Source organism: Photobacterium sanguinicancri, assembly GCF_024346675.1.
Lineage (GTDB): Bacteria > Pseudomonadota > Gammaproteobacteria > Enterobacterales > Vibrionaceae > Photobacterium > Photobacterium sanguinicancri.
The window spans coordinates 1730141-1787811 of record NZ_AP024851.1; the positions used below are offsets into that span (position 1 = coordinate 1730141).

Below are 57671 nucleotides of genomic sequence, written 5' to 3' on the forward strand. Positions count from 1 at the left end.
TAGTTTTGTTTACCCTCAGCGCCAATTGATCCCGAAGCGTCTTCGCGTGTTTATCGACTTTATGATTGATAATTTTAAGCAGCGATAAAAACGATGGGTGAAGTCTCTCCCTTGATGTCAGTATTCTTTACACTGCACTAATTGCTAATCAACTCTATGCTTATAAGGTGTTGATAGTGATAGAGTTAAATAATTGGCATTTGATTTGCTATTTACTTGAATAGTTTGGAATAACTTTCAAGGAATAACACATGAATAGCATTAAAGGTTTATTAATTGCGTCACTGTCTGCACTGAGTTTGAATGCACATGCAGGTTTGATGGGGGTTTCTGAAATTGTTATCAAAAACTCGATTAATAAGTGGATTCAAATCTCTGAGGTTCAAGCAACGGAAACGGGGACTGGGAACGATTTAGCCTTGTCTTCGGCGGGGGCGACAGCAACCGGTTCGGGTAATTGGTCTGCGACAAGTTCACCGGATAAAGCGATTGATGGTGCAGGTCCGCTGGATTATCCATTTATGTATCACTCTGATGGTAAAGGTCCATCTGAGTTCCTAAAAATTGTCCTTGGTAGCCCGAGTGAGTTGGATTCATTAAGCATTTTTGGTCGAACTGGCTGTTGTTCATCCCGTGATGTTTTTGATGTATATCTATATAACGACAAGCAAGAGTTGTTGTTTAGTGGCACAAAATACAGTGCGTATAACCCACAGCATATGGTGACAATCGATCTACCGGATACTGATATTCCTGAGCCAGCTTCTATTGGTTTAATGGTGCTGGGTCTGGCGGGGTTAGGTCTAGCTCGTCGTAAAAAAGCTTAGTGCTTACCTCTTTGAAATTATTCATGTTGAGAAAGTAATGGCATAAAAAACACACTACCTAGGTAGTGTGTTTTTCTGTTTTCGTATCATGCTTATCGCGGATGCTAAAGGCGGTAGAAACTTAATATTCCCAGCGTTTGAAGATCAGTGATGTATTGATGCCACCAAAAGCAAAGTTATTGCTCATTAGGTATTGGCAATCAATTTCACGGCCTTCACCTGTGATGTAATCAAGTTTGCCACATTGCTCATCAAGGTTATTGAGGTTCAATGTTGGGCTGAACCAGCCGCTGTTCATCATCTCAAGGCTTAACCAAGCTTCAATTGCGCCGCATGCACCTAGGGTATGACCAAAGTAACTTTTCAATGAGCTGATTGGTGCTTTGTCACCAAAGATATTGGCGGTAGCGTTACTTTCTGCAATATCACCTTTCTCGGTCGCTGTGCCGTGAGCAGATACGTAACCGATCACTTCAGGTGATAGGTTGGCATCTTTCAACGCCATTTCCATACAAAGTTGCATGGTTTCTTTTTGCGGTTGGGTTACGTGGGCTGCGTCGCAGTTGCTAGCAAAGCCAACTAGTTCCGCATAGATGGTTGCGCCACGGGCTACGGCATGTTCGTATTCTTCTAATACTAATGTACCGGCACCTTCACCAATGACTAAGCCATCGCGATCTGTGTCGTATGGGCTAGGGGTCTTTTTCGGTGAGTCATTCTTCAGGCTAGTCGCAAATAAGGTATCGAAAACCGCAGATTCAGTTGGACACAGTTCTTCTGCGCCGCCTGCTACCATCACGGTTTGGTAACCGTGCTTGATTGCTTCATAGGCATAACCAATAGCTTGGCTGCCAGACGTACATGCGCTGCTGGTTGGAATAACACGGCCACGTAAACCAAAGAATAAGCCCACGTTTACTGCTGTGGTGTGCGGCATCATTTGAACGTAAGTGGTTGCGGTAATGGCTTTGGTTGATTTCTCATTTAGCATGACACCAAAAGCACCAATGGCAGGTGTACTGCCTGTTGATGAACCGTAAGCAATACCCGTTTCACCGTTAGTTAATACGTCGTTACCGATCAAACCGCTCTGGATGAGGGCATTTTCAGTTGCCACGGTAGACAGCTTAGATACGCGTCCCATGCCACGAACTTGTTTGCGACCGTAGTGTTTAGGTAGCGTGAAATCGTCGATAGGCGCTGCAAGTTTGGTGTTTAGACCATCGTACTGTTCGTAGCTTGGCATGTACTGAGTCGCGTTTTCGCATGCACGTAATTTCGGTTCGATAGCCTGCCAGTCGTTACCAAATGCAGTAACACCAGACATACCTGTAACAACAACACGACGGCTCATATTAGGCCTCCATTCACTGAAATGACTTGGCGAGTTACGTAACCTGCTATGTCTGACATTAGGTAGCTAACTAGGCCCGCTACTTCTTCTGGTTCACCCATACGGCGAAGTGGTACTTGTGGTAAAGCGTGTTCTTTTACGTGTTCATCAACCATGCCAGTATCAATCAGGCCTGGTGCTACACAGTTAACGGTGATTTTACGTTTTGCTAGTTCTAACGCCAGTGACTTAGTCGCCCCGATCACGCCTGCTTTTGCAGCACTATAATTGGTTTGGCCACGGTTACCCATGATGCCTGAAACCGATGCAAGGGTAACAATTCGACCACCTTTACGTTTTTGTACCATAGGCATAACACACGGGTGCAAGACGTTATAAAAGCTGTCTAGGTTAGTGTGAATCACACCATCCCACTCTTCTTCTGTCATCGCTGGGAAAGCGGTATCGCGGGTAATACCTGCGTTGCTAACCACACCGTAATACGCACCATGTTCTGCAATATCGGCTTCAAGCACTTCACGACATTGCTGACGATCGCTGATATCGAATTGAAGAATACGACCCGAACCACCCGCGGTAGTGATATCGGACAGGGTGGCTTCTGCTCCAGCTTTGTCGCTCATGTAGTGCACTACAAGGGTGAAGCCGTCTTTAGCAAGCTGAGTCGCAACAGCGCGGCCAATGCCTTTACTTGCGCCTGTGACTAAAACATGTCGGGTCATTAATGGTTCCTATTTAACATTTGATCTAATTGTTGTTCTGTTGGTACGAAAGCATTGAGCTGGCTTTTTGCAATTACAGTGCCTTGGTGCTCAATACGGCAGGCAAAGGCTGCCATACCATTATTTTCCATTACTTTTTCAGCGAAAATGTCGAACACGTTATGTTCATCGAATTGTGAGTAATCACTGTCATAACGTCGACTGCCAAGTAAAAAACCAATGGGTGCACTTTGATTGTTACACCACGCTTGGTAGCCCGACCACCCCGCGACAGATTGGGCCATAAACTCGATGCCGACATAGCCTGGAATGCTACGTGTTTGCGAGTTGAAAAAAATATTCTCTTCGCGAATGGTGACTTGGCAATGGACATGTTCATCACCAACATCGATCAGTTCATCAACCAGCACCATTGGCGTATCGTGGGGCAATAATTGATGTAAGTGGGGGATTTTAGTCATAAACATATCCAAAAATAAGGCTGATATTGTTACCACCAAAGGCAAATGAATTGCTCAAAATGGCTTTATTGTTGAGTGCGGTATGTTGCCCTGCAAGTAGAATCGGCGCCAAACTATCAGCGCGTTCACCATCGTTAATTTGCTGAGGTATAGCAAGATTATACCGTAAAACGTGCCAGCATATTGCAGCTTCTACTGCACTGGCTGCACCCAGTGTATGGCCAGTAAAGGGTTTAGTTGAGCTTACCGGAACAAGTTCACCGAATACACGATGAATGGCTTTTGCTTCCATTTCATCATTCAGTGGCGTTGCTGTGCCATGGGCATTGATATAACCAATGTCTGATGGTGTTAATTGCGCATTGGTTAATGCTTTTTGCATGGCTTCTTCCGCACCATTACCTTCAGGGTGAGGCGCCGAGATATGATGAGCGTCAGAGCTGTCACCTGCGCCTAATAGCGCAATAGCGGGCATTTTTATATTTGTGTTTTTATCCGAGCTTGTATCCGGATTTGTATCAGAGCCTTCATCGACCATTGATGGTTTATCTTGGCTAAGCAACATAAACGCTGCAGCTTCACCAATATTGATGCCTTTTCGGTTGGCACTGAAGGGGTTACAGAGTTCGCTCGACAAAGCTTCCAAGCCATGGAAACCATTTAGAGTGAGTTTACAGAGCGAATCTGCACCGCCTACAATAACGGCATCAGCAAGGCCAGATTGTAATAATCGCTGGGCCGATAAAAATACACGGCCGCTGGATGAACAAGCTGTCGATACGGTATATGTTGGGCCTTGGATCTGGAAAAAGTCGGCAATGAATTCACTCAAGTTACCCAGCTCTTGCTGGTGGTAGTGAAATTCAGAGGGAAACTCGCCGTCATTCGCTTGGGCTTTTAAAGCGGTTTCACCATCGGCAATACCTGAGGTACTGCTTCCTACCACCACCGCAATACGATCTGAACCGTACTGAGTAATGGCGTGCGCTACACTCGGTGCCATCTGAGCTAATGCAGATTGCGCTAATCGATTATTGTAAGTATCGAACGCTTTTAATGCTGCTGGTAGAGCGGGTAAGTCTGCGGTGACTTTGCCGATCACCGTTGCTGTGCCGTCGTTCAGCATATCATTACAGATCTGCATATCAGGGCTATGCCCTTGAGCAAGTCGAGCATGAATATCGTTATGCTCTAAACCCAGCGCAGAGTGAAAACCACAACTGTGAATATAGAGTGGTGTGGCTGCTGAGGCTGTTTGATTCATCGTGTTACACCGCGTTGTTGTTCGTGATACCTAGCTGTTAGGCTTGTTGTTATACATCGTCATATTAAACGGTTGCTTAAAGTGCTTACTTAAAGCGGCTGCTGAGTATGGTTTAGTGTTTTTATGGTGATGGTGTAACCCAATTGGTGGTTACTAAATGTAATGGTGCCATCTAAATAAGAGCGTGATGGATCCCTTGCTGTTTGAGCTGGCGCAACGGGTGTTTCGTTTGACTGATAGTGAATATCGGCCACTAAGTTACCTTTATTATCGAACAGCTGACGCTGCTGGTTAGACTCGGTGAGCTGCCAACCAATTTGGGCTAAATGCGGTTGCCAGCTCTCGATTGGCCATAAGGTGATCATCAGGTTAAACAATACTTGCTCTGGTTTCGGTAACGTCGTTTCAAGCCCTGTAAGTACACTCGCTTCGATAATTTGATCTTGGTATGACAGCGTTAAGATACGTGCCCCCCATGACGAGAATCCTGCAAGCGCGACTTTATTTTGGTCGACTTCTAACTGCACGGGGAGTTGTTGTTGCTGTTTTTGTTCTGCCGGCTCTCCCCACTGTGCACTGATGAGTTGGCTCGCGGTTAAACGGTAACCCAGATCTTCTGGCGTTGGGATGGTCACCGACACCTTGGGTGCTATTTCGATCAAGTTGGCTTGCTGTTGCATTGGCTGTGAGCTACAACCCGTTAATGCATTTAGGAGCAAACCCGCGCAAAGTGCGGTAGAGAAAGGTTTGATAGCCTTAGATAACATTATGCTTTGTGCTCCTTAGTCGAAGAGGTATGTGATGAGCTTGCCATTGACAAGGGTGCGAGTAACCACGCGACCATGATACCTGTGAGTACTGTGATACCGAAGCTGTGAATCGCTTGGGTTTGGCTTAATGCGAGCAAACCAAACGATAACAGCGTCGTCATGGCAGAAAGGGTAATTGACAATAGAGTGGCATCCGCTTGATGCTGTTCGGCAAAGAACAAAGTGTAATCTATGCCGATCCCTAAAATCAGAATCAATGCCAGTAAGTTAAATAAGTTAAGTGGCACGCCTGTTAAACTTGTTACCCCTATCCCCACTATTCCCGCGATTACCGGTGGTAACATCAGACGCACTGCGCGGGTAAAGCCGTAGCGCCACCAAAGCACGCCCATGATCACCAAACTAGCAGCAATCAAGAGTTCGGTTACCCGTACACGGTACTCGCCAAAGAGAGATGAGACTTCATCGGCTTTATTGAGGTAACTAACGGTATTTGAGTGTTCGGCGAAATCAACAATAGGCCCAATATCGGAAACATCACTCAGCATGATAATAGCGGCTTGTTGCTGATTGGCTAATTTACCTAACCATAAGAAACGGAGCGGCTCAGACACTGGCGAATGGATGAATTGCTCAACTGTTAATGGGCTAAAGTCATGATCAAACGTAGCTTGCCCTGCTGTCGGTAGTGCTTGAGCAAGCGCAGTAGCTTGTTGTTGGTAAAGCTGCTTAATCAAATCATAATTTTGCTGCTGGGTGTTTTCTGACGGCAGGTATTGGCTAATACTCTGAAAGCCCTTTAAGACACCTTGTTGCTTAAATTTGGTGAGCGTGCCAGAAACCGACTCTAGGTTTTGTAACAACTGCTGCTGATCGTTGGCTGTCACAACTAACATTTGCTGGCTACTGCTTAGCCCCGTGATGGCTTTAATGGTGTCTTCTTGTTGTTTTAAATCTTGTGGTAGTGCTTGTAGCTGGCGAATATCATCGTTGTATTCAACATGATAAAGGCCAACGAGAGCAAGGCTGAGCAAAGCAGCGGGCATACACTTTCTAAATAGTGGCTGTTGCCATAGGGCTAACCACGCGTGCATCGTCTGAGTTAATGGCAGTGGTCGGGATTGACTCGGTTTAGCGGCTAAGACGGGATACCAGCACACTACGGTTGCATAGGCTGCAATTAGGCCAATGGCTGAGAAAAGTGATAACTGCTGTAGCCCTGGAAAGGGCGCAATCAACATGCCAAGGTAACCAATTAGGCTGGTAATCAGTCCCAGCGTAATGGCAGTAAAAATCTGTTTTAAGCCTTTATTCGCATTCCAACGTTCACCAGCGGCAAGGCGATCGGTTAAAAAGTGGAACGCGTAGTCGATAGAAACGCCGATTAAGCTAGCGCCAAAGACAAGGCTGAATAGGTGCACCTTACCAAAAATCGCCACGGTGCCGACGAACGCGGCAAGCAAACCACAACCAATCGATAACAGTGCTAATGCCAACGGCAATGGGCTGCGATACACCAGTAATAGCAATAAAATTACGCCGACTAGCGAGCCAACCCCGATGGTACTGATTTCACTTTTGGCACTTTCTGTACCGTGTTCTGCATAGAAAACAACGCCTGTATGCAGTAACTCAATATCAAAAGTATCGCGTATGCCTTGTTCTATATTCAATAGTTCAGGCAATTGTTGTTGTAAGCGATAACTGTAAGGTGAATCGGCTAAATCCGCGCTGATCAACACATACTGCTTGCCTTGATATTTCGTCGTAAGGTAACCGTTGCTTAACGAGAAGTTGCCAGTTTGCTTGGTGAGTTGGCTTAAGTAATCACGAAATAACAAGAAAGGATCGCTGGCTAATTCTTGGCCAGTGACACCTGAAAATGGATTATAGAGCGATTGAATCACGAACTGTGTTTGTTGCTCAGGGTGCTGTGTTAACCGTGTTTTTTGTTCTGTCGTTAACAGTTGAAAGCGGTTCGGGAAATACAACTCACCCCATGCCTGTTGCGTGTCCACGGGCACTTTAGCGGTGATTTTGGCAAATAAAGGCGAGGTTTGTAATTCGCTGTCAAAGGCATCAGCCGCGGCTAACATTTGGTCTGCATCATTACTGCCAATCAAGAAAATGACTTTGTTGCTCATGCTATTGGCAACGTGATCAAAGGCTTGCTGGGCAATAGGATCTTGGCGGTTTTCAGGTAGTAACGCCAGTATGTTGGTCTCGATAGGGTTACTACGCTGGAAAAAAAGCTGTTGCCCTAATGCAACAGCCAATAACAGCATGACACACAGCCAAGCGAGTGCCAGTTTAGAGTTGGAAAGCACGTTGTTCTTCTGCACTTAATGCCGCCGGCGTTGTACGTTGATGAGAAAAATCGATCAGGGTGTTATCACCGCGAACTTCATTAAGGCGAAGCTGATTGATGTGTTGATCGCCATTAATGGTGATATCGCGAAAAACTGCGTTGAGCGGGGCTGATGTTGGCACTAATACCAATTGCCATCCGTTGCCTTGTTCGCTCAATGTGAGGTCAAACTGCTCCATCAATTGGGTGGTATCACCTTTGAACAATGATAAAAAGACATGACTGAAGTAAAACACCATAGGGTTATCACTGGCAGACATAACCTGCGCGGGCTGATCGCCAAACTGTTGGCTGAGTTTGTCCGCGGTGAGCGTGAGCTTCACTGGAAATGGTGCGGTCTGTTGCCACAATAATCCTTGCTGCTGAGTTAGCAAAAACTGCCCTTGAGAGATCAGCGGTTGGCTGAACATTTCCATGGTGCGAGTTTGGGTAAAATCACCGCGCACCAAGCGATGCTCTGCTAACTGTTGTTGCAGTTCCGACAGTGTGATTGTCTGCGCCTTAGCTACTTGACCACTAGCTACTTGAGCATTGTCTACTTGATCATCAGCTGCTTGGACATTGGCTGTAAGGGCGAATAAACCCATACAGCCTAAAAGGTAGATCGGAGCAAGCTTACGCTTACTGATCTGTCCTGTCTTATTACTCAGTTTTACCAGCATGGTAAGCCTCAACTTTGTCGGTAAACACAGTCGGCGAGACATAACACATATCTCCACCGTCGATGTGTACTGCGACTTGCATCGTGTGTGCTTTGGTTAAACGTTGCCCGCTATCAAGGTCGAAAATAACGTAATCGACCCGTAATCGGTTTTCCCACTCAGTCAGCGTCGCGGTGACGCGAATCGCATGGTTGAAGGGTAATGGTTTAACGTACTTAACGCGGGTGTCGATGATCGGCCACACATAGCCAGAAGCCTGCATTTCCCGATAGCTATAGCCAATTTTCGCCATCAGAGCATGGCGTGCCTCTTCAAAATAGCGGAAGTAATTACCGTGGTAGATTACACCCATTGGATCTGCGTCTTGAAAGGAGGTGACAATCGTCACCTCGGCAGTCAAGGGCTGTACAATCTTGGTCATCGACAGCGTCCTTTAAAATTAATATAGCGACCAGTGTTGTTGCTGGATCATCGCAATAAACTTACGTAAGTCACCTTCTAGCGGGCGATCCTCAATCACGGGTTCAAAATCATTCAACACTGCAGCCGCCATCGCTTTTAGTGCTGGGCTGAAGTGATTGTCATCTAACTCGTTATGTTTTTTACGCAGCTCAAGCGCTTGAGTTGCTGCTAATAGCGAGGCCGCTGCAACTTGTTCGGTGAGTTGCAGTACGCGTAGGCAGTCACGTGAAGCAATGGTGCCCATGCTGACTTTATCTTGGTTGTGGCACTCGGTTGAACGAGAGAACACACTCGCAGGCATGGTGTGTTTCAATGCTTCTGCTGTCCATGCTGAAATACCAATCTGTACCGCTTTGAAGCCATGATTAATTGGCTTACGTTCGCCTTCTGCACCCGTTAGGTTAAACGGTAAGCCATTGTTGAACTTGTAATCCATTAACTGTGCCATTTGGCGATCAAGCAGATCGGCAAGGTTCGCGACAGCTGTTTTCAGTGTATCCATTGCCATCGCAATATGGCCACCGTAGAAGTGTCCACCGTGCAGTACGCGCTCGTTGTCACCATCAATGATTGGGTTATCGTTCGCACTATTAAGTTCGTTTTCGATCATCTGGCGTAGCCAAGGTAGGCTGTCTTGCAGCACACCAATAACGTGTGGTGCGCAACGCAGTGAGTAACGATCTTGTAGGCGGTCACTGTTACGAGGTGGGCGCTCTGATTGTAGATCCGAACGTAACCACGATGCGATCTGCTGCTGACCTGGGTGAGGTTTTACGGCGAATAATGCTTCATCAAAGTGGAAGTCATTACCGTGCATGCCTACAGAAACCATTGCAGTAATACGCGTCGACAACTGCGCCAGATATTCTGCACGTTTATAGGCAATACAAGCCAATGCCGTCATTACCGAGGTGCCGTTCATCAATGCTAAACCTTCTTTGGGCTTTAGCTTGATAGGGTTGATACCTAACTCTTTGAAGACTTCGGCGGTTGGGCGAATTTCACCTTTGTATAAGACTTCGCGCTCACCAATGAGTGCAGCAGCAAGGTAAGACAGTGGCGTTAAGTCGCCACTTGCGCCAACAGAACCTTCTTGTGGAATACGCGGCGCGATGTCTTTGTTAACCAAAGTCACGATTTGATTAAGTAGGTCGTGACTAACACCAGAAACACCTTGTGCAAGCGAACACAAGCGAGTGGCTAATACGGCGCGTGCTTGTTGTTTATCTAAGTCTTCGCCTAAACCACAGCCGTGAAAACGAGTTAGATTGAGCGGTAATTCATCGACTAAATCAGTCGGTATCGCAACAGTACATGAATCACCGTAGCCCGTTGTTACACCGTAAATCACCCCTTCTTCTTTGAGCAATCGCTCCAGAAAAGCGACACCGCGGTCAATCTTGTCATTAAAAGCAGCAGAGTTGTTGAGTTCTGCGTTTGCGCCATTAGAGATCGCAACCACGTCTTCAATCGTTAAGCGCTCTGCGCCAAAGGTTATTGTCTTATTCATAAAATTTAGTCTTTTTTATTACTTAACTGCCAAAAGTTGAAAAAGTTGTACCATTGAAGCGGTGCTTTCATTGTGTAGTGCTCAAGTCGCTCGGCATAGCGAGTAACGGCACTTTGTAATGCTTCGGTACGGTTTTTTCGTGGCAGCGTCAGCTGTTTAGAAAATAGTTCAAAATACACGTCGAAATGGGGTGTTGCTTGCTGTTCGTCTCGTAAACCAAACAGGAGGTAAACTGGGGCTTTTAACACGCTTGCAAGCATGAACGGCCCTTGTGGGAAGGGGGCGGGTTTGCCTAAAAAGTCGGCCCAGATTGAGCGTTGTTCTTTGGTGACCGATGTGCGATCGCCCACAATCACGACCCACTCACCTTGTTCGAGTTTTTGTTGTAATAATATGGCAGTATCTGGCCCCAGAGAGCTGACTTGAATTAAGTTCAGTTCTGAATCTGGGTTGACTGCTTTCATTACTGAGTTAAAGCGTTCTGCGTGTTCAGTAAACACTAACGCGTTAATTTTAATGCTTTTATAATCACGGCTCAGTGCGCGACATAATTCTAAGTTGCCCAAATGTGAGCCTAGAATGATAATCCCTTGTTTACTTTCAGTCAGTTCCGCAAGGTGCTCACTACCATGTAAGGTGATGTTTTGGGTACTTAAATCCCCACGCCATCCCGCCAGTTTATCAAGCATGGTATGACCAAACGATAACAGGTGTTGGTAGCTGTTAAAGGGCGTTGGTAATGGCTGATTATTATCGTGAGCATATTGGCTCACTTGTGCCAAAAAGTGTTCAGACTCTTTACGAGCACTTGCACCTATGAGGTAGTAGTAACCAATCACAGCCTTGAGTAAAGCTGCAAATACACGACGACCAAAGATTGAATACACCCACATCAGCAGTTTGATGCCAATCACGGTGCCGCGCTCTTTTTGCTTAGACCAATGGATATTTGTGGTTGTCTCTTGATCCTTGAGTAAGGCTTTTTTCTGTTTATTGCGCTTTAGTAACCGTGGGATGCGTGGCAGCATGCCAAAGAATAAACGCGTGTGCATCGCACTAATTTTTACGTTGTCCCACAGGACGTCGAAATGTGATAAGCCGTCTTCTGGGTAAATTACCTTGGTCTCGACAAAACGAATATCACAGCCATCCCAGTACATACGAACTAAGATTTCAGTGTCGAAATCCATCCGCTGACCGATAGTGTTACGTGACAATACTTTGATGGTTGGCCCGATAGGATAAGCACGAAAGCCACACATGCTGTCTTTAATACTCATCGACAATGTTTCTATCCAGACCCAAACATGGGTGGCGTAACGGCCATATAACCGAGATTTCGGTACCGATTCATCGTATACCGGGCAACCTGAAATAACCGCCGTCGGATGAGAATGTGCTTCATCAATAAGTTTAGGTAAGGCATCCAGATCGTGCTGACCATCAGCATCTATTTGAATCGCATGGCTAAAGCTTTGACGAAACGCTTCTTCAAACCCCGCAATAACAGCCCCGCCTTTGCCTTGGTTGTTCGCTAACGTGATGACAGTGACAAGGGCTCGCTGGGCCTGTTCTGCCAAAATCGTTTGAGTTTCATCATTGCTGCCATCATCAACAATGATCACGGGGTAACCATATTTCGCTAATGCATCGACAACCGCAGGAACGGTTTTGCCATGGTTATAGCAGGGGATCAGAAAGCAAGGGCGGAAAGTCGTCATGCTTTAATACCCTAACTTAATGCGGCCTGATGAGTGTGTACCTGCGTCAGACAGGTAGCTGAAGTACAACTTTTGCTTATCTTCAACCCATTCCAGTTTGAGTGTTATCACCATGTCTGGGGTGATAGGCTCTTGGAACTTAATCACTTCCATCCCTGCAAACTTAGGGGCAGCTTGTAATAGTTGCTGACCGTAGTAGGTTGCCCAATCAATCTGACTTACACCCGGAAGAAGAGGAAACTGCGCAAAGTGGCCGGTAAAGTCGAGAATATCCGCATCGACACGTAGCGTTAACGTCGCATGATGATCGGTGATCGCTTGCTCGATGATGGTTGGCTTTCGTTTTGTCATTGTTATTTATCGCTGCTTTATTACGTGGTTGCTTACTGAGTGTAGCGGGTAGAAACAACCACTTGTTGAAATAAGCACATGGCTAACGGTTAGTCTGAAAATAGCGTGACAAGCGCTTGGAATTGGCGTTTACCTTGACTATTTATCGGTATTTCATCCGTGGCACGAAAGCGACGAGGAATACCCACAGGCTCTAACCATTGTCGTAGTTGCTGACGAATTGCTAGCCATAACTTTCCTTTTCCCATTTCAGCGAGTGCTGTTTGACCCGCAGGCGTTAGGGTTATCACCGCGCCTAACACTAGGCGATGGCCTTCATCGAGAGGCAATACTGCTGCTTCATCAATCCAAGCGAGTTGACTTAAACGTTGTTCAACATCTACTAATGAAATACGTTTCTCTTCGATTTTGACGATACGATCAGCACGACCTTTTAGCTGAAATTGGTTATTCGGCAAGAGTTCACATTGGTCGCTGGTTTGGTACCAAGTGTCGGCATCAATAAACGGCGATTGTAAGCGTAGGCATTGCTCTGCATTCAACATGACCTGGTGGCAGGGAAATAGCTGCCATGGGGTTGTTGTTTCATGCTGTTGGCGGTAGCCAATCCCGCCTGTTTCAGTACTGCCAAATACTTCTACAGGCAAACACGAAAATAGTCGTTCGCTTTGTTGCGCCGCTGAATGGGGCAATGGCCCACCAGAGGAGAATATTTGGCGGTAAGGTGATGTCGCTGTCATATCAGCTAGGCGTTTTAAGAGAGCAGGGCTACTGATCAAGATGGTATCGGCAGATGCCTGTGCCATGACTTGTTCTGGATACGTTAAATCCTGACGAGCAAAAGCACGGCCACTGCATAACGGCCACAGTATGCGAAAGAGCAATCCGTAAATATGCTGGTGGGAAACCGTACTGGTTATTTTTGCCTCGAGTAACTGCTCGCCCCAAAGAGATTCCAGCACATCAATTTCTGTTGCAATGCCTGATAATGATTTTTCGATGGCTTTTGGCGTACCGCTTGAACCAGAGGTAAAAAGGGTGAGCTTCAAAGCATCTAAATCAAGAGCTTGAAATTCTGATGTATTGAACTTTGTATTTGCATCGCCTGTAAAAGGAAGAGCCAATGAGGGGATACCTACAATGGTCGCGACTGCATCATCGTGCAATAGAATTTCAAACTGTTCAGCAAGCTCTGCTAAAGCGGCTGGCTGATGATTACCCGGCAAAATAATATGTTTGCTGCTGTGCGATAAAGCCATAAAGGCAACCGCAAAGTAGTAACTGTCAGCAAAGCACAAGGCCCAACGTAATTGGGGCTGAGTATTGAGGTAAGTGGTTAACTCACTCACATCACGCTGAAATTGCTGCCACTGGGTATCATCTTGAAAAGCGACTAGCGATTCAGGCAGACGCTTGGTAAGCATCACATTCGCTAGCGAGGTATAGGAAATGGTCTGTATCATGGCTGCCTCTTTTACCTGCTTTTCTTTTCGTCTTGCTGCTGGTCATTTTTTTGCGTCACATCTTCTCGCACAAAGAAGCGAACAATGAATTCAGCGATAAATAAAGTGCCAGCGGCTAAGTAGCTAATTAAGCCATTGTAAAGTGTCCATACCGCTAACGGTTGAAAACAGGTGTATAGCGCAATTGAGCCATTAACGACAAAAAACGCACACCACACTTTCGTTACTTTGCGGGTGTACCGTACTCCACTGGCGGGTAAATCTGGTTCTTGAAGGCGAGCTAAACGCTCGACTAGGGTTTCTTTTTGCCACAAGCTCATACCGAACAGGCCTAGCATCAGTGTATTGACAACGACAGGGTAAAAAGTAAACCACCCTTCTTGTTGAAATACAGTGCCGAGTAAGGTGAGTACAATACCTGTCGCGCCGCTTAGCCAAGCAACGTATCTGAGTTCTCGTAACCGAGTTTGGTTTCCAGCGATAATGCGAAGCAAAAATAAAAACGCTAGCAGCCCGGCTACAACCCCAAGCCCCCATCGGCTAAGGCCATAGTAAACTGCTAGCGGATAAGCTAATAAAGCAATCGCTGACAGAGCCGTCAGCGCGCGCATTAGCTTTCCTTCAGTAGTTCAATTACAGCATCAACAACGTCATTCACGCTGCGTACTGATTTGAACTCTTCAGGCTTAATTTTTTTGCCAGTGAGATTTTGTAGGTGCACTACAAGATCGACTGCATCGATGCTGTCTAGGTCTAACTCTTGATAAAGTTGCGCTTCTGGCGTGATGTCAGCAGCATCAATCTCAAACAACTCAACCAGTGCATTGCGCACTTGCTCAAATACTTCGTTACGGTTTACGTCGGTCATAATGAATTACGCTTTGGTTGCTGCAATGTAGTTAGCTAGATTTGCTACTGAAGCAAAGTGTTCACGAGTTTTCGTGTCATCAGCATCGATAACGATGTTGTACTTTTTCTTGATCGCAAGACCAAGTTCCAGTGCATCGATAGAGTCTAAACCAAGGCCGTCACCAAATAGTGGTGCATCGGTTTCAATGTCGTCGACAGCGATATCTTCTAAGTTTAGTGCTTCAATGATTAAAGCTTTTAATTCTGTCTGTAATTGTTCCATTTTGGCCTACTTGTAATAAATGAAATCGATGGTTTCTTATCAAGCCGCAGGCGGAAAAAGCACTTCCGCAAGGTGGCTGTTCAAATGTCGAGCTGCTGTTGTCACAGAGTCTGCATTATCAATAAAACGCGCAGTTTGTATTTTATCTTTTACTTCTACGCGAAAAAAAGGTTTATTTTTTGGTACTTTATACCACTTGCTTCCTTTGGTCAGAAAGGATGGCGAAACTGTGATGTGGATTAATCTTATATCACTTTGAGTGCGTATCGCAATCTGCGCCGCTCCTCGTTGAAGTTTCGATTTTTGCTTGGGTGTCGTACGTGTTCCTTCAGGGAATATGAGTAAAACATTGCCATCATCAAGGCGCTCTGAGCAGTCGCTTATCAGGTTGTCGGGATCACGATTAGGGATATATCCTGCCGCTTTTACAATGCCCTTAATAAAAGGGTTATTCCACAATGCCGCTTTAACTAAACAATCACATTGTGGCATGCGTGATGCGATAAGCACGTAGTCAATCAAACTTGGATGGTTAGCCACCACTAAGCAGTTGCGGTCTTGGCGCAGAATATCTTCGCCAATAAATTCGTAATCAATCGCGCCCGTAAACTTCATGGTGCGACAGAAAAAAGCAAAGGTACGTTGAATAATGGCCTGAACACGCATTTCACGTTGCTGCTGGTTACGCGCCGACAACGTCATGACTGGAAAGGCAATAAACGTTAACGCCAGCGCACCGATGCCAAACAGCGAAAAGCAAAAACCCGTCGCAAATATACGCCAATAACGGTTAAATTCGGCCTTTATGGGTACGGTGTGCGCCATTTACTTCTTTTCTCCGCTTGCTACGCGCCAATTCCATTGGTTGCGTTGCGAGTTAATTGACCATTGTGAGTCATTTAATTGGAGATGAGACACCAAAGTAAGCGCGTGCGGCAAAGGATATTGAACCTGTTCACTGCGGTTAGCTGTCCAACTGAGCTGGAAATCGGCACCTTGAGTTAGCAGCATGGCAACAGCGTAACCATGAAACGTTTCCTGAGTGAAGCTACGGTAAATGTCCGGGACTGGCTGATCAAAATCGACCACTAACACTTGGTGTGATGGATGTTGTGCCAAATAACTATTTGCTTCGATAAGCGCAGAAGGGAAGGTGTTTTCACCTGCACTTAATGACGATACTGGAATCGCCTGTTTGGTTAAAATGGTGTACAAGCCTGCCGCTGTATTATGGACTGATTGTGAGAACGCCGTCGGTGAAGCGTCATGCCCAGCAAGAATGTCTTGTAAAAGTTGAACAGTGCGAGTCAGCTCACCATGGCGACTGGAAAAGATAATATAATCAACTTCTTGTTCTTGGCTGATAGCAATGGCCGATTGCACTGCCATTTTGCTTAGCTGACTCATACGTCGACGTGCCATCGGTGGAATAAGATCGTGTGGCACTGTTGCCGTTGGCATTAGCCATTCATGATCGTTTTCCGCCCAATACAGCCATTCTGCATCGGATGTTAAGCCAGCAGATAAAGGCATCAGCTTATTGATGTTGAAAGATATGTTATTCATTTTCAATCGTTTACTTAATTTTTACGAAACAGAGTGCATTATTAAAGATAATAAAACTACTAGCGATTTTCCGTTCAGGATATATGATTGCTGACTAATAAATCAATGTTCTATTACAACTAAGTCGATTAAGGAACTCTCATGAAACTCATTAAAGGGCTTATTATTGCCGCAGTGCTAACCAGTGTCGTTGGCTGTAGTCGTACACAACCAGTTCTTAATGTTGATAACGCACCTGTATCATATAACGTAAAAGTTGATCAGGTACGAAGCGCAATATTGCAATCAGGTGCTGATCGTGGTTGGATCATGCAAGAAACCAAGCCGGGTACGATTCGTGGTGAAATTATCAAACGTACACACAAAGCAATAATTGACGTTGAGTATAATGCAAAAACATACTCAATTCATTATGTTAGCTCTGAGAATTTACAATACGAAGATGGTGAGATCCACCATAACTATAATCGTTGGATAAATAACTTAGATGTCGATATTAAGAAAAAGCTAGCAGCGCTATAGTTTAATTATACTGGTCGTCATTATTATATAATAGGTCAATACATTGTTAATGTTGGCCTATTTGCTACAAATATAAAGAGTATAGATAACAACCTATACTCTTTATATTCTTAGAACGAATATAGCGGCAAATATAATAACGTTTTCTCATCTATATAAATAATTAGGTTTTTTGTGACTCAATATCAACAAGACCCGTTCACTGCTTTAGAAGCAAAAACGGAAGCTCAGAAATTGGCTTTTGCGCCAATCGTTTTTCATACCGCACGTACTCTACGTGACCTTGGTATTTTAGAAGCGCTAGACTCAGCAGGTAGTGAAGGATTAAACGCGGATCAAATCGCAGCACAAACTGGCGTATCTGAATACGGTGTGAAGGTCTTGCTCGATATGGCGTTGAGTGCGCATATCGTGACATGGCACAAACCAAACTATGTATTAGCGAAACTGGGTTACTTCTTGCTGCACGATGGTATGACACGCGCGAATATGGATTTCACCGCAGACGTTTGTTACGCCGCGATGATGCACCTAACCGAAGCGATCACCGAAGGTACACCAGCTGGCCTTAAAGAGTTGGGCGATTGGCCAACTATTTATGAAGGCTTGTCACAACTGCCTGAAAAAGCAAAAGAGAGCTGGTTTAACTTTGATCACTTCTATTCTGATCGTTCATTCCCGATTTTATTAGAGCGCGTGTTTGCGGCCAAGCCAAAACGTGTGTTTGATATTGGTGGTAACACGGGCAAGTGGGCGCTTCAGTGCTGTAATCACGATGCTGATGTTGAAGTGACCATCATTGATTTGCCACAGCAGATCGAAATGGCAATGAAAAACGCCAAAGAGCAAGGTTTTGCTGATCGCGTTAATGGTTTCCCTGCCAATATGCTAGATAAGAGCCAAGCATTGCCAAGTGGTGCAGATGTGTGGTGGATGAGCCAGTTCCTTGACTGTTTCTCACCAATGGAAATCTTAAGTATTCTTCGTCGCGTACGTGAAGCGATGGATGAAGACGCAACAGTATATATCCTTGAGCTTTTCTGGGATGCACAGCGTTACGATGCTGCTTCATTTAGCCTGAATGCAACGTCGCTTTACTTCACCTGTCTAGCGAACGGTAATAGCCGTTTCTACCGCAGTGAAGATTTCTTAGAACTCGTGGAAGAAGCGGGTTTTGATGTTGCAACACGTACTGATGATATTGGCTTAGGCCATACGCTATTAGAATTGAAAGCGAAATAGCGTCCACTAGATACGTTAGGTAAACAACCGTTAATAAAGTGTCATTGCTATTGCTGGTTCACAGTGATGGCACTGGTTGATTACTTGCTAACACCGTACTTGGCTCTTCACCACTTGGTGATAGATCAGGTGCGGTTTGTTGTAACCAGCTCACCAAGCGCTGCTGATATTCAGGGTGCTGAGTGGTTAATGCACGAGCATGCTTGCATCCCGCTAAGCGCCAAAACTCTTTTTCCCCTTGTAGCTGGTCATAAATTCCCTCGCCAAATTCGATAGGAACGACACTGTCTTGTTCACAGTGCAGTACCAATGATGGTGCCACAGGTAGATTTTCAGCCACTTGATTAGCAGCATAATCATCGCGCATGATCAGGTGCACTACCCATGAAAATAACTCGCCCAATGCACCTTGTTCCACCACATGTTCTGCGGTGTCGATATAGCTCGTAAAGGATGAATCGATGATCACGCCATCAATTGCAATGGGATTATCTGCCCATGCACGAAGGAATATATTTCCCCCTGTAGAGGTTGCTACTGTGTAGACAGGTTGAGAGGTTGAGGCTTTCACTTGCTCAATGTATTTGAGCACAGTAATAGCATCTAAATAAGCGGCTTCGTCGCTAACAACACCTGAAGAATGACCAAAGCCTGAGTAATCAAATACCATCACGTCGTACCCGTGCTGGGTCAACCAATCAACTTTCTCTTGGGTTTCTTCCATGTGGCCGCTGTTACCGTGGAAATGAATGACAGCGCCTTGTGGTTCTGGATGCTCGGTGGGCAACCATAGGTATGCAATGTCGTTACCTGATTGCGATGCTAACCAGCGAACTTCTGGGTTCAACTCGGCGCTTTTTGATGGTGAGAAGAAGGTACTGTTGGCACAGCCTTGTAAATAAAGCACCGTAAGAAAAAGTACAATCGATCTCAACATAGTTACCTCTCAAATTGCCTTTTGCTAGCAGTCATGCTTTTAACTAGCTCGAATAAGTAATACGCACCTTGATGCGTTTTGGATCTGAGAGTTTAGAAATGGTGGCAGAGTAGCTAAGGAAGCGATGGCTAAGGTGTTGACTATAAAAAGAATAATCTTTTTGTTTTTTTGTATCGTAAAGGCTGTGTTTCAAAAAATTAACGGTAAGGATGAGAGGTTGGGGGCGTTTCTTTGCTTGTAAGTCGAGAGGATGAATGATAGTTATGTACATTGTTCATAATAAGTAAAATCATTACCATTCACAAACGGATGAGTCTCAAGGAAAGGTATAATGCCAACCACCTCGCTCAAGTACCTCTGCGCACTCGTCGCAGCATGCTCTGCTTCTTTTTCTTACGCCAATAACGATCCACTTTGGCTGAAAAATACAGCCCTATCACCAGATGGCAGTAAAATAGCTTTTACTTACCAAAGCAAAATCTATATTGCGCCCAGCCAAGGAGGGGATGCTCGTGCCCTGACTGGCGGTGAATTTTATCCTCATGCATTGACTTGGTCAGCGGATAATTCAACCTTAGCCTTTGCGGCTAACCCTTTTGGTAATGATGATGTTTTCACCTTGTCACTAGACAGCTTGGCGATGAAGCGTCTGACTTATAACTCGGGCAGTGACATACCTACAGGCTTCACACCTGATGGGCAGCAGGTGTTATTTTCAACGACACGCTCAACACCGACAGACCAAGATTTTTATAGCCAAGCCAGTCCATGGTCTTTTGGTTCGCCTGGTAATCAGCTCTATACTGTAAATCTCGCCAATAGTGCTATGCAAAGCGTTCTTGCTATTCCTGCTCGTCACGCGACGTGGAATTTAAAGCAAGATAAATTACTGTATAACACGCCTCATAAAGATCAGCGCTACCGTAAGCATCAGTCTTCGTTTGCTGTTCCGACTATTTGGCTATTTGATGCGAAAACAAAACAGCACCGCCAATTAACACCAGATCGTATCGCGGCACAATCGCCAATCTGGGATCACAATCGTGATGGCTTCTACTACCTGAGTGAGCAAAGTGGTGACTTTAATGTTTGGTATTACAATTTAGCGACTAAAGAAACATCGCAGCTTACCCAATTTGCCCAACACCCAGTGCGAGACTTAACTGTTGCCGACAATGGTGATATTGCATTTTCTTACCGTGGTGAGTTATATCGCTTGGGTAAAGGGAGCCATAAGCCTCAGAAAATCGCACTAAATATTGCCCACTTTGCACCGAGTCAGGATCGTTATTTTTCTGCCAGCCATGCCTCGGCATTCATGCCTGCAAACCCAGGTGCTGATACCGACTCTGATGAAATGCTACTGGCGAGTTACGGTGATATTTTTGCTTTAGATACAGAGAAAGACAAAGTGCAGCGTTTGACTAACTCAGCGGCTGCTGAGAAACAAATGGTCTACACCCCCGATGGTTATGGCGTGCTATATGCGGCATTAAGAAACGGTAATTGGGGCTTGTATATAACGCAATCCTTGATGGATGAAGAGCCACTATCAACGGCTCCTGTCGTTGATGAAACCCCCTTTTTACAAGTGGATGGGGTCGACATTACACAGCCTAAATATTCCCCAGATGGGAAAAAGTTGGCTTTTGTTGTGGGTGGACGTTCGCTCCATGTGATTGATCTTGATAACTACGCTCCGAGTAAGACGCTCCCTGAAAAATTAATTAGTACCTTGAAAGGGGCCCAGAAACTGGCATTAGGTAGTGAACTTATCTCGCCTGAAAATGTGAGCGAAAGAGGGAGCCTACAATTTACTTGGTCGCCAGACTCGAGCCAACTTGCGGTACATGTGAACCCATCACCATATAATAACGATATTTTAGTTGTTGATGCTGAGGGTAAAAAGCCTGCGGTGAATGTATCGCAAAATGGCTTTTATAACACTTTGCCGAAGTGGAGTGATGACAGCCGTATTCTCAGTTGGTTATCGACCGAAGGCGGTTTGAAAAGTACCGATGGTGAAGATGCCAACTATGTTATTAAAGGAGTCTTTACAAATGGTCAGGCGAAGGCTGATTACCAAAATGAAGTGGCGTTAGAAGAGGATGAAATACCGTCGTATGCTTTTTCTGCGCGCAACCTTGAATACCGCCAAGCCTTTGAGTTTCCATTCTCGGGCAATATCCTCGATTTTGCCTTATTTGGTGATCAACTGTACGTGGTGGATGCTAAGCAGGCACCGGACGGTGATGAGCTGACACGTAGCTTTGTGTACGATATTCGTAAACAGCAAACCGAGCTATTGTTTAATGATTTACCTCTCGCGATGGCCAGTGTGATACGCCCGCAGCAAGGTGTGATGTATTTACAGCTCGATACCGATGTTGTGAAAGTCGATTTGGAAACGGCAGATAAAACTTATATTCCGATTAATTTGCCGATTGATTATCGTCATGAACCGCGCAAAGTGGCGGCCTATCAGCAAATGCTAAAGCAAACCGAGCAGCTTTATTATCGTCAGGATATGGGGAAGGTAGATTGGCAATATTACAGCCAGTTCTACTTGCAGTTTTTACCGCATATTAATAACGATAGAGACTTAGGTGTGCTGATCAGTGAGCTATATGGCGAACTAAATGCCTCCCATACCGGTGGTTACGGTGATCCCCGTGAAAAAAATACAGAAGATGATACCGCGGCTCTTGGTTTGGTGTTTACAAGCCAGCGGGCAACCAGCTCGGCGAAAGCACCGAGCGAAGGTTTAGTGATTGATAGTATTCTACCGGGCGGTCCTGCGGATCTTAGTGATGTGGTGCTAAATGCGGGTGATAAGCTGGTGGCGGTTAATGGTCTGCCTGTAACGACCTTGCCTGAACTAGCAAAAGCCTTAAACCATAAAGCGGAACAACAAGTTGAATTGACCCTAACTAAAAGCAATAGCCTTATAAACAACAAAGAGCGGCATGTCAGAGTTACACCGACAGATAGTGCTGGTTTATCTGCGTTGGCAGCGAAGCGTTGGGAGATTGAACGTCGTAACTATGTGACCAAGCAAACCAAAGGTAAAGTTGCTTATGTTTACTTGCCAGACATGAGTAATGAATCCTTTCAACATTTACGTTCTGAAGCGTTAGGGCGTTTCCGTTCTGCAGATGCGTTGATACTTGATGTGCGTTTTAATGGTGGTGGTTTCTTAGCAGATACACTGATTGAGTTTCTCACAGCGCGTAAAGTTGCTGATGTCGTGCCGCATGCAGGGCGAGCCGCTTCAGATGCGAGTCGTCGTAATTGGTTGAAGCCTTCATTCGTGATTGCTAACTCTGCCTCATATTCAGAAGCTTCTGCGTTTAGTCAGTATTTTCAAGATCTGAAGGTAGGTCCTATCATAGGTGAACCTGTGCCTGGTACAGGTACTGCTGTGACTGGGTTTGAATCAGAAGTGTACGACGGAATCCGTTATCGCTTCCCGTATTTGCCTCTTAAAAATATGACAGGGCAATATTACGAGAACTTAGAACTTCAACCTGATGTCTTGGTGTTTAATACCCCAGAGCAAGTGTCAAAAGGTCAAGATGCACAGTTAGATGCCGCAATCAGCGAAGCGATGAAACAGCTTACACCTTAGTACGCGACTAGTGCTTTAGTTAAAAGATCACAGCCTCATGATGAATGAGGCTGTTTTTTTATATTCTGCGTTCTAGGGGATATGTTCATGTCATGCTTTTTAGGCGGAAAAGCCGGTTGGCTGACTACCCCATGATCACATGCGGAATATAGCGTGACATATCTTGGGTGACCAGCGAGCTGTCCTCGCGAATGGAGATGCCTGCGGCTTCATCATTCACCAGCCAACTGCCGATTAGCGTGTAGTTATCACCAAATTTTGGTAGTGGATGAAAAGCCTGATAAATCACACCTTCGTCGCCGTACGGACCATCGACGCGTAAGATTTGCTGACCATTTTTCACCACCGTAATATTCGCCCCCTCGCGAGCAAATAGTGGCTTTACAACATAGTCTTTTAGCGTCGATAATTCACGATCGTCGGCGAAAAATGAAGGTAGTAGGTTAGGGTGACCTTTAAATTCTTTCCACAATAAAGGCAGTAAGGCTTTGTTACTTAGCACGGACTTCCACATTGGTTCGAGCCAGTTAACCTTGGATTGATCTAAATATTGCGCATAATCTTCGCGAAACATATCTTCCCAAGGGTAAAGCTTAAACATCCAGCGGATAGGGGTGTCTTTGAGATCGGTAAATTCGTTGTTGCCATTGATGCCAATGTCTTCAACGTGAACAAACGCCGTCGATAGTCCCGCTTCTCTGGCGCAATCCTCGATGTATTGCACTGTACCGCGATCTTCAACTGTATCTTTACAGCACGAAAAGTGAATGGTCTGCCCTGGCTGCATGCTAGACAGCTCTTTGAAGCGTTTGATCAGCAACTCTTGTAGCAAATTGCACTGATCGGCATCGCGACGGAGTTGGCCATTATCGACTAAGTCCTCAAGCCACAACCATTGCCAAAACCCCGTTTCATACAGTGATGTTGGAGTATCGGCATTGTTTTCATACAACTTAGCAAAGCCTTTACCATCGTAGGCAAAATCGAGGCGAGAATAGAGTGACGGTTCTTGACGTTTCCATGAATCCAGCACGTTTTGCCACATATTTTCGGGAATTTGAAAGCGTTGTAACCAGTACTCGTCTTTAACCACTTTATCGACCATGGCTAAACACATTTGGTGGATCTCTTCGGTGGGTGCTTCGAGATCTTGCTCTATTTGCTTCAGAGTAAATTGGTAGTATGCCGTTTCGTCCCAGTAGGGGTCTTCATACATAGAGTGAAAACCGAAGCCATATTCTTTCGCTAATGCACGCCAGTGCGGTCTTTCCTGCGCATTGATCCGAAGCATGGGTCATCCTACCTTAATCTTAAATTATCGTGCTGATATGTAAGCGAATATGCCACTTACCTCGTGATGATAGCAAGCGATCTTCATTCAATTTCAAGTCTATTTCGCAGTTTAGCATTTCCTTCTTCCTAAATGACCTTGGGGTTTACCTTGTTAAGTAATCTGTATATGATTTATATATAAACCATATATGAAAAGTATCAGGATGTTCACGATGGGAATCGTTAAAATTTCAGAAGAACTGCATGAAGAAATTCGTAAAGCCAGTGGTGCAATGTCGCGTTCAATTAATTCTCAAGCTGAGTTTTGGATAAAAATGGGCATGATGGCCGAGCTCAACCCAACGCTCTCTTATAACGAACTAGTCCGTAAATTACTTTTGAGTGAATCACTAACACTACAAGGGCTGATCAATGATTAATGTTGTTGTTAAAACACCAGAGCAAATAGCGCTGATGCGCGAATCAGGCCGCTTGCTAGCCGATGTATTCACCATGCTAGACAGCTTTGTGGTGGCTGGTGTGACTACCATGGAAATCAATGATCGGGTAGATGATTACATTGTGAATACGTTAAGTGCACGCCCTGCCAGTAAAGGACAGTACGATTACCCTTATGTGCTTAACGCGTCGATTAATGATGTGATTTGTCATGGTATGCCACAGGTTCACCGAGCTTTGAAAAACGGCGACATTATTAATCTTGATATTACCTTAGAGAAAAATGGCTATATTGCTGACTCCAGTAAAATGTACATGATTGGTGATGTTTCGCCGCAAGCGCGTAAGTTGGTAAAAGAAACCTATAATGCGCTCTGGAAAGGGATTAAACAGGTAAAACCTGGTGCGCGTTTAGGGGATATTGGTCATGCGGTACAGCAACATGCTGAAAGCCATGGCTATAGCGTAGTTCGTGAATATTGCGGTCATGGTATTGGCCAAGAAATGCATGAGGATCCGCAAGTGCTACATGTTGGTCGCGCAGGTACGGGTATGGTGCTCAAAGAAGGCATGACGTTTACGATAGAGCCAATGATCAATCAAGGAACGCACCGTACCAAAACCAAAAAAGATGGCTGGACTGTGGTGACCCGTGATAAGAAATTATCAGCACAGTGGGAACATACAGTGGCAGTAACAAGAGATGGGGTTGAAATATTAACTCTGCGCCCTGACGAGTATTAGACAAAGGGTCCCCTGCTTTTAGATAAGATTAAAGCAGGAGCTCACATTGTTCTCTGCCACAGTATGGCTAGATACTTACTGATTTTTATAGATCCCCGGTGTAAAAGTCGGTGTTTTACAAAGGTCGCTTGGCAATATGGCTAAGGCGTTATCGGTAATGATGTACTCTTGCTCGCAGTCCTCAGTGCCAGCTTGTGTGGTCAAGTGATTGTTTTGCTCTAGCATGGCAATATTACCTTGCTCATCCATGATTTGATTATCTGTGACTTCGATGACGATACCATCAATGGAAGTGAGGATCATTTGTTGGCCCATGGTTTGCTTTCTATGTGCTTGCTGTTGGTATATTCCACCATTATCTTCACCGCAATTAGTCGCAAATTGTACACTGCCAGATTGCTGACTGAAGCGGTATTCGTGGGGACGTACATAGCCATATGAGCTGTCACCTTTACGACAACTTCGTTGTTCAAAATAGTCTTGATCGATTTTTACACTTGCTCGGACATTGGCGGTCGCTTCTACTTTTCGGTCTCCTTCATAGTAGTCATCCCAAAATAGGACATTGCCTCTGCTATCAATGGTCGCTACATTTTCACTATCTCTGATCATGTTGTAAAAGCCAGCGGTACTGATCTCTCCGTTTGACCCAGGAAATCCAGGGTTAGGCTTCGAGCGATGACCATTGTCGTCATCTGGAACACAAACGCCGCGCTCACGCTCCATTCCTCTAGGGCAACCATCTTCTCCACCGCTACGGTGTCCATTATTGCTACTACCGCCGCCATTACATGCTGTTAGCATCATAGGAATAAGGACTATGCCAAGTAATTTGAGTTTGTTATTCATGAGTACACCATTGCAAATTGATTAATGAGTTGAGCCCTTTTCCTTGGCATCGTCTCCTGATGCGGTGGATTATTAACCAATAATTGCTTTCATAAAATTGAGGTACTCAAGGTTTGACCTATAGGTGAGCTGTGCTTGCAGGGGATAGGTTGGGGGCGATACATACCTTCTACCAAGTACAAGGCATGGTTAGTAAAGGGGTCACCAGGGACGGCTAAATATTAAGCGATGTTATTTTAGAACAGATGCCAGAATGGCGTCTTTCCACCAAGTTAGCGCAGGCCCTTCAGCTCGTGTTTTAGATGTCATGAGTTCAATTTCTAAGTGGATGTCTTGATGGAGAAAGTCCAACTGTAATTTTTTAAATTGACCATTACTCAGTTCATTTTTCACCCAAGATTTGGGAACAAATGCCCAGCCAATCCCTTGATGTAAAACCTCTTTCAGTCTACCTGGGTGTTCAAAAAGCCATAATGGTTTGCCGTGTTTGCTGCCTTCAATACTTTCAACGATAGAGAAGGATAATTGCAGTTGTTGATTGAGTTGCGAATAGCTAATTGTTTTACCTACCAACGCATGCTTTTCGCCGATTACAGCAACAATCGTATCTTTAGCAAAGCTGTGAGAGTGATACTCGCTGGGTTGAATAATGGTGTCGATATAGCCAAGGGCTAAGTCGATCGTACCATCAATTACAAGCGTTCGTAATTGATGGGTGTTCCGCCGTATAAAACTAAGGTTAGTTTGTGGAAAAGCGAGATGAAAGTTACTCAACTGGGGGAGGATATAGTTATCGTACAGTGCTGATTCAAGTCCGAGTTGAAGGCTGTTTTCTACGCCAGCATTAAGGCTTCGTGCTTTTAGGGTAATGTCGCTAACGCTGTCGACGCTGTATTTAGCGTAATCATATAGCTCAATGCCTGCTGAAGTCAGGCTTGGATAGCGACCACTTCGATCAAAAAGTTCAAGATTTAAATCAATCTCTAGATTACCTACGAGTTGACTGATCGTTGGCATGCTCTTACCTAAACGGCGAGCCGCGGCACTGAATGAGCCTGTTTCTGCTGTTGTAACGAAAGCACTCAGTTGCTCTATATTCATACACTGCTACCTTCTTCTACCCATAAATATTGTAGTGTGAACTGGTAGAGTCAGAGTCGCGATAGTGAATTTAATTAAGCGCCCACTTTGGGTGTCTTACCTAGGCATCTAAATAAGGGGCCTTCTTTTTGAGTTTTACTTTGGAATATAAGCCGCTAAAAATTGATCTACTGCGCATGTGATTGCCAGCTGTTGTTGTTGTTCTGACGCGATAGGCTGGTGCATCAAAATTTGAGGCCAAAAAACAACGGCTTTTAAGCTGGCAAAAAATTGCTCTGCGGCAATCTGCGGATGAGGAACGGTGAGTTTATTGGCGACATTGGCATTTTCGATCCACTGCTCAAAGCTGTAGCCCCCCTCGAGGTTCTGTAATCTTTCTAGCATGATATTAGCGATCACATTTGAGCGAATACACTCCGTCATCACCATGCGTGATAGCGTGAGAAATTCCGTTTGGCACAGCAGCGTCACTTCTTTTTGGGCAATCGCAACGAGCTGCGACCTAATCTCTACATCTGCGTCAAAGGTTAAGGTTTTCATTACCTTACAGCCATCAAGTAACCTATCGACAATCACTGAAAATAAGCTGTCTTTGGTCGGGTAATACTTATACAAAGTACGTTTAGATACCTCAGCCTGTTTAGCTATCGCCTCCATACTTGCTTGCTCTAAGCCCTTTTCAGCAAAAATATTTATCGCCGAACGAATAATATTTTCTTGTTTAATTTCAGCCACTTTAGCCATAAATTGCCTTTTTGCCAAAAATAAAAGTAAACGGTTGTGTTTACTTTTCTGTGGAAACCAATAATATTGAAAGTATACACCATCGTTTACTTTTGAGGCTAGCTGCAATTATGAACACAGTAGTGAAGACATCGTTGATTTCTGTTTTAGGCGTACTTGGCCTAGCTGGTGCTGCTGGTGGCAACGTTACGGGCGATTTGGTAAGAAGCGAAGACATTCGCCAAGAACGTATTGCTCAATCGCCTCAATTTAAAGATGGCAACGTTATTTCGAACATGGTCAAGGTGGATACGGATGAAGGCATGGCAAAGCTAATGTGGCGCTTTTTTGCCGAACGTAGCCAAATGAAGCCAGCTCAGGCTTTACCTTATAACGCGGTAGATGTAGCTGCACTGGCGACACCGAGTGGTGCATTGCGTGTCACTTGGTTAGGGCATTCCTCTTTGTTTGTGGAAGTCGACCGTACCCGAATCCTTATCGACCCTGTGTTTGATTATGCAGCGCCTGCGGCATTTTCTGGTTTGTTTAAACGTAATGTTGAAGCGCCTATTAAGCGTGAAGATCTGCCATTGCCTGATGTAATTGTTATTTCGCATGACCACTATGATCACCTTGAAGAATCTACGGCTCGTTACTTTGCCGATAAAGGTGTGCGTTTCTTAGTGCCTTTAGGCGTGGGTCGTCACCTTGAAGGCTGGGGCATCGATCCTAACTTGATTGATGAGCTTGACTGGTGGGAGCATAAAGAGATCAACAGCGTGACCTTAACAGCTGCGCCAGCTAATCATAATTCAGGACGTGGTCTATTCGACAGTAATAAAACCTTGTGGGCATCTTGGGCTATTCAGGCTGATGCGGGCAGCGTTTTTTACAGTGGCGATACCGCATACGGTGAGCATTTTACCGAGATCGGTGAGCGTTTAGGGCCGTTTGATTTATCCTTCATTGAAGTAGCAGCCAACGTGAAAGATGGGAAAGGGTATCCCGTTGAGGGCTGGGGGCATATGCAAGCCTCCCATACCATGCAGGCGCACCTTGATGTGCGAGCGGAGAAACTGTTTCCCGTACACTGGTCTACCTATGAGTTGTTTTTGCACCGTTGGGATGAACCTGTGAATGATTTGGTTGAAGAAGCGCACATGCATGGTGCGACCCTTGTGACACCTATGGTTGGAGACAGTTTGGATTTCTCGCAAGCGGTAACAACAGACTACTGGTGGAAAAGGATCAATCAGCCAGAACAATCATTGATAATGAATGAAGCAAGGTAATTAAGGCTGGGTCACTCGTCTTGTAATCAAAACGAGTCATCAGAAACGAGAGCCGATGTGCTCTCCTTTTGATTCATGTTTGTTTATTCATATTTGCGACAACCGTTGCGAGCTGATCACGCAGTTGGCATTCTATTTCTGACAGTATTTTGTTTTTTGGCCAAATTATATCGTATTGAGCACTATGGTGCGTGGCAGAGAAATCAGGCTTAAAGGAGACGATCCCTTCAGGTAATGGGGCTGATTGATCAACTGCGATAAACGCCCAGCCAATATTCGCTTGTAAGGCCGCCAGTAAGGTCTCATATCCTTCGCAATACCAACGCTGCGATGACATTGCCACCGCTTGAATGAGTTGGCTTTCTAACATAGAGGAGGCAACAACTTGCGTTGATGTGGCTAAATCATCATTGCTAATTTGTCGCTTATGACGAAATGGGTGCTGTCTGCCACAAGCAAAGATGTAGCGAATATGCCCAACTGCAGTGAATTCATAAAAGCTAGAATTACTTTCTAAACTAGGGGTAAGCGCCAAGTCAATTTGGTTATTTTTAACTAACTCAAAAATTTGAGTACTCGGTTTACGCACTAACCTTACTTGCATTATTGGGTACTTTTTATGGATGTGCTGTAGCCATGTCATGAAAGGTGATAGGGGTAAATCTTCATCAAACGCAATCGTCAGCGACACTGGCGAGCCTGCAGAAATTAATGCCGCGCTATTTTCAAACCGCTCAGCGCTATCAAGTGCAAGCTTGGCGCTGTCATACAAAGCTAACCCAGCTTCAGTCACCTGTGGGTATTTCCCCTTTCTATCGAATAACACTACACTTAATTCATCTTCAAGTTTGGCAATGTTACTACTGATTGTGCTCTGTTGGCGGCCAAGTTGGCGTGCTGCGGCACTGAATGAACCCGTATCAGCGGCAGCGATAAAACTTTTGAGTAGATCTGAATTGATCATATTGATAATAAATTCGAGGAGTTAGGCATCAAGTATAGATGGTATCGATGGAAACTAGTTTAATCTATTTGAAATTTGCTGTGATTATGTCGTCAAGCCAAGGCAAACGCCTTAATTAATTTTTGCTTCAACGCCATAAAGAAGAGTATTAATGATGAAATTATCAAAAATTGCAGCAATCGTTGTTTTAGCCAGTGTTTTCTCTGCTGGTACTGCTATGGCTTCCGATACGCCAGAATCTAAGTTTTATGAAGGTTATGCAGTCTCTGAAATACCGATGGATGCATTCCAACAATGGCCTTACTACACTTACGCGAGTATGCACATTAAAGATTTTGTGCGTTACGGTGTGTATGAGTTACCCGCGAGTACAACCCCTGCGCCTATTAAGTACGACATTCAAGACAATATCATTACATCAGCGCTGCGTACTGACCTGATCAGTAATAACGTGAAAGGCTTTATGGTCATGAAAGACAGTGTTGTACTAGCTGAACACTACGATAATGGCTTTAAGCGCGGCATGCTCAATAACCTGCAGTCAGCCTCTAAAACCTATGTCGGTGTATTGCTAGGTAAAGCCGTGGACGCGGGTCTTATCGATCTAAACGCGCAAGCGAAAACCTATTTACCCGAACTTGAAGGTTCTATTATGGGTGATGCTCTGATTGGTAATATTGCACGTATGGATAGTGGTATCGAAGCGCTTGGCAATTACCATACGCCGGGTTCAAATGGCTACGAGTGGGAAAAAGAAATCGGCTTGCAAAATTCAGGTGAACCTATCGGCCACTTGAACGCAATCAAAAATGCAAAGGCGAGTAAATATAAACCTGGTACTCACTGGGAGTACTCAGACCAAAATACAGATGCACTTGCGCTTATCTTAGCGAAAGTAAATGGTAAACCATTCGAGCAGTTACTGAGCGATCTTCACCAAGAGATCGGAGGTCACGACCCTATCGAGATCGCGAAAACTTCTGACGGCACGACATCGCCATCGTATGGTGTTAACACCAGCCTGCTCGACTTTACTTTATTTGGTCAATACATCGCCCAAGGCAAAGTCGGCAAAGCATTTTACGCTGAACTAGAGGATACAAGTGATGACGTACTATTCAAAACCCCAGTTGCTGGTGAGTTTCTTTCAGCAGGGGGAGACGTATCGTATGACATGCAATCGTACTATATCAAAGGTAAGAAGATCATCTATTCTCACGGCTCATTTGGTCAGTCGACATTTAGTGATTTAGAGACCGGTATAACGGTTACATTCTTGCAAGATTGGTCAACAAATACAGACCCAGACAAGCTAGTGGTAATGCTTGAGCGTGCGACCGAAGTAATTGAAAAATTACGTAAATAATTAACTATATAGGAATTTATTCCGCTCGGTTGTGACAGTTAACGCCACTCGTTTAACGATGAGTGGCGCATTTGATCGTGCGAAGCCATGGGCGCCGTGTTTATTTGATCGCATGTTATGACGGTTTAAGTATAAAATAGCCGCATCAGTCAAAAAGGTTATTAAACAATGCAACAAGATCATTTTGTCGAGCTAGTAAAAGAACTAAGCCAAAAAGAAAACTTACCACAAGTATTAGAAGCGCTAAAAGCGGTTGAAGATCAAGAAGTCGCTGACGCAGCTGTTTCTCTTACTGGCCAATTTAGCCTTGCTGAAATTGAAGGCGAGAAGCGTATTTACCACGTATTCACTGAAGCGAATGACGACGGTGAAGAGCAAGAATACGCAGAGTGGGTCATGAACGAAGATGATGACGTTATGGTTTTCGTTGCTTGGTTCTTCTACGCAATGTTTGAAATGAAGCAAAAAGACACTTACCAAGCGGCGGGTCGTACTTACCAGCAGCCAAAGCGTCGTTAATACCGTCACAGTGTGATGGGCATATTTCCTCCTTGTATTGTGCTTTTTCGTTTTTCATTGCGAAGATACAGCCATGATACTCGGAGGTAATTTCCCTTTTCTTGTTATTCCTCGTGTAAACCCTTGTCATATCCCCACTTTTTTTGATCTCCCTGTACTTTCTGAACATTGAATAATGCAGCTTTCATTTTTCCCTATTACTATGATATTTCTCAGCATAGCGTGATGGATTATCAAGTGCTCCTTACCGCGCTGCTTATAAAATACCTCTTGCGCATTAAATAGAGACTGTGACGTATAGGAGAAAGGGATGTCGAGCCATAAACAACGTCAGCTGCTGCAGCTTTTTTATCGTGAATCGGAACGTGTCCGTTTGCTTGATGTTGACCAACTGCCAGCCATGAATAGTAGCGAAATGGCTGACTTTCATCTGTGGTTAGAAAGTAAACGTGATTTTTCTATAGCCGATACCGAGTGTCGTCACTGGATAAAAACATGTTCAGCCGGCCATGTGACAGAACTGCAACTTCACCCCAACGGAACATTAGATGAATTTACCCTATTTCGTCGTGAACAGGCGAAAGGTGTGTGGTGTTTAGATGATGGCGTCATTCATGTAGAACTGCATACTGCTCAACATGTCTATCGATACAGCATATACGCAAATCGTGCCGCTAATATTCACTCCGCAGTTGAATATAGAGATGATTCTTTGCATGCTTACCTGAAATTGGCACAAGTTCGCGGCTAAGCGTTCGATTACATAAATAAATGAGTAGGAGCAGTGAATGTTTACAAAAAAAGTGGATGACGAGTTAGAACTGGTATTGGTTCATCCTGCTCTAGCAATGAAATATGCCACCGTAGTAGAAGCTAACCGAGATTATTTATCGCAATGGATGGCATGGGCACCTCATGTTAAAACTGAAGATGATTTCAAAGCCTTTGTGAAAAACTCCTTGCTGGATTACGCCAATGGTAAAAGCATGGTATGTGCAATTGAATATCAAGGGGTTTTAGTCGGTAATATTGCTTTTAATACTATAAAGCCTGAATTGAAAATGGTCGAAATAGGTTATTGGCTCGATGCGCGTTATCAAGGCCGTGGCATCATGACGCGTTGCTGTCAGGCGATGATCGATATTGCCTTTAATCACTTGAAAGTAGAGAAAGTGCAGATTTCAGCGGCGAAAGATAACTATTCGAGCCGAGGTGTGTGTGAGCGTTTAGGCATGAACCTTGAGGGCGTGATCACCAATAAAGAAGTGGTGAGTGGCCGCATCCTTGATCATGCGGTCTATGGTCTGCATAAACCAAAATAACCCAGACAGTACTATGACGATCTTTGTATAGTACTTCGACATTAATTCTACATACTGCGGCTTACTGTATTGCTATACCTATAAGAGGAATACAGTGATGCCTAAGCAGACTCTCTTCGCGTTGGCGGTTGCCAGCGTGACATTATTGACCACTACACCCAGCCTCGCCCTTGAACTGATCGGACAATTTCAAGCCAAAGAACACGTTAACCTTGTCGCCCAAGTGCCCGGTGTGATTGAAGATTTACGTGCAGAATCGGGCGACCCCGTGACGCGCCAAGCGGTATTAGTACGTATTCACCAGCAAGATTTCCAACTCGATTTAAGTAAGCAGCAAGCCAACTTAGCTTTGGCTCAGGCTGATCTTGAATTGAAAAAAGCCCTCTATCAGCGTTACCAAACACTGATTAAAAAAAACAGCCTCTCTCAGAACGAACTTGATTTGGCCCACGCAGATTTTCAAGCCGCAAAAGCGACCGCCTTGCTGGCAAAAATCAGTGTTGAGCAGGCGCAATTATCGCTAGCGCGTACAGCGATCCAAAGTCCGATTACGGGGTATGTCACCCAGCAGATGGTGGATGTCGGGTCGTGGGTTGATGAAGGCACCGCCTTGTATCGCCTTGCGTCTATTGATCGTCTGATTGTTCGTTTATATGCCAGTGAACATGAATTAAGCGAACTTCAAGTGGGTCAGTCGATGCGAGTGTGGTCTGAGTCGGTACAAGATCGCCAAGTCATCGGCAAGATTGCCCGGATTGGGGTAGAGCTAGACAGTGAAGCCATGGCGTACCCAATTGAAATTGATATCCCTAACCCTCAGTGTTTGTTTAAACCGGGTATGTCGGTGTATGGCAGCACTGAGCTGGCGGTTGTTCCTGTTTCTACTGAAAAATCAGCTAAGTAAGGGATAACGCATGACTAACTTACTGCGTTTTTTTGCCGAGAGGCATTTTTTAGCCCGTATTATCACTTTGATGGTGTTAGCGGTAGGGCTTGGCATTATGAGTCAAATCAGGCTGCAAGAACTGCCTGATGTCGCCTTCCCTGAAGTACAAATTGATACCCAATACCCAGGGGCTTCGGCACAAGATATTGAATTAAATATCACCAATAAACTTGAGAAAGAATTGCGATCTGTACAAGGGATCCGCAAGTTTGAATCGACCTCCAGTAATGGTACCTCGTCTATTCGTTTGGAGTTGGACGAAAGTACCGATCTCAATAAAGCGGTGCGTGAAATTCAACAAGCGGTCGATAGAGTTAGCGACTTGCCCAAAGACATTCCTAACCCACCGATTGTGATGCAAGAAAGCACGGCTTCTTTTGAGGTGTTACGTTTCGGGGTTACAGGGGGAGATAACTACGGTGAACTGCGTGAATATGTGCGCGGTTTAGAAAAGCGTGTCCGTAATATTGCGGGTGTCGGCGCGGTCACCTTGTCGGGTTTTCGTGAACGCGAATTCTGGATTGAAGTCGACCCTAATAAAGTACGTCGTTATCAACTGACGGTAGATGACGTAATGAGTGCGGTAAATAACCGTAACTTGTCGCTATCAGGCGGTATTGTTGAATCATGGACTAACGAACAGCGGTTAGTTGCCTTAACCCAAGTTCACAGTGTGTCAGAGCTTGAACAGCTGGTGGTGAAGGTGCTTTCAGGCGGTGGTATTGTCCGCCTCAGTGATATTGCAACAGTGATAGATACCTTTGAAAAAGGCACTGAGATTGCCACTATTAATAGCCAGTTTGGTATTTTGTTTAATGTGACCAAAGGCGCTTCTGCTGATATTAAAGGCACCGTTGATGCGGTTCGCCAACTATTGGATGCTGAAGCCACGCGATTAAACCACCAATATGATTACCCATTATCGTTGAATGTCGCTGACGACATGAGTGAAAAATTTAGCATTGTGGCAGTCAATGGCGGAGTGGGCTTAATACTGGTTTTACTGGTGCTGAGCTTACTACTTAAACGTCAGGTCGCGTTTTGGGTTGCGGTCTCTATCCCTGTTTGTGTGTTTGGCGTTATTGCTGTGTTGCCTGTGGTCGGTCAAGACCTAGACAGCATCACGCTGGCGGCATTGCTGTTGGTGATAGGTATTATTGTTGATGATTCAGTGATTGTGGCTGAAAGCATTTATCAGGAACGCGAAGCAGGGCACAGTGCAATTGACGCGGCGGTGCAGGGAATGGCAAAAGTGATGAAGCCGATTATGGCCAATTTGCTTACGACCGCTTTGGTATTCATCCCTATGTTCTTTTTGCCGGGTACACTCGGAATGGCGATTGCTGTTATTCCTGCCACCGTGTTGCTAGCTCTATCATTCTCTTTTGCGGAATGTACGGTGACCTTACCTGCGCACTTGGCTTCCTCGTTACAAAAAGAGAACCGACTGGCGTTACAGCAAGACGTTAAAGCGCACTTTTTTGATCAACCTAAAGCGTACTACCAGGCATTATTGCAACAGTGCTTACAGTGGAAGAAAACCGTAGTCATGGCATCACTGTTATTACTGGCATTCTCCATGGTGGCCGTGAGTACAATGCGGATCGATTTCTTCCCCAGCCAATCAGCAAAATATGTTGAAGTGTATACCGAAGTGAAACCGGGTCTGCCAATAGAAGCAGTAAGGGCTGCGCATGCTGAGTTTGAAGCCGCTTTAAAAGCTTTACCTCAAGATGAGCTTGTGAGCTATGAAATGACTTACGCCAGCCCTGTGAGTACTGGTCGTATTAATTTCAGTGCCTTTGAAAATCGTGATCGTTCATTAGATAGCATTGTTGATCAGCTGAATCGCGATCTTAGCGATATTGATTCCTTGTCTTTGGTGAAATTGACCATAGATGCAGGTGGGCCACCACCGGGTGAGCCAGTTGAAATTCGGGTGATTAGTAATGACCACGATGCGCGAGAGCAAGCCGCAGCGCAAGTGATGGCATGGTTAGCTGAGTATCCGAGCAGTGAAGGCCAAGCGGGGTTAATCAACATTGCCACCAATGAAACCCTGAAAGACCCACAACTTCAAATTAAGCCTCAGTACGAATGGTTAGCGCGGTATGGGCTGACTGTGAATGACTTAGCGACCACCTTACGTGTGGCCTTTGATGGAGACCAAGTCTCTAGCACTTGGCTGGGGGATGAAGAAGTGGATTTGCGGGTGATCATGGCAGAGAAATACCGCACTACCGACATGTTAGCGAATACCAAGATTTACACCGCGACAGGCGAGCAAGTACCGCTGAGTCGTTTAGCCAAGGTTGAATCTGTGATGGCGCCGCGTAAGATTTTACACTTTAATGGCGACCGACAATTACTGGTTACCGCGCAGTTGGCTGATGATCATTTATCGCCCGATGATATTGCGGCTGAATTACTTACAGCAGTAGCAGATCAATTACCCGCAGGCGTGAGAATCAATACTGGGGGCGAAGCGGAACAAACCAATGAGACACTCGGTGGCTTAATGGTGGCCTTCCCTGCCGCCATGCTCGGCGTGTATTTTGTGTTAGCTATTTTGTTTAACTCATTAGTGCAACCTTTACTGGTGATGGCAGTGATCCCATTTGCATTCGTCTCTGCTCTGATGGCACTTAAGTTGCATTTTCAGCCGATCTCTTTGTTCGCCATGATAGGTATTTTGGGCATGATAGGCGTGGTAGTGAATAATGCACTGGTCCTGATCAATCGTGCTAACGAATGTGTGTTCCAAGGTATGCGTCCTGATCTTGCGGTTTTGGATGCTGCAGTGAGTCGTTTACGACCTATATTGCTGACCACCCTAACAACGGTTGTGGGTCTATTGCCGTTGGCTTACGGTATTGGCGGAACGGATGTGTACATGGGGCCGATGTCGCTGACACTGGGGTATGGCTTATTGCTTTCCTTGCCTGTTGTGCTGATAGTGATCCCATGCTTGTACTTGGTCTTTCATCGTAAATAACGGCTAGCGAATGCTTTGCGTGATGGTCATTGAATAAAAGCTATTGCATGAAAGCTATTGCGTTAAAGCCAACCAATCAGAGTGATAAATGCAAAACAGCCAGCATTACGCTGGCTGTTTTTAATCACGGTGATACTTAGCTTGAAAACCGAATGGTGGCACAACAACCGTGCTGAGGATCTCCCGTTTGTTGGCGATCTTTCATGGTTAATTGCCAGCCGTATTTACGACAAATATCATTGGCGATGAGTAAGCCCAAACCATACCCTTGCGCAGTATTTGACTGCTCGCCTGTTGCTTGGTTTAGTCCAAGCCCAATACCTGTATCTGTGACGGTGAGGCTTTTTTCGGTGAGTACAACAGTTATGCTGCCAGCTTCGGTATAGGTGAAAGCATTTTTAATAATATTGCCCACCAAAATTTTTACCGCCGCTTCAGGCGCCTTGATGTGAGGTTGTTGCTGCACGGAGAGTTGATACACGACAGGCTTATTCGTGAGCAGCTCTTTGTGGCTTGCGATGACTCGCTCTATCTCTACTTGCAGTAGCGGACGACTGATTGCTTGATCCTGATTTTCATCACGGGTCAGTGTTAATAGCGTCGTCACAAAATCATTCATGTCGTTAGCGGCTGTCAGCATGCGTTGACGCTGCTTTTCAACAAAACTTGGCTCGGTTGATTGGCCTAGCAGGGATAGCCCGCCCTTGATCACCATCAGAGGCGTACGGAGTTCATGGCTGGCAAAGCGGTTAAAGGCGCGCTCTCGCTCCAGTACTGTTCGCACCTGTGCTTGGTGGCTGTTAAAGCTATCAACCAATACTTTGAGCTCTTGGGTCACGCCCGCTTTGGGGAGTGTCAAAGGTGATAAATCATCGGCACTGCGTTGCTCTAACTGACGTGCAAATCCACTAAGCGGTGAGGTTAAACGCTCGGTGATCCGCAATACCACATAGAGACAAGCAAGAATGAGTAGGGTCGAGATCAGAATCGACTGAATATGTGCTTCAAACATCTCAGTTTCGCTGCGTTCATAGACAGGGTCGATATTCACCCCATACACATTTTGTAAGCGGCCTCCTATGTCGAGCTGATATTTCACAATATAGAAATCGGTTGAGACTTCACCTTGTTTATACACTTCCGTTGCTCGCCCCAATTCAAGATTATCGGGAAGCTGAATCGATGAGGGGAGATTATTGTCACCGACATAAAACGTATCGTAGGGTGGAATGGTGATCTCAGTCATATTCCCTAGATGAATCGCAGGCAAAGCTTGTTCAAAGGAAGCCGCGAGACGATTACGCGCGTTAAATTTTTCAAGGTGCGTTACGGTCGACACAAACACAGAAAGGTGAATGGCAATGATGATCACAGCAACGATGCTGAAATAGAAAAAGGTAATTTGTTTGGCGGATTTAATGCTTTTCACTGCAGGCCTCATCACGTAATTGATAACCAAACTTAGGCACAGTGTGGATATAAGAGGAAGCAAAAGGCTTGTCGATTAGGTTGCGCAGTTGATAAATATGGCTACGTAGAATGTCTTTTTCAGGTTCATCATCTTTCCACAGGGCATGACTGATAGCTTGTTTACTGACATGCTGAGGCGCGCGCTGCATGAGTAACTGTAAGATGATGAACTGTGAAGGGTTCAGGGTGATATTTTTACCTTCACGCTGCGCACTGTGAGTTTGTAAGTTAAGTGAGAGACCTGAAAATGTTAGTACGTTGGTGCTCACTTCGCCTTGTCGTCTTCTGGTTAGCGCTATAATTCTAGCTTCTAATATTTCAAGGTCAAAAGGCTTAACCAAGTAATCATCGGCCCCCTTGGCAAAGCCTGTCAGGGTATCTTCGCGGGTATCAAGCGCCGTTAACATCAAAATCGGCGTGTCGTTGCCCTCGGTACGTAGCTGGTGGCAAATATCCATTCCATTCATTTTCGGTAGCATGATATCGAGAATGATTAAATCGTAATAGTTAGCTTGTGCTAAGGCTAAGCCGTGCTCGCCATTACTGGCGTGATCTAAGGTAAAGCCTTTGATTTCAAAATAATCGAAAATGATACCAGCAATATCAAGGTGATCTTCAACCAGGAGTATTTTCATCAGGGTCTCGCAGTAATAGGCCGAAAGTGGGCAGGAAAGCACCGCCTATAATGACATAGCTGGTAGTGAAAAAAATGTCGAGATGAAGCGGTATATTGGAACTGTGACACGAAAAGTGGATGTGAAATAAAGGTGTAGCCGATATTTTAAGTTGCATCTGAAGTCTAACTTATCCGAATCTACCCCTTGAGCTAACGGAGCTATTTATATTAGCATTACAGTAATACAGGTGATGGCGCTAACCGCCAGAGGGATAAAAAATGACAAAAGCAAAAATCGGTATTGTAACGGTAAGTGATCGTGCAAGCGCGGGCGTGTATGAAGACATTTCAGGTCTAGCGATTATCGATACACTTAACGACTACCTCACGTCAGAGTGGGAACCGGTTTATCAAGTGATCCCTGATGAGCAAGATGTGATCGAAGCAACGCTGATCAAAATGGCAGACGAAGACAACTGTAGCCTGATTGTGACAACGGGTGGTACAGGCCCTGCTAAGCGTGACGTAACACCTGAAGCAACAGAAGCTGTGTGCGATCGCATGATGCCTGGTTTTGGTGAGCTAATGCGTGCAGAGTCATTAAAGTTTGTACCAACGGCAATTTTATCGCGCCAAACCGCGGGTCTACGTGGTGATAGCCTTATCGTTAACTTGCCGGGTAAACCTAAATCAATCCGTGAATGTTTGGATGCTGTTTTCCCTGCTATCCCATACTGTATTGATCTGATGGAAGGTCCATTCCTGGAATGTGACGATGCGGTAATTAAGCCATTCCGTCCAAAGCAAAAGTAATAAAAGACTTATCTTGCTACTCATTATCATAAAATGAGCGGCAAACTGAGCACATAAGCGCTTCTTGTTGATCGAGCGGCGCTTTTTTGTTTAATACAGCGTGCAATTTTATCAAGGCAAATCAAAATATGATCTTGCTCTAAACTATTAAAAAACAAAGTTTTTTAAACTTGGCTTTTAAACGGTTTAGTGAACCCGTTCATTGAGATTTTAGTCACTTTTACGTTATAACAATCGAGGACATTATCAATACTACTGAGCGTCATTAACTCGGTACTGCATTCAAGGATTTACCAAATGGACATCAAAAAAAGCTGGGGATTCATTTCATTACTTATCGGTATGGCGTCACTATTGTGGGGCGGTGTTTCACTCGGTGACATGATGGGCCAACATCAAGTTGTGAGTGACATGGGCGGATTTTTTTCAGCTGGTGGCCATGAATTTTTTGATGTAAACAGTGCCGCGCAAATTGCTGCACAAGCGAAACAAAAAAATATGATTATTTTTATCACTGGCGTCGGACTTTCAGTGATTGGCGCAGTCTTGATGCGTGGACAATGGCGTAACTTATAAAAGACTACGCATAATAAATCAGATAGCAAAGCATCGTTCTATTGCTTTCGTTTGTTCAAAGTAATGACGAAATATTTTACTGACACAGTTTATTCGTAACGAATAATTTACCTTGGTTGCCATTAGTACAGGCAGGGTGTTTGTGTGGCGAAACTACCTTGTCATGCTTTACTGTAATTGCTCGATGATGAAGTCAACCAAGGTCCGATTTTTTAAAGACAGCTGCTTAGAGCGATACACAAGGTGAATCGGTTTAGGTTTCGGCGCATAGCCTGACAGTAACTCGGTGAGCAACCCTTGTTTGATTTCGTCTTCAACTTGAATGCTGGGTTGCAGTAAGATCCCCACCTCTTGCATTGCCGCTAATTTAAGGACATCACCGTTATTCGATGTTAAGCGAGTACGTGTTTGTTTAAAGCTACTGACAGGGAAATTAAGCACCTGCTGACTTTCACCTTCATGATAGTGAAACCCTAAACAAGGGTGATCTTTCAACTCATCAATTGATGTTATTTGCCCGTGCTTCTCTAAGTAAGCAGGCGAGGCACAATACACCATGCGATACTCCCCAATAAGCCTCGCCACTAACGATGAATCAATCAGCTCACCAATACGAATAATAACGTCGGCATCGCAGCGGTAAGGATCAACGAGATTATTATCCAGCATAAGCTCAACATTCAGATCGGGGTAAGCGGCAAGAAAATCAGCCACAATAGGAGCGATCACTTTTTTACCGTAAGTGACAGGGCAGTTGATCTTCACTGTGCCTGTTGGTCGGTTATTGAGGGTCTGAATAAGGTTTTCAGCATGCGTAATGTCTTCGATAATCCGGCGACATTCCTGATAATAAAGTTTACCGGCTTCGGTTAAAGACTGCTTGCGCGTCGTTCGGTGAATCAATGATGTACTTAGCGAATCTTCTAGAAAGCTGATGTGCTTTCCCACCATGGTTGGTGAAACATTAAAATGGTGAGCTGCGCTGCGAAAGTTGCCCTGTTCGGCCACATAGCTGAACACTTTCATACTGGTTAACTTATCCATTAAACACTCTAGGTTGATAAACAATAAACTAAACCTGAGTTTATCAATTGATTGAGGTTAATTACATTAAAGGCTCCTACATCGAAGACTAAATGAGAGACTGCAAAGAGTACTGATTTAGTCCGAGCAACAGATTGAGATCAATAATGCGCCAACCTATTTTTGTTACCGCAGAGTTAAAAATGAATGCAGATCTACTACGATCTGACGTGATCAGCGCAATTGAACAATTCTGCTTAGCGATGCAAAGTGAAGATGGTTGCTTACAAGCCATTGCAACTTATGATCAGAATAACCCTCAGCGAATCATTTTATGGGAACAATATGAGGATCGCTCTGCAATTGATGCGCATTTTGCTATGCCCCATACCCAAGCTTTTATCGCAACAGGTGTAGCTGAGTTAGTGCAAGTTTTCGAGACACAAGCTGCCGTATCTAGTCTGAAGGAGCCAGCGCAATGAAATGGGGTATTTTAGGGACCAGTTTTATCTCGGGTGTTATGGCTGATGCTATTAATGCTGATCAAGCTAGTGAACTCTATGCTGTGGCTGGGCGATCTCCAACTAATGTTGCTACGTTTGCTAAGCAATATGGCGTTGCTCAAACCTATATGGATTTCGACGCATTACTTCAAGATGAACAGGTCGACATTGTTTATATTGCTTTGCCTAATCACCTTCATCACGAATTTACTATCAAAGCGGCTGCCCGAGGCAAAGCGATTTTGTGTGAAAAATCGCTGTCTGTTGATATGGAGAAAAGTGCACTTGCGTTAGAAGCGGTTAAGCAACATAACGTTTTCTTTGCTGAAGGCTTGATGTATTTACATCATCCACTGATTGCTTCTTTGCTCGATATATTAAGCAGTGGCGAGATTGGAGAATTACGCTCGGTACAAGCGTCTTATATTGCTGCTATCGCTCAATTCGTAAACCCAGAAAGTAAAGGGGCGTTATATAACCTTGGTTGCTACCCTGTGTCTCTATTACATTTAGTCGCCAAGACAATGCTGGGCGATAATGCGTTTGCTGATCGAACCATGAACGCTGTGGGTCGCAAAGGTGATGATGGTAATGTGTGTGAATCGACACTACTGATGACGTTTGGCGAGCAACAGAGTGCCTGCATACATACCGCAGAAGATCATGGCTTAAAGCATCACTTTACCGTTCTAGGTAGCAAGGGCTGCGTCACTATGGTGTCTAATCCTTGGCTGCCAACCTGTGAGAATAAGCTTAGTGTGGAAGTGTATGAAACATCTGAGCGAGAAGTGAATCTTTCAGCGCAAGGCGATGCTTTTTGTTACCAAGTACGTCAAGTACGTGAAGCGGTTGCTGCTGGTCATAAAGTTTTGGTAAAACCTTGTGCCACACCAGAAGATTCTTACCAAATTATGCAGCTATTAACTGAGTGGGAATCTGCCACGGTGTCATCGAACAACTAACGATTACTTATCTTATTTAAGCTGACAACAAAGCCATGTAATGACTATGGCTTTGTTGTATTAAGCGTACAATCTACCGTCTATATTTTTCTCTAAAAAGTCTTATTTTCCATATTGTATGTGAGTTGCTCAGCCATACTTTTATGGCTAAAAGTAAGTGCAATATTAAAGGCTTATTTTAGAGGGGACTTTTCAAATTCTCACCATTATGAATGCCGTCAATTTCGTGCTACATAGTGATTTTGCCTAAAAATTAGCACATTGAACAAATTAAGTGTTTTGTTCAGACTTTAGCTTGGTTTCATGTGGAGCTAAATATAGATGAACTTAAATATTAAAATTAACAGCCTATGATAAATTAATATATATTTTAAGAGGGTTTGTATTTATAAAATCATATTAAGATGATTTTATTTTAACTGTCAAAATTCCAACGTAAAACGACATTATTTTGTCTTTTAATAAAACGTTTCATGCTTTATTTGGTGTGTCATTATGACGCATCAAATGCTATTTATAACATGGTTGTCTATAATTCACGAATTCCTTATTGATTGACTTAATAATAAGAGTATGGCTATGGCATTGAAAAATAAGTTTTTATTTGGTGAGTATTTATATAATAAAGCGTATTGATAAATTTAGTTGTATTTTTTGTTAAAGTTGTGTTTTTTTGATGACTTATTGAGTACGCCATATTGTTAGTGCGTTGAAGTTATTGTTGGATGAGGCTTTAAAAACACGTTAACACCTATCATTATTTCTATTCTCCTCCATGATAGATATTCATTTCCTTAGTGTGTAATAGTCACTATGTTTGATATCAAGCGTGTGTTTTTTTTAGTGATCAGACCAGTTATTAATTGATATTAATGTCAAATCTGGGATTCTTGTTCCACTTCTTAGTGGCTATTTTGCGATATAAATCATGGTATTTGCTTCGATAAACGTAACACTGTTATGCGGTTTTACTGTGCTTATTGCTTTATGTGCATTGTTGGCCGCTAAGGTGTCTAGAGAGAAAAAAAAACGCTCGTTTGCTCAATTGCGTTTAGAGCGAGAACAAAAAAAACAAATATTAAAAAGTCTCTTTTGTGAAGAAAGCCAGTTGCCTAATATTAACTATATTCAAAAGAAAATATTGAGTAACAATGAAATCAATGACAGTGCTCATCACATCATGCATGTGATTTGTGTTGGACGCTCTGCTGATTATTATCGTTTCTTTGATTCAAAGACCAGTCGCGAAATCAAAACACAGCTCCATAACTGTTTAAATGATGCACTTTTACCAAGTGTTATTGGCTTATTTGAAGATAGATATATTGTCGTTGTTTTTGTGAAAAATTCGCCATGGAAGAAAGAACAAATAATTGAACAACAACAAAGAGTACAGCGCACTCTTCCACATGAACTCGTCGTAGGGGGGAAGCCTCTTCCATTCGATTACTCTGTTGCGAGTATGCCATTTTCTGAAAAAGATATTGCTAAAGGTAAGAGTTATCTTTTCAAAAAAATGGCTTTCTGTGTTAATAAATCCTTGAAGTCACTCGAGGGTTTATATGTTTATAGCCATAGTGACTATAAACGTAGTCTTCGCAAGCGTCAGATTATCCAAGACTTAAGTCAAGATATTCGACAGGGGGGAGCTAAATTTTCACTCTGCTATCAGCCGATATTCCACAGTACAGATACTTCTGAAGTTAATATTTGGGAGATTTTATTAAGATGGAATCGAACTGAGTATGGTGGCCCCGGTGAATTTATGCCTTTGGTCGCAACAAAACCCCATTTACATTATTCATTAACCATGATGATTTTAAAAAAGGTTATTGATTATGCAGTATCCAGTGAAGATACGCTGCCAAATATCAGTATCAATGTCAGTAATTCCGATCTCATGATGGTCGATTTTTTTGATGATGTCATGATTGCAACGGAGGTATATCCAGAATTAAGGTCAAAAATCATTTTTGAAGTCGTTGAATATAGTGAAATGCTGTCAAAAAAGCATGTGAAAGATAATATTCTCAACTTGAAAAAAATCGGATTTCGATTCGCCATTGATGATTTTGGTTGTGGTTACTCAAATCTACAATTGTTAACTGAAAAGCACTTTGATTTTATTAAAATTGATAAAACAATAATTGGAATGTGCGAACAAGATGCCGTCGCTTACGAAACCTTGCAATTTATACTCAAACTTTCAGAGAGCATTAATGCTGGCTTAGTGATTGAAGGTGTTGAAACTACTCAGCAGTTAGCATTAGTGCCTGAAGACCCGAACGTTTTCATACAAGGTTTCTTGCTGTCTAGACCTGTCAGACTAACGTCGACGTTAAGCCCTAGAACCAAAGAAAAATAATAAGATACTAATAATATTCACTTTCAGACAGCGTTAAAACTAACTGCATTACGTTAGTTAATATACTTATAAAATTCACTGTAAAATGTGAATGCTAAAGGAAATACATAGATGTTTTTGAATAACTTAACAATAGGCAAGAAGATTGCCGTTTCATTTTTTATTATTACAATAATCAATGTCATTTTTGCTTTTATCTTTAATTCTGGTTTAACGAACATTAAATCTAATATTGTTAACTATACCGACGACACATTGCCAGCATACGAAAAAGTGAACCGTATTTACGATGATGTTGCAACATTGCGTCGTAATCAGCTAGCGCTGTTAGTGAGCGATAAAACGGTTAGTAATGTTTCAATGTTAATGAATGCAATTGATGATGAACTTGTGTCTTACGGCCAAACTGTGTGGCCTGGAGAAGAGAAAGAGTCGTTTGATCGTCTGAGCAGTGCTTGGGGTGAATACACCAAAAGCATTGGTGTTTTTAACAAACAAATTGCAGCTAAAAATAATGCTGCGGCATCTCAAACGTTACTGACAGATTCATACTCCTCATTCAAGGTAATGGATAGCGAAGTTAAAAACTTAAGTCGGATTTTAAAAGAAGCGATGGATAATAATCGCACTCAAATTCTTGATTCTGTCGGCAGTTTATCGAATTCATCAGTATTGAGTAACATTGCTATCTTAGTGCTAATGGTATCGATGACGTTAATTTTAACCAAACTCATTTGTAATCCGCTGCACCTTATTGTTAAACAAGCGAATGCTATTGCTGAAGGTGATTTATCTACCCACGTAGACCGACAATCCATTGGTAACGATGAATTAGGCACATTAGCTGATGCGTCTGCATTAATGCAAAGTAATCTGCGTCAGTTAATTGAAGAAATCATTTCTGCGGTGACTCAGTTAAGCAGCGCAATTGAAGAAATGAATCAAATTTCTGAGCTGTCCACCAAAGGCATGCATGACCAACAATCCAAGATTGTTCAAATCGCGACAGCCATGACAGAGATGAAATCTTCAGTATCGGATGTTGCACAAAACACGGAAAAATCAGCACTTCAAGCTAACAACGCTAACCTGCAAGCGAAAGAAGGCGCTCAAAACAACCAAGCCATGGTTGATTCTATTAAAGAGATCTCACAAGTCATTGGTGAAGCTGGCAATACCGTATTAGAGCTAGAAGAGCAGTCTCACCAAGTTAACATTATTGTCGATGTTATCAGAAGCATTGCTGATCAAACTAATCTTCTTGCCCTGAATGCAGCGATTGAAGCCGCGCGAGCGGGTGAGTCCGGTCGAGGTTTTGCTGTCGTTGCGGATGAAGTACGAACGCTGGCTGCTCGCACGCAAGATTCAACCGGTGAGATCACCTCTGTGATTGAGAAGCTGCAGGTATTTGCCAAGCAGGCAAAAGATGCGACAGAAAAATCATGTACCTATATTGAAAGTTATTCAGAACAAGGTATTCGATCGCTTAAGTTGATGAGTTCAATAGAAGACACAGTGTCAGATATTTCAGATATGGGTACCGAAATCGCGAGTGCCTGTAGCCAGCAAGATGCAGTCGCAGGTGAACTAAGTTGCCATATCGAGACGATTAATGTGGCGTCACAAGAAGTGGCAGAAGGCGCGCAGCAAACGGCTTTAGCATGTAACGAACTTAGTCAATTGTCTTTGTCATTACACGATGCAATGAACCGCTTCAAGCTTAACTAACAGCCGTCAGTTCTACAGGCAGTAATTTTTACAGTACGGAGACACCATGAAATTTAAAATGACATTACTATCGCTAGCGATGGCGCTACCTTCTTTCTCTACCTTAAGCGCCCCACTTGCTATCGATCAGCATATCCCGAACGAGCAAGAAGTGAACCAATCAAATGCATGGTTGGAAGTCAGTTTGGGTCAATTTAAGTCGAACATTGAGCAGTTTAAATCTCATATTAAATCAGAGACTAAAATCTGTGCGGTAATGAAGGCTGACGCGTACGGCAATGGCATTCATGGATTAATGCCAACTATTATTGAGCAACAAATTCCATGCGTAGCGATTGCAAGTAATGCTGAAGCACGTGCAGTGCGCGATAGTGGCTTTAAAGGTCAGCTCCTTCGTGTTCGTTCTGCAAGTTTGAGCGAAATAAAGCAGAGTGTTGATCTTGATATTGAAGAGCTGATTGGTAGCCATCAGCAAGCAAAGGATATTGCTGATTTTGGCATTAAAAACAATAAAACCATTAAGGTTCATCTGGCGTTAAATAATGGCGGAATGGGGCGTAACGGTATCGATATGTCGACTCGTCGTGGTAAAGACGAAGCGCTAGATATCGCGACGCAGTCACATTTGGATGTGGTCGGCATTATGACCCACTTCCCTAATTACAATGCCGATGACGTGCGCTTGAAACTGAAAGATTTTCAAGCGGATTCATCATGGCTGATCAAAGAAGCTGATTTAACTCGAGAAGACATTACGCTGCATGTGGCTAACTCGTATGTATCGCTGAATGTTCCTGAAGCGCAGCTTGATATGGTGCGACCTGGTGGGGTGCTTTACGGTGATTTACCGACGAACCCTGAGTACCCATCGATTGTTTCTTTTAAAACGCGAGTAGCCTCAATTCATCAGTTACCGGCTAATAAGACGGTAGGATATGACAGTACTTTTACTACAACAAGAGACAGTGTACTTGCGAATATTCCCGTTGGTTATTCAGATGGCTACCCACGAAAAATGGGTAACAAAGCCTACGTTATTATTAACGGGCAACGGGCAAAAGTGGTTGGTATGACATCGATGAATACTGCAATGGTCGACATCACTGGTCTTGAGGACATTCGCCAAGGCCAAGACGTTATTTTATTTGGTCATCAGCAGGGTGAAAGTATTAGCGTCAGTGAAATGGAAGCGAATGCTAGCCTAATTTTCCCTGAACTGTATACGGTCTGGGGACTTGCGAATCCTCGTTATTATTTAAACGATTAGTTAGACAGCTAGCAGTGTGATCGCCTCACACTTCGACATACTACTTTGGTTTTGAGTTATGTCTTACTCGAAGCCAAGGTAGTTTTCTTGATCTTACGTTTCGCCTTTAATCTATGAGTGACCAAGGTATATTCGAATCCAATCAAGCGCTATTTAGTGCTTCTTAATGGGGGTTATATGAATGAATATAAAAAATCAGCCCAACTACAACCACAACCACGGCTTAGTGATGCTGTGCGCCTTCCTTCGCTCCCCTCTCGTTTTTCCAGCCAAATTGCTGATGAGAACATTGAACGAACTCAACACTTAGCTAACTGGAAATATCTCGCGACAACGTTATCGCAAAAACTTGATAAGAATAACCAAGGTGAATCTGCCACTGATCAGCCAGAATCAAATTCAGGCCAAGATCAGCAATCTGACAGTGAAAAATATCAGTTACAAGAAGATGAACGGTTTTTGCAAGAAGTGCTCCGTTCACTGCGTAAACTCAATGGTAGAGTGCAGATCCGCTAGGTGGGGTTTGTTATCTGATTCTGACTTCTGTTCTTAGGTGTTTGTATCGAGATATGCAGAGTATGTTTAATGGATAGTAAAGAGGCTGAGATTATTCATCTCAACCTCGAGTCTTTCTAATTGTTGTTCAAGCTGCTGGTCGTACTATGCCGTTTCAGAGCTCGCGACGTTATTATCGAACCCTGCCACATTACTCTGTGACTTTCTTTTATCGAGTCGGATAATAGAACACGTTAGTACAATTAGCGTGACGGCAATACAGCCGAGAATCATGAAAACGCCATTCCAAGAATATGCTGATTCAATCATCGCAATCGGCGCACCCGCTAATGCAGCACCTATGTATGTTATGCCGCCTTTAAGACCTGTTGCAGCACCAGCACCATCGGCATGTGACGCTTCAATGATACCAAGCGCAAACAGCATTTGAGGAGCATAAATACCTGCACCAATAATAAAGAAGCAAGCAGAAACTAATAAGTAGCTAAGATTAATGGTCAGAACAACACCAACCATACCTGCAATCAAAACGAATGAGTAAATTAGAATAGTTTTCCAGCGGTCCGCACCGAATAGTTTATCGGAGATGATACCCGACGTTAAACCGCCAATAATACCGCCAGCTTCGAACCAAGCGACAAGTGAATTTGATTTAACCAAATCCCACCCTAACTCTTTAACAAAGTATATTGATACCCAGTCGTTAGTCACTGTTCGAATAATGTAAATACAAAGGTCACCACTGATCGCTAACCAAATAATAGGATTGGTTAAGATGTAGCGCTTAAACATCACCCACATGGTTAAGCCAGCTTCAGAGCGCTTATTGATGGCGATTTGTTTCTCATCACCTTTCCATTCACCTACGTTCGGTAATCCATAAGTTTCAGGTTTATTGCGCATTAGCCAAAAACAAACAATCGCTTGGAGTGCAGTAATTGCGGCTGGTACATAAAACGCATAACGCCAGTTACCCGTTGCAGCAATAACAGCTGAAGCGATAAGTGGCGCTAATGCACCGCCAAGGTTGTGCGAAGTGTTCCAAATAGAATACCAGCCACCACGCTCTGATTTTGAATACCATTGGCTAATTGATTTGGCGATAGGAGGAAAACCACACCCTTGTACAACAGCGGTCAAACAGTACAGCGCTAACAACATAGTCACGTTTTCTGTCATGCCGATACCGACATTGATAATCGCAACTAGGATAAGTACAGAACCAAGAAAGGCGCGAGGATTGATGCGGTCAGCAACCAAGCCAGAGCTAAATTTAGATAGCCCGTAAACGATGTAATAAATAGAAGATGCTGCGCCAAATTGTACTACTGTCATACCCAAGTCTTCCATAAGAAGAGGTGCGGCAGCTGCAAATGCCTTGCGGGATATGTACATGACGGTATAGGTCAAAAAGGTGGCTAAGATGATTTGCCACCGAAATCTTTTATACGTCGCATCTAATTTTGATGTGTTCATTTCTTTCTTATCCTATCGAATGTGAAAAATATGGATTATTTGGTCAACAAAAGGGGACCGTAATCAGAAAAATTTTTAGGGAATGTCCCTGCATGGAAATGGATAATAAGATGAAAAAAAGAATCAACAAGTGGGCGGATTTGGGAAAGATTTGTCCCAAACCACTATATTCGTGCGGCAAATAAGAACATTTTTTATCGCTCAATCGAAATGATTGCGAATTTTACCGAACAAGAAATAATTATATGTCCCTTTAAAGGCACATTTAGTGTAAAAGCGATTTTATACTTATTTACTGAACTTTGACCTGACACACAAAATGAAAGAATATAATCATTAACATTGCTGATAATTACTCCCCTTGATATATGAAGCAAAGTTGGTATGAGCAAATTTATTCTTTTCCTTTTTTTAATATCAACATCGACAATGGCCTTTGCGTCAAAAGATAAGCCAATCGTGATACTGACGACATTTTCAGAAAGTTCAATTTCACAGATAATCAACAATTTTCAAAAGATTAACCCAAATATTAATGTGAATATTATATTTCGACGAAACCGATCCGCTCTTCAATTATTAGAGAGAGGAACGCCTAGTAAAGTTGATATTATAATATCGTCGTCATCTGTTCTATTTCATGAACTGGAAGAAAAAGATAAGTTACAACTCATCGATAACGAAAATAAAACACCTGATTGGCTAAAGCCTCATATTTTGGAAATGTCAGGCAAAGTCACTGCATTTGCCTACTCTGGATTTGGGATCATGTATAACCAAGAGTATTTGAAAAGTTACAGTTTACCTATTCCCAAAACATGGCATGACCTGTCTGATGCTAAATATTTCAGTCATATAACCATGAGTACACCAACACGATCAGGTACAACAAGCCTAATGGTGGAAAATATATTACAAAATTATGGTTGGGATAAAGGTTGGCAGATTTTAATGAAGATTGGGGGCAATATTGCGTTTATATCATCTCGAAGCTTTGGCGTCAGTGAGGCCATTTCTCAAGGGCTTATTGGCGTTGGTCCTGTGATTGATAACTATGCAATAAATAGCAAGAGAAGCTTTAATTATGTTGATTTTAACTACATGCCTAACTCGATATTAATGCCAACTTATATTGCCATTACAAAAGACAGCGATACGAAACAAGAAAGTCAGAAAATTATCGATTTTTTATTATCAGAACAAGGGCAGAAATCACTTGAAACAACATCGATAACCAAGTTTTCACTAGCGCAACCCGAGCTGGCAAAGAAAACCAATGTTGTACTCAATAAAGCGTTGGTTTATGACCGTGACGGGCTTATCTCATTACTTTTTGATCAAGCTATTACTGAGCAACTTCACCAGCTGAACATTACGTGGCAGTCTATATACCAACTTGAAGAAAAAGAGCTGTCTGATGGAAACAAGCACAAACTAGATCTTATCAAACACTTGGCAACAGCAGTTCCTGTTTCATCTCGTCAGGCACAATCAAAAGATTATCTATCGATGTTTAGCCGTGTGGGTACTGCACGTGGACTTAATCCTGCGGTTGCAGAGGAAGTGCGACGCTGGCAGCAAACGCTAAATGATAATTTAGTTAGAGCGAATCAGCTCATTAATGAAATCAATCAAGAGTAATCAATGTTGCCTAAGTTCCCTAATACTCTCAGTTCTCGACTTGTTGCAGCATTTACTTGTATTTTGCTCATGGTATTTTTTATCAGCTTAGTGGCGTTCACTACGTGGAATATGCTCGATGACAAAGTAAACACGATGCTTGATAATAATATGCCATCATTAAAGGTCAGCTACCAATTAGAGCGAAGTAGTACTCAATTACAAGCTTATTTAAATGAAGTTCATACCACAAGAAATATCATTAGACTCAATCAAATTGATGCACATTTGCAAAAAAGCCTAGACGATATTAATCGTTTTACCATTAAATTAACAAACTCAAAAGCCATTAAAAAATTAAGGGATGAATATCAACAACTCGGTGTGGATATTCAGTTATTTGTACCTTTATTATCAAATAAAGTGAAGTTGAAACAAGAGCTAGATAAGATTTCTGAGAGTATGTTATGGCTTCATCAGGATATTGTTGATGAAGTGAACCCTTTAAGACAAGAAATAGAATGGCAAATTACCAGTGAGAGAATGCGATTAAGCCCTGAAAAGAAATCAAAATTGTATGATGACTTTACAACATTACAAATGATGACCCTCAAGGAGAACGAACTAGTCTCATTAGTGAATGAGGTTGTCAGACAATATAAACAGCGTAATTTGGAAAGTGCATTTCATTTTATTAGTTATAAAACGGATGAAATTAAAAGGCTGAGTGAAAGGCTTGAGCATAACGCGGCGAGTATTACATATAGGCAGTTACTACTTGAGTTCTTTGCACTCGTTAAACCAAATGGGAAATTGCACAATAACCTTAAAGCGCTAAAGTCACTTTCTGAGCAATCTAATCAGCAAAGAGAAACCATCCAATCTCGTTTAGAAAATCAACAAAAGCAGATAAAGAGCTTGGTAAGTAAGACCAGTGTTGAGTTGGCTGGGATCAAGCTAAGTACCAGAAATATTATTGAAGCTGGCAATGTGCTTCTTATCATGGTGTTAGTATCTTCCATTCTTATCAGTGCATTAATTTACTTTTATTTTGTACGTAAACGTATCGTACAACGGCTATATGATTTGAGCGTTAATTTAAATTCAGTTTCGGCTGGTGAGACAAAGCAATTGATTCCTGTAACAGGAAGAGATGAGATTGGTTTATTGGGGCGTACTTTAAGTGAGTTTTGTTTACAACTTCAAGAGATCGAAAATACCAATGCGTTAAATCTTATCAATAACACGCAAGCCAGCCTTGTGACTTGCACCACGGATGGCGTGATTGAGTCGATGAATTTTAGTGCTCGCAACTTATTTAAGCTCTGCAATAAGTCTTTTGATAAGGACTATATTTGGGGATTATTTAATCCTCGTTACCATTATCAACTCAGGTCGATTTTTTCACCTGAAAGTCTCTTATTGGTCAATGGTGCGTACACAATTACGCTGGAAATAGAAAGTGAAGATGAACTGGTTCAATATTTTAGATTGGACTTACGTGTATATTATCAAAATACGGCACCCAAGATCATCATTACGTTAACGGATATTACAGAGCAAGAGAATGTAGCACGCTGGCTTGAACAAAAAGTAGAAGAGAAAACCCAATCGTTAACACAAGCCAACGCTGAATTGCATTGCCAGATAGAAGAGAGAAAGCGTGCTGAAACAAGCCTTGTTGCGACGCAAGAAGAACTGATTCAAGCGGCTAAAATGGCCGTTGTCGGGCAAGCCATGACAACCCTTGCGCATGAACTGAATCAGCCCCTATCAGCGCTTTCTACGTACATCTATACCGTGCAGATGACATATAACCAAAATGATTACCCAGATATCTACGACACCATGGATAAAATGGATGAGATCAGTGATCGCATGGAGCAGATTATTACTAATTTGCGTGGTTTTTCGAAGAAGACATCATTCACGAACCCTGCGGTTGAGGTCAACCTTTACCAAGCCGCTAATAATGCAATCGGCATCGCGGATTCAAGAGCGAAGCAGCACAACATTATATTGAACAATCAACTTGATGAGGATTGCTGCTGTATTGGTGATCTTATTCAGATTGAGCAAGTTATTGTTAATTTACTCATTAATAGTTGTGATGCTTTAGCGCCTATTGCCGAAGATCAAGGTGTCGTGACACTAAGCAAATTAAAGTGTGGCCAAGATTCATTAATTTTGGCTTGTAGTGATAATGGCCCTGGTTTTGATCACACCATTATTAATCAAATTTTTACCCCGTTTACGACAACAAAGGAAGTGGGGTTAGGCCTTGGTTTAAATATTTGCCATTCGATAATGGACCGTTTAAATGGCTCGATTCAACTCGCATCAACGTTAGATGGTGGTGCAATGATAGTTTTGGAGTTCCCGATACAATGATTTTAGGTGATGATGTTCAAGTTGTGCTTATCGACGATGATCAACATGTTTTAGACTCTAGCCAACATCTATTACAGCTCGCAGGGTACAAAACAAAAGCGTTTTTAGATCCCCATAAAGCGCTACAGCAAATTCACTCTAACTGGTCGGGTGTAGTACTGACAGACATTTATATGCCGACCATGAGTGGCATGGACCTTATTGATAAGGTGAAAGAAATTAGTCCACACTTGCCGATCATTACCATCACAGGTCATGGTGATATCGAAATGGCCGTAGAAGCCATTCAAAAAGGGGCATGTGATTATCTCGAAAAACCGCTGAAGCCGAAAAAGCTGTTAAGTTTACTCGAAAAAGTCATCAGCGAGCGGTCAAAAGTGGTAGAGCAATGGCATCTAATTGAGCGAGATTTACCTAAGAAACTTCTGGGTAAAAGTGTCGAAATTATTGAGATACACGAACGTATTAAATTACTGGCAACAGCAGATAAAGATGTCTTAATTGTTGGTGAAAACGGTGTTGGCCGTTATACCTCTGCGACCTTATTGCACGAGCTAAGTCCAAGAAACCATGCGGCCCTTATTTTTAAGGCAGGGGAGAGCTTGACGACTATCTCGGACTTGGAAGACATCATTCAGGCGGCAGAAAATGGCACGGTGATCCTTAATGAGCCAAGTAAAATGGCCGAAGATGTCCAGTGTTATATGAGCCGTTACCTGCTTGAACAAGAAAGAACGGGAAAACATACCGTCAAGTTCATCACTATTTTTAGTCAGCCGCCTGAGTTAGCTTTGCAAGCACATGCGCTCATGCCAGAGCTGTATTACTTGCTCAATAACGCCAGATTTTCAATTCCACCTCTGAACAAGAGAAAGGAAGATATCAAAATTCTCTTTAAACACTTTTTGAAAAATAGCTGCCTGTTACTTAGTAAAGAGATCCCCAAAGTTGATAGCTCGTATTTAAATGTATTAAACGACCATTGTTGGCCGGGAAATGTCCGAGAACTGAAGAGCGTGGCAGAGCTATATGCCATTGGGATTGTGAAGCTATCAACGGCTGAGCGAGTCTATCCTGTTGAGCAAATGGATGGTGCGCTTGATGAGTTAGTGGAGAAGTATGAAAGGCAGCTGATTGAAGATGCCTTGTATCTGTTTTCTGGCCAAATCAATGAAGTGTCTAATTACCTTAAGATCCAACGTAAGAAATTGTATTTGCGCATGAAAAAGTATGAGCTGGATAAAGCGAATTACAAAAGAAACTAAGATACTCATGTAAAGAAAATAGAGAGTAAAGCGACTCTCTACTTTCTTTAGGCTTAGGACTCAAACGTCTTGTAATCGCCCTTTGAATAGCTCCACCAAGAGCTTGGTGCGTTTAGGTCAGTGTTCACGCTTGGGATAAAGAATATACAAAGGCAATATCGGGTCTGTTTGCCATTGTGGCAGAAGCCGCCACGCGTAATATTCCTGCGATTTTCTGAGCAAGTCGCTTTGTTTGATGATGTGATGTGATGTGATGTGATGTGATGTGATAAAGATAAAGGGCATCCTCTTTTTTCAAAAAAATGTGCATCCTTTTGGTTTCTGATACGTGTTAATAGCAAAGCAGCAATTAGGACGTACAAACATGTTGGACATCTTCACTCAGTTAGCGGATTGGCTGACCTTCACCGTGTTCAAGCTCTCACCTGATACCTCTGTCGGGATTGGGTTTCATTTCTTCATCGAAGACACCAGTAAGATCTTGGTATTACTGGTGTCTCTTATTTATGTTATTTCCTTTATTCGTGCCAGCTTGAGTGTTGAGAAGGTGCGCGACTACCTCCAAGGTAAGCATAAAGGGGTCGGGTACTTTCTTGGTTCTACCTTTGGGGCAATCACCCCATTTTGTTCTTGTAGTTCTATTCCACTGTTTATGGGTTTTGTATCAGCTCAAATTCCTATTGGTGTGACGATAGCATTCTTGATCACTTCCCCCTTGGTGAATGAAGTGGTTGTCATCATGCTAGGCAGTTTGTTAGGCATCAAGTTCACCGTGATGTACGTCGCGATAGGGATGTTATTGGGCATGATTGGCGGTGTTATTTTAGATAAATGCCAAGCACATCGCTGGTTACAACCTTTCCTTGCCAAAGCCTATCAACAAGTCGGGCAGGCGCAATCACAACAGCAAACTCAAGAGCCGACACATCAAAGGATGACCATGAAGGATCGCCATGCCATTGCTGCTGGCGAAACAAAGACGATTTTTGGGCGGGTGTGGAAGTGGGTGATCGTCGGGGTTGGGTTAGGTGCTTTCATCCACGGCTTTGTGCCTGCTGAATGGTTCGAGCAAAACCTTGCCAGCGGACAATGGTGGACAGTGCCTGTTGCAACCCTGAGCGCCATTCCTATTTATGCTAATGCATCGGGTGTAGTGCCTATTATGGGATCGCTACTAGATAAAGGCATGCCAATAGGGACCACTCTGGCATTTTGCATGGGAGCTGTCGCGGTTAGCTTGCCGGAATTTATCATGCTGAAACAAGTGATGCGTTATCGCTTGTTAGCAGCAATCGCAGGGTATTTATTGATAGCCATTTCAATTACAGGTTGGCTCTTTAATTATTACTACTGATGTTTAATCATAAGGAATACACAATGAAAACAATTCAAGTTTATGGCTCTGGTTGTAAAAACTGTACGGTTACCGCCGAGCGCATTCGTGCCGCAGCCACTAAGCTGGGTATCGATATTCAGCTGGAAAAGGTGACCAGCTTAGAAGCCATTATGATGGCGGGCGTGATGAGCACCCCAGGTGTCGGTATTGATGGGGTGGTAAAACATACT

54 protein-coding genes (2 of these 54 running past the window's edge) are annotated in these 57671 nt (G+C 43.6%); 27 read left to right on the forward strand and 27 right to left on the reverse strand.

The genetic code is table 11. From position 1 onward, the window contains the following. Together OCU87_RS24495 and OCU87_RS24500 are read left to right on the forward strand one after the other, a co-directional pair. A protein-coding gene (locus OCU87_RS24495; protein ID WP_062692096.1) for a LysR family transcriptional regulator crosses the window boundary here: on the forward strand, positions 1 to 88 show its 3' portion. Its footprint begins 800 nt before the window's first position; the window shows 88 of its 888 coding nt (coding positions 801-888); its start codon lies beyond the left edge, outside the window; it ends in the stop codon at positions 86 to 88. A gap of 163 nt (positions 89 to 251) precedes the next feature. Further along, positions 252 to 827 carry a PEP-CTERM sorting domain-containing protein gene (locus OCU87_RS24500; RefSeq protein ID WP_062692094.1) on the forward strand — a complete coding sequence of 192 codons (576 nt, stop codon included), beginning with the start codon at positions 252 to 254 and terminating at the stop codon, positions 825 to 827. Between the two features lie 121 nt (positions 828 to 948). On the opposite strand, the gene OCU87_RS24505 is transcribed toward OCU87_RS24500, so the two are convergent. From OCU87_RS24505 to OCU87_RS24585, 17 genes are all read right to left on the reverse strand, one after another. Then, a complete protein-coding gene (locus tag OCU87_RS24505) occupies positions 949 to 2181 on the reverse strand; it encodes a beta-ketoacyl-ACP synthase (protein ID WP_261858821.1) in 1233 nt (410 codons plus the stop codon). Next, the gene (locus tag OCU87_RS24510) at positions 2178 to 2903 is read right to left on the reverse strand and encodes a 3-ketoacyl-ACP reductase FabG2 (RefSeq protein WP_062692092.1); all 726 of its coding nucleotides are present in this window, start codon (positions 2901 to 2903) and stop codon (positions 2178 to 2180) included. The genes OCU87_RS24505 and OCU87_RS24510 overlap by 4 nt, the downstream gene beginning before the upstream one ends. Next, the gene (locus OCU87_RS24515) at positions 2903 to 3364 is read right to left on the reverse strand and encodes a hotdog family protein (protein WP_261858822.1); all 462 of its coding nucleotides are present in this window, start codon (positions 3362 to 3364) and stop codon (positions 2903 to 2905) included. Before OCU87_RS24515 ends, OCU87_RS24510 begins: the two co-directional genes overlap by 1 nt. Continuing rightward, positions 3357 to 4628, reverse strand: a complete 1272-nt coding sequence (locus OCU87_RS24520) for a beta-ketoacyl-[acyl-carrier-protein] synthase family protein (protein ID WP_261858823.1) — start codon at positions 4626 to 4628, stop codon at positions 3357 to 3359. The genes OCU87_RS24515 and OCU87_RS24520 overlap by 8 nt, the downstream gene beginning before the upstream one ends. Before the next feature lie 89 nt (positions 4629 to 4717). Next, the gene (locus OCU87_RS24525; protein ID WP_261858824.1) at positions 4718 to 5395 is read right to left on the reverse strand and encodes a DUF3261 domain-containing protein; all 678 of its coding nucleotides are present in this window, start codon (positions 5393 to 5395) and stop codon (positions 4718 to 4720) included. Continuing rightward, positions 5395 to 7683, reverse strand: a complete 2289-nt coding sequence (locus OCU87_RS24530; protein WP_390961510.1) for an MMPL family transporter — start codon at positions 7681 to 7683, stop codon at positions 5395 to 5397. Before OCU87_RS24530 ends, OCU87_RS24525 begins: the two co-directional genes overlap by 1 nt. Positions 7684 to 7708: 25 nt before the next feature. Further along, positions 7709 to 8428, reverse strand: coding sequence for an outer membrane lipoprotein carrier protein LolA (locus tag OCU87_RS24535; RefSeq protein WP_261858825.1), 720 nt, complete (start codon positions 8426 to 8428; stop codon positions 7709 to 7711). Next, on the reverse strand, positions 8409 to 8849 hold the full coding sequence (locus OCU87_RS24540) for an acyl-CoA thioesterase (protein ID WP_261858826.1): 441 nt from the start codon (positions 8847 to 8849) through the stop codon (positions 8409 to 8411). The genes OCU87_RS24535 and OCU87_RS24540 overlap by 20 nt, the downstream gene beginning before the upstream one ends. 18 nt (positions 8850 to 8867) lie before the next feature. Continuing rightward, positions 8868 to 10400, reverse strand: coding sequence for an HAL/PAL/TAL family ammonia-lyase (locus OCU87_RS24545; RefSeq protein ID WP_261858827.1), 1533 nt, complete (start codon positions 10398 to 10400; stop codon positions 8868 to 8870). Positions 10401 to 10405: 5 nt separating this feature from the next. Then, positions 10406 to 12121 carry a glycosyltransferase family 2 protein gene (locus tag OCU87_RS24550; RefSeq protein WP_062692078.1) on the reverse strand — a complete coding sequence of 572 codons (1716 nt, stop codon included), beginning with the start codon at positions 12119 to 12121 and terminating at the stop codon, positions 10406 to 10408. Between the two features lie 3 nt (positions 12122 to 12124). Then, positions 12125 to 12472 (reverse strand): ApeI family dehydratase, encoded by a 348-nt coding sequence (locus OCU87_RS24555; RefSeq protein WP_062692075.1) that lies wholly within the window; start codon positions 12470 to 12472, stop codon positions 12125 to 12127. Positions 12473 to 12561: 89 nt separating this feature from the next. After that, on the reverse strand, positions 12562 to 13935 hold the full coding sequence (locus tag OCU87_RS24560; protein WP_261858828.1) for an AMP-binding protein: 1374 nt from the start codon (positions 13933 to 13935) through the stop codon (positions 12562 to 12564). Positions 13936 to 13946: 11 nt separating this feature from the next. Beyond that, the gene (locus OCU87_RS24565; protein ID WP_261858829.1) at positions 13947 to 14546 is read right to left on the reverse strand and encodes a COG4648 family protein; all 600 of its coding nucleotides are present in this window, start codon (positions 14544 to 14546) and stop codon (positions 13947 to 13949) included. Further along, the gene (locus OCU87_RS24570) at positions 14546 to 14803 is read right to left on the reverse strand and encodes an acyl carrier protein (RefSeq protein WP_261858830.1); all 258 of its coding nucleotides are present in this window, start codon (positions 14801 to 14803) and stop codon (positions 14546 to 14548) included. The genes OCU87_RS24565 and OCU87_RS24570 overlap by 1 nt, the downstream gene beginning before the upstream one ends. A gap of 6 nt (positions 14804 to 14809) precedes the next feature. Continuing rightward, the gene (locus tag OCU87_RS24575; RefSeq protein WP_062692071.1) at positions 14810 to 15067 is read right to left on the reverse strand and encodes a phosphopantetheine-binding protein; all 258 of its coding nucleotides are present in this window, start codon (positions 15065 to 15067) and stop codon (positions 14810 to 14812) included. A gap of 39 nt (positions 15068 to 15106) precedes the next feature. Further along, positions 15107 to 15892, reverse strand: coding sequence for a lysophospholipid acyltransferase family protein (locus OCU87_RS24580; RefSeq protein WP_261858831.1), 786 nt, complete (start codon positions 15890 to 15892; stop codon positions 15107 to 15109). After that, positions 15893 to 16633, reverse strand: coding sequence for a beta-ketoacyl synthase chain length factor (locus OCU87_RS24585; RefSeq protein WP_261858832.1), 741 nt, complete (start codon positions 16631 to 16633; stop codon positions 15893 to 15895). 141 nt (positions 16634 to 16774) lie between these two features. On the opposite strand from OCU87_RS24585, the gene OCU87_RS24590 reads away from it, so the two are divergent. Both OCU87_RS24590 and OCU87_RS24595 read left to right on the forward strand, forming a co-directional pair. Continuing rightward, a complete protein-coding gene (locus tag OCU87_RS24590; RefSeq protein ID WP_261858833.1) occupies positions 16775 to 17155 on the forward strand; it encodes a hypothetical protein in 381 nt (126 codons plus the stop codon). Positions 17156 to 17329: 174 nt separating this feature from the next. Continuing rightward, positions 17330 to 18397: a methyltransferase gene (locus OCU87_RS24595; RefSeq protein ID WP_261858834.1), complete on the forward strand. Its 1068-nt coding sequence runs from the start codon at positions 17330 to 17332 to the stop codon at positions 18395 to 18397. Positions 18398 to 18455: 58 nt separating this feature from the next. Here OCU87_RS24595 and OCU87_RS24600 read toward each other — a convergent pair whose 3' ends face one another. Next, positions 18456 to 19334: an alpha/beta hydrolase gene (locus tag OCU87_RS24600; protein ID WP_261858835.1), complete on the reverse strand. Its 879-nt coding sequence runs from the start codon at positions 19332 to 19334 to the stop codon at positions 18456 to 18458. Positions 19335 to 19665: 331 nt separating this feature from the next. Between OCU87_RS24600 and OCU87_RS24605 the strand changes: the two genes are divergently transcribed. Continuing rightward, the gene (locus OCU87_RS24605; protein ID WP_261858836.1) at positions 19666 to 22962 is read left to right on the forward strand and encodes a S41 family peptidase; all 3297 of its coding nucleotides are present in this window, start codon (positions 19666 to 19668) and stop codon (positions 22960 to 22962) included. A gap of 124 nt (positions 22963 to 23086) precedes the next feature. Here OCU87_RS24605 and OCU87_RS24610 read toward each other — a convergent pair whose 3' ends face one another. Then, positions 23087 to 24253 (reverse strand): glutathionylspermidine synthase family protein, encoded by a 1167-nt coding sequence (locus OCU87_RS24610; protein ID WP_062692061.1) that lies wholly within the window; start codon positions 24251 to 24253, stop codon positions 23087 to 23089. 214 nt (positions 24254 to 24467) lie between these two features. Here OCU87_RS24610 and OCU87_RS24615 point away from each other — a divergent pair, with 214 nt between their 5' ends. After that, entirely contained in the window at positions 24468 to 24674 is a 207-nt protein-coding gene (locus tag OCU87_RS24615) for a ParD-like family protein (protein ID WP_094958845.1), read from the forward strand. Further along, positions 24667 to 25437, forward strand: coding sequence for a type I methionyl aminopeptidase (gene map, locus OCU87_RS24620; protein ID WP_062692059.1), 771 nt, complete (start codon positions 24667 to 24669; stop codon positions 25435 to 25437). Before OCU87_RS24615 ends, map begins: the two co-directional genes overlap by 8 nt. 75 nt (positions 25438 to 25512) lie before the next feature. On the opposite strand, the gene OCU87_RS24625 is transcribed toward map, so the two are convergent. The 3 genes from OCU87_RS24625 to OCU87_RS24635 form a co-directional block, all read right to left on the reverse strand. Further along, complete coding sequence (locus tag OCU87_RS24625; RefSeq protein WP_261858837.1) at positions 25513 to 26286, reverse strand: hypothetical protein; 774 nt, start codon at positions 26284 to 26286, stop codon at positions 25513 to 25515. A gap of 231 nt (positions 26287 to 26517) precedes the next feature. Next, positions 26518 to 27387 carry a LysR family transcriptional regulator gene (locus OCU87_RS24630; protein WP_062692057.1) on the reverse strand — a complete coding sequence of 290 codons (870 nt, stop codon included), beginning with the start codon at positions 27385 to 27387 and terminating at the stop codon, positions 26518 to 26520. A gap of 135 nt (positions 27388 to 27522) precedes the next feature. Further along, positions 27523 to 28131: a TetR/AcrR family transcriptional regulator gene (locus OCU87_RS24635; protein ID WP_261858838.1), complete on the reverse strand. Its 609-nt coding sequence runs from the start codon at positions 28129 to 28131 to the stop codon at positions 27523 to 27525. A 110-nt stretch (positions 28132 to 28241) separates the two neighbouring features. Here OCU87_RS24635 and OCU87_RS24640 point away from each other — a divergent pair, with 110 nt between their 5' ends. Beyond that, positions 28242 to 29402 (forward strand): MBL fold metallo-hydrolase, encoded by a 1161-nt coding sequence (locus OCU87_RS24640; protein WP_261858839.1) that lies wholly within the window; start codon positions 28242 to 28244, stop codon positions 29400 to 29402. 73 nt (positions 29403 to 29475) lie between these two features. Here OCU87_RS24640 and OCU87_RS24645 read toward each other — a convergent pair whose 3' ends face one another. Further along, positions 29476 to 30366, reverse strand: a complete 891-nt coding sequence (locus OCU87_RS24645; protein WP_261858840.1) for a LysR family transcriptional regulator — start codon at positions 30364 to 30366, stop codon at positions 29476 to 29478. A gap of 151 nt (positions 30367 to 30517) precedes the next feature. On the opposite strand from OCU87_RS24645, the gene OCU87_RS24650 reads away from it, so the two are divergent. The 6 genes from OCU87_RS24650 (at position 30518) to OCU87_RS24675 (ending at position 37514) form a co-directional block, all read left to right on the forward strand. Next, positions 30518 to 31732 (forward strand): serine hydrolase domain-containing protein, encoded by a 1215-nt coding sequence (locus OCU87_RS24650; RefSeq protein WP_261858841.1) that lies wholly within the window; start codon positions 30518 to 30520, stop codon positions 31730 to 31732. A gap of 168 nt (positions 31733 to 31900) precedes the next feature. Continuing rightward, a complete protein-coding gene (locus OCU87_RS24655) occupies positions 31901 to 32251 on the forward strand; it encodes a hypothetical protein (RefSeq protein ID WP_062692047.1) in 351 nt (116 codons plus the stop codon). Positions 32252 to 32561: 310 nt separating this feature from the next. Further along, positions 32562 to 33002, forward strand: a complete 441-nt coding sequence (locus tag OCU87_RS24660) for a hypothetical protein (protein ID WP_062692045.1) — start codon at positions 32562 to 32564, stop codon at positions 33000 to 33002. A gap of 37 nt (positions 33003 to 33039) precedes the next feature. Then, positions 33040 to 33573 carry a GNAT family N-acetyltransferase gene (locus OCU87_RS24665; RefSeq protein ID WP_261858842.1) on the forward strand — a complete coding sequence of 178 codons (534 nt, stop codon included), beginning with the start codon at positions 33040 to 33042 and terminating at the stop codon, positions 33571 to 33573. 97 nt (positions 33574 to 33670) lie between these two features. Beyond that, positions 33671 to 34477 (forward strand): efflux RND transporter periplasmic adaptor subunit, encoded by an 807-nt coding sequence (locus OCU87_RS24670; RefSeq protein WP_261858843.1) that lies wholly within the window; start codon positions 33671 to 33673, stop codon positions 34475 to 34477. A 10-nt stretch (positions 34478 to 34487) separates the two neighbouring features. Next, positions 34488 to 37514, forward strand: coding sequence for an efflux RND transporter permease subunit (locus OCU87_RS24675; RefSeq protein ID WP_261858844.1), 3027 nt, complete (start codon positions 34488 to 34490; stop codon positions 37512 to 37514). A 136-nt stretch (positions 37515 to 37650) separates the two neighbouring features. On the opposite strand, the gene OCU87_RS24680 is transcribed toward OCU87_RS24675, so the two are convergent. Further along, positions 37651 to 38943, reverse strand: coding sequence for a sensor histidine kinase (locus OCU87_RS24680; protein WP_261858845.1), 1293 nt, complete (start codon positions 38941 to 38943; stop codon positions 37651 to 37653). Next, on the reverse strand, positions 38930 to 39619 hold the full coding sequence (locus OCU87_RS24685) for a response regulator transcription factor (RefSeq protein ID WP_261858846.1): 690 nt from the start codon (positions 39617 to 39619) through the stop codon (positions 38930 to 38932). The genes OCU87_RS24680 and OCU87_RS24685 overlap by 14 nt, the downstream gene beginning before the upstream one ends. 260 nt (positions 39620 to 39879) lie before the next feature. On the opposite strand from OCU87_RS24685, the gene mog reads away from it, so the two are divergent. Both mog and OCU87_RS24695 read left to right on the forward strand, forming a co-directional pair. Then, a complete protein-coding gene (gene mog, locus OCU87_RS24690) occupies positions 39880 to 40413 on the forward strand; it encodes a molybdopterin adenylyltransferase (RefSeq protein ID WP_062692042.1) in 534 nt (177 codons plus the stop codon). 297 nt (positions 40414 to 40710) lie between these two features. Further along, positions 40711 to 40989 (forward strand): hypothetical protein, encoded by a 279-nt coding sequence (locus OCU87_RS24695; protein ID WP_062692040.1) that lies wholly within the window; start codon positions 40711 to 40713, stop codon positions 40987 to 40989. 168 nt (positions 40990 to 41157) lie between these two features. On the opposite strand, the gene OCU87_RS24700 is transcribed toward OCU87_RS24695, so the two are convergent. Beyond that, positions 41158 to 42033: a LysR family transcriptional regulator gene (locus tag OCU87_RS24700; RefSeq protein ID WP_261858847.1), complete on the reverse strand. Its 876-nt coding sequence runs from the start codon at positions 42031 to 42033 to the stop codon at positions 41158 to 41160. Between the two features lie 146 nt (positions 42034 to 42179). Here OCU87_RS24700 and OCU87_RS24705 point away from each other — a divergent pair, with 146 nt between their 5' ends. From OCU87_RS24705 to OCU87_RS24730, 6 genes are all read left to right on the forward strand, one after another. Continuing rightward, on the forward strand, positions 42180 to 42494 hold the full coding sequence (locus tag OCU87_RS24705; protein ID WP_261858848.1) for a putative quinol monooxygenase: 315 nt from the start codon (positions 42180 to 42182) through the stop codon (positions 42492 to 42494). Then, positions 42491 to 43477: a Gfo/Idh/MocA family protein gene (locus tag OCU87_RS24710; RefSeq protein ID WP_261858849.1), complete on the forward strand. Its 987-nt coding sequence runs from the start codon at positions 42491 to 42493 to the stop codon at positions 43475 to 43477. The genes OCU87_RS24705 and OCU87_RS24710 overlap by 4 nt, the downstream gene beginning before the upstream one ends. Before the next feature lie 973 nt (positions 43478 to 44450). Beyond that, positions 44451 to 45842 carry an EAL domain-containing protein gene (locus OCU87_RS24715; protein WP_261858850.1) on the forward strand — a complete coding sequence of 464 codons (1392 nt, stop codon included), beginning with the start codon at positions 44451 to 44453 and terminating at the stop codon, positions 45840 to 45842. A gap of 111 nt (positions 45843 to 45953) precedes the next feature. Further along, complete coding sequence (locus tag OCU87_RS24720) at positions 45954 to 47570, forward strand: methyl-accepting chemotaxis protein (RefSeq protein ID WP_261858851.1); 1617 nt, start codon at positions 45954 to 45956, stop codon at positions 47568 to 47570. Between the two features lie 46 nt (positions 47571 to 47616). Next, positions 47617 to 48837, forward strand: coding sequence for an alanine racemase (gene alr / locus OCU87_RS24725; protein WP_261858852.1), 1221 nt, complete (start codon positions 47617 to 47619; stop codon positions 48835 to 48837). 177 nt (positions 48838 to 49014) lie between these two features. Continuing rightward, positions 49015 to 49353, forward strand: a complete 339-nt coding sequence (locus tag OCU87_RS24730; protein WP_261858853.1) for a hypothetical protein — start codon at positions 49015 to 49017, stop codon at positions 49351 to 49353. 144 nt (positions 49354 to 49497) lie between these two features. Here the strand turns inward: OCU87_RS24730 and OCU87_RS24735 are convergent, their stop codons facing one another. Beyond that, entirely contained in the window at positions 49498 to 50829 is a 1332-nt protein-coding gene (locus OCU87_RS24735) for an MFS transporter (RefSeq protein WP_094957596.1), read from the reverse strand. Positions 50830 to 51213: 384 nt separating this feature from the next. Here OCU87_RS24735 and OCU87_RS24740 point away from each other — a divergent pair, with 384 nt between their 5' ends. From OCU87_RS24740 to OCU87_RS24760, 5 genes are all read left to right on the forward strand, one after another. Then, on the forward strand, positions 51214 to 52470 hold the full coding sequence (locus OCU87_RS24740) for an ABC transporter substrate-binding protein (protein ID WP_261858854.1): 1257 nt from the start codon (positions 51214 to 51216) through the stop codon (positions 52468 to 52470). A 3-nt stretch (positions 52471 to 52473) separates the two neighbouring features. Beyond that, the gene (locus OCU87_RS24745) at positions 52474 to 54840 is read left to right on the forward strand and encodes an ATP-binding protein (RefSeq protein WP_261858855.1); all 2367 of its coding nucleotides are present in this window, start codon (positions 52474 to 52476) and stop codon (positions 54838 to 54840) included. Further along, entirely contained in the window at positions 54837 to 56105 is a 1269-nt protein-coding gene (locus OCU87_RS24750) for a sigma-54-dependent transcriptional regulator (protein ID WP_261858856.1), read from the forward strand. The genes OCU87_RS24745 and OCU87_RS24750 overlap by 4 nt, the downstream gene beginning before the upstream one ends. Before the next feature lie 364 nt (positions 56106 to 56469). Continuing rightward, on the forward strand, positions 56470 to 57459 hold the full coding sequence (locus OCU87_RS24755; protein ID WP_261858857.1) for a permease: 990 nt from the start codon (positions 56470 to 56472) through the stop codon (positions 57457 to 57459). A 23-nt stretch (positions 57460 to 57482) separates the two neighbouring features. Beyond that, positions 57483 to 57671 carry the 5' portion of a thioredoxin family protein gene (locus OCU87_RS24760; protein WP_062692025.1) on the forward strand. Its footprint extends 60 nt past the window's final position, so only the first 189 of its 249 coding nucleotides appear in the window; its start codon is at positions 57483 to 57485; its stop codon lies off the right edge, out of view.

What these genes read in the sequence shown, in the direction of transcription:
- OCU87_RS24500 (WP_062692094.1), top strand. Translation starts at nt 252, where the DNA reads ATGAATAGCATTAAAGGTTTATTAATTGCGTCACTGTCTGCACTGAGT.
- OCU87_RS24505 (WP_261858821.1), bottom strand. Translation starts at nt 2,181, where the DNA reads ATGAGCCGTCGTGTTGTTGTTACAGGTATGTCTGGTGTTACTGCATTT.
- OCU87_RS24510 (WP_062692092.1), bottom strand. Translation starts at nt 2,903, where the DNA reads ATGACCCGACATGTTTTAGTCACAGGCGCAAGTAAAGGCATTGGCCGC.
- OCU87_RS24515 (WP_261858822.1), bottom strand. Translation starts at nt 3,364, where the DNA reads ATGACTAAAATCCCCCACTTACATCAATTATTGCCCCACGATACGCCA.
- OCU87_RS24520 (WP_261858823.1), bottom strand. Translation starts at nt 4,628, where the DNA reads ATGAATCAAACAGCCTCAGCAGCCACACCACTCTATATTCACAGTTGT.
- OCU87_RS24525 (WP_261858824.1), bottom strand. Translation starts at nt 5,395, where the DNA reads ATGTTATCTAAGGCTATCAAACCTTTCTCTACCGCACTTTGCGCGGGT.
- OCU87_RS24530 (WP_390961510.1), bottom strand. Translation starts at nt 7,683, where the DNA reads ATGCTGTTATTGGCTGTTGCATTAGGGCAACAGCTTTTTTTCCAGCGT.
- OCU87_RS24535 (WP_261858825.1), bottom strand. Translation starts at nt 8,428, where the DNA reads ATGCTGGTAAAACTGAGTAATAAGACAGGACAGATCAGTAAGCGTAAG.
- OCU87_RS24540 (WP_261858826.1), bottom strand. Translation starts at nt 8,849, where the DNA reads ATGACCAAGATTGTACAGCCCTTGACTGCCGAGGTGACGATTGTCACC.
- OCU87_RS24545 (WP_261858827.1), bottom strand. Translation starts at nt 10,400, where the DNA reads ATGAATAAGACAATAACCTTTGGCGCAGAGCGCTTAACGATTGAAGAC.
- OCU87_RS24550 (WP_062692078.1), bottom strand. Translation starts at nt 12,121, where the DNA reads ATGACGACTTTCCGCCCTTGCTTTCTGATCCCCTGCTATAACCATGGC.
- OCU87_RS24555 (WP_062692075.1), bottom strand. Translation starts at nt 12,472, where the DNA reads ATGACAAAACGAAAGCCAACCATCATCGAGCAAGCGATCACCGATCAT.
- OCU87_RS24560 (WP_261858828.1), bottom strand. Translation starts at nt 13,935, where the DNA reads ATGATACAGACCATTTCCTATACCTCGCTAGCGAATGTGATGCTTACC.
- OCU87_RS24565 (WP_261858829.1), bottom strand. Translation starts at nt 14,546, where the DNA reads ATGCGCGCGCTGACGGCTCTGTCAGCGATTGCTTTATTAGCTTATCCG.
- OCU87_RS24570 (WP_261858830.1), bottom strand. Translation starts at nt 14,803, where the DNA reads ATGACCGACGTAAACCGTAACGAAGTATTTGAGCAAGTGCGCAATGCA.
- OCU87_RS24575 (WP_062692071.1), bottom strand. Translation starts at nt 15,067, where the DNA reads ATGGAACAATTACAGACAGAATTAAAAGCTTTAATCATTGAAGCACTA.
- OCU87_RS24580 (WP_261858831.1), bottom strand. Translation starts at nt 15,892, where the DNA reads ATGGCGCACACCGTACCCATAAAGGCCGAATTTAACCGTTATTGGCGT.
- OCU87_RS24585 (WP_261858832.1), bottom strand. Translation starts at nt 16,633, where the DNA reads ATGAATAACATATCTTTCAACATCAATAAGCTGATGCCTTTATCTGCT.
- OCU87_RS24590 (WP_261858833.1), top strand. Translation starts at nt 16,775, where the DNA reads ATGAAACTCATTAAAGGGCTTATTATTGCCGCAGTGCTAACCAGTGTC.
- OCU87_RS24600 (WP_261858835.1), bottom strand. Translation starts at nt 19,334, where the DNA reads ATGTTGAGATCGATTGTACTTTTTCTTACGGTGCTTTATTTACAAGGC.
- OCU87_RS24605 (WP_261858836.1), top strand. Translation starts at nt 19,666, where the DNA reads ATGCCAACCACCTCGCTCAAGTACCTCTGCGCACTCGTCGCAGCATGC.
- OCU87_RS24610 (WP_062692061.1), bottom strand. Translation starts at nt 24,253, where the DNA reads ATGCTTCGGATCAATGCGCAGGAAAGACCGCACTGGCGTGCATTAGCG.
- OCU87_RS24615 (WP_094958845.1), top strand. Translation starts at nt 24,468, where the DNA reads ATGGGAATCGTTAAAATTTCAGAAGAACTGCATGAAGAAATTCGTAAA.
- map (WP_062692059.1), top strand. Translation starts at nt 24,667, where the DNA reads ATGATTAATGTTGTTGTTAAAACACCAGAGCAAATAGCGCTGATGCGC.
- OCU87_RS24625 (WP_261858837.1), bottom strand. Translation starts at nt 26,286, where the DNA reads ATGAATAACAAACTCAAATTACTTGGCATAGTCCTTATTCCTATGATG.
- OCU87_RS24630 (WP_062692057.1), bottom strand. Translation starts at nt 27,387, where the DNA reads ATGAATATAGAGCAACTGAGTGCTTTCGTTACAACAGCAGAAACAGGC.
- OCU87_RS24635 (WP_261858838.1), bottom strand. Translation starts at nt 28,131, where the DNA reads ATGGCTAAAGTGGCTGAAATTAAACAAGAAAATATTATTCGTTCGGCG.
- OCU87_RS24640 (WP_261858839.1), top strand. Translation starts at nt 28,242, where the DNA reads ATGAACACAGTAGTGAAGACATCGTTGATTTCTGTTTTAGGCGTACTT.
- OCU87_RS24645 (WP_261858840.1), bottom strand. Translation starts at nt 30,366, where the DNA reads ATGATCAATTCAGATCTACTCAAAAGTTTTATCGCTGCCGCTGATACG.
- OCU87_RS24650 (WP_261858841.1), top strand. Translation starts at nt 30,518, where the DNA reads ATGATGAAATTATCAAAAATTGCAGCAATCGTTGTTTTAGCCAGTGTT.
- OCU87_RS24655 (WP_062692047.1), top strand. Translation starts at nt 31,901, where the DNA reads ATGCAACAAGATCATTTTGTCGAGCTAGTAAAAGAACTAAGCCAAAAA.
- OCU87_RS24660 (WP_062692045.1), top strand. Translation starts at nt 32,562, where the DNA reads ATGTCGAGCCATAAACAACGTCAGCTGCTGCAGCTTTTTTATCGTGAA.
- OCU87_RS24665 (WP_261858842.1), top strand. Translation starts at nt 33,040, where the DNA reads ATGTTTACAAAAAAAGTGGATGACGAGTTAGAACTGGTATTGGTTCAT.
- OCU87_RS24670 (WP_261858843.1), top strand. Translation starts at nt 33,671, where the DNA reads ATGCCTAAGCAGACTCTCTTCGCGTTGGCGGTTGCCAGCGTGACATTA.
- OCU87_RS24675 (WP_261858844.1), top strand. Translation starts at nt 34,488, where the DNA reads ATGACTAACTTACTGCGTTTTTTTGCCGAGAGGCATTTTTTAGCCCGT.
- OCU87_RS24685 (WP_261858846.1), bottom strand. Translation starts at nt 39,619, where the DNA reads ATGAAAATACTCCTGGTTGAAGATCACCTTGATATTGCTGGTATCATT.
- mog (WP_062692042.1), top strand. Translation starts at nt 39,880, where the DNA reads ATGACAAAAGCAAAAATCGGTATTGTAACGGTAAGTGATCGTGCAAGC.
- OCU87_RS24695 (WP_062692040.1), top strand. Translation starts at nt 40,711, where the DNA reads ATGGACATCAAAAAAAGCTGGGGATTCATTTCATTACTTATCGGTATG.
- OCU87_RS24700 (WP_261858847.1), bottom strand. Translation starts at nt 42,033, where the DNA reads ATGGATAAGTTAACCAGTATGAAAGTGTTCAGCTATGTGGCCGAACAG.
- OCU87_RS24705 (WP_261858848.1), top strand. Translation starts at nt 42,180, where the DNA reads ATGCGCCAACCTATTTTTGTTACCGCAGAGTTAAAAATGAATGCAGAT.
- OCU87_RS24710 (WP_261858849.1), top strand. Translation starts at nt 42,491, where the DNA reads ATGAAATGGGGTATTTTAGGGACCAGTTTTATCTCGGGTGTTATGGCT.
- OCU87_RS24720 (WP_261858851.1), top strand. Translation starts at nt 45,954, where the DNA reads ATGTTTTTGAATAACTTAACAATAGGCAAGAAGATTGCCGTTTCATTT.
- alr (WP_261858852.1), top strand. Translation starts at nt 47,617, where the DNA reads ATGAAATTTAAAATGACATTACTATCGCTAGCGATGGCGCTACCTTCT.
- OCU87_RS24730 (WP_261858853.1), top strand. Translation starts at nt 49,015, where the DNA reads ATGAATGAATATAAAAAATCAGCCCAACTACAACCACAACCACGGCTT.
- OCU87_RS24735 (WP_094957596.1), bottom strand. Translation starts at nt 50,829, where the DNA reads ATGAACACATCAAAATTAGATGCGACGTATAAAAGATTTCGGTGGCAA.
- OCU87_RS24740 (WP_261858854.1), top strand. Translation starts at nt 51,214, where the DNA reads ATGAGCAAATTTATTCTTTTCCTTTTTTTAATATCAACATCGACAATG.
- OCU87_RS24745 (WP_261858855.1), top strand. Translation starts at nt 52,474, where the DNA reads ATGTTGCCTAAGTTCCCTAATACTCTCAGTTCTCGACTTGTTGCAGCA.
- OCU87_RS24750 (WP_261858856.1), top strand. Translation starts at nt 54,837, where the DNA reads ATGATTTTAGGTGATGATGTTCAAGTTGTGCTTATCGACGATGATCAA.
- OCU87_RS24755 (WP_261858857.1), top strand. Translation starts at nt 56,470, where the DNA reads ATGTTGGACATCTTCACTCAGTTAGCGGATTGGCTGACCTTCACCGTG.